The following is a 57,313-nucleotide window of genomic DNA, read 5'->3' on the forward strand; positions in this document are numbered from 1 at the left end:
GTGACAACCTCATTCTGGCACACTGATGCCGTAGGGGGCCGTCCACCCCATCACCCCAGGAGGAGTTGCCGGGCGAGCAGGTAACTCCGGGTCTTCGCAAAACAACTGCTGCGGCGTATGGGTCCCGGCCTTCGCCGGGACGACACCGATTGCTGGGCGCGCTGAACCCCATCCCAACGACCAACACAAATCGATGGGCATGCCCGATCTTCTTCACTAGTATCCGCGCGATTTCAAAACAGAACAATGCTGGGAGATAACAGATGAAATCAGCACTTTTTGCCGCTGTCGCCACGTCGGCTCTTTTGCTGGCCGCGCCGTCTTTCGCGCAAGGCGTCAAGATCGGCATCCTCAACGATCAGTCCGGTGTCTACGCCGATTACGGCGGCAAGTACTCCGTCGAAGCTGCGAAGATGGCGATCGAGGATTTTGGCGGCGAGGTGCTCGGCCAGAAGATCGAGATGGTCACCGCCGATCACCAGAACAAGCCCGATCTCGCCACCTCGATCGCGCGGCGCTGGTATGACGCCGAGAATGTCGACATGATCACGGAGCTGACGACGTCGTCGGTCGCGCTCGCCGTGCAGGAGCTGTCGAAGGAAAAGAAGAAGATCGACATCGTGGTCGGCGCGGCGACATCGGCCATCACGGGCGCCTCATGCGTGCCTTACGGCTTCCACTGGGCGTTCGACACCCACGCGCTCGCGGTCGGCACCGGCGGTGCGCTGACCAAGGCCGGTGGCGACACCTGGTTCTTCCTGACCGCCGACTACGCGTTCGGCTATGCGCTGGAAAAGGATACCAGTGAGATCGTTGCGGCCAGCGGCGGCAAGGTGCTGGGCTCGGTCCGCGTTCCGCTCAACTCGTCGGACTTCTCCTCCTTCCTGCTGCAGGCGCAGAGCTCGAAGGCGAAGATCGTCGGCCTCGCCAATGCCGGTCAGGACACCACCAACTCGATCAAGCAGGCGGCCGAATTCGGCATCGTGCAGGGTGGCCAGAAACTCGCGGGCCTCTTGATGACGCTCGCCGAGGTGAACGGTCTGGGTTTGCAGGCAGCGCAGGGCCTGGTGCTGACCGAAGGCTTCTACTGGGATCACGACGATGCCTCGCGCGCCTTCTCCGAGCGCTTCTTCAAGCGCACCGGACGGATGCCGAGCATGATCCACGCCGGCACCTATTCGGCGACGCTGAGCTATCTGAAGGCGGTGAAGGCCGCGGGTACCAAGGACACCGAAGCGGTCGCCCAGAAGCTGAAGGAGCTGCCGGTCGACGACGCCTTCGCCAAGGGCAAGGTGCTCGCCAACGGCCGCATGGTCCACGACATGTATCTGTTCGAGGTCAAGAAGCCCTCGGAATCGAAGAAGCCGTGGGACTATTACAAGCAGCTCGCCGTCGTCCCCGGTGACCAGGCCTTCGCGACCGCCAAGGACAGCGGCTGCCCGCTGACGAAGTAACGCGTAGCGTCATTCCGGGTTCGGCGCTGGCGCGCCGCCCCGGAATGACGGCTTCAGCTCCCCCTCACACCAACCGCACCACCACCGCCCCCAGCGCTCCCGCCCATAGCGCGATCGCGGCGATGGCCTGGATCGCAAAACCCGGTCCGCGCTTGGCGGCGGCCTGCGAATAGCCGACGAAATACACAATGCGGCCGATGATCCAGACCGCGCCGATGCCAGCAGCGACGGCATCGCTGATATAGATCGCGAACAGCCACAGCGACGGCACGAAGATCGGCATCCACTCCAGCGTGTTCATCTGGATGCGGAAGGCGCGCTCGAAGTCCGGATGCCCTGACATCGCCGGCACCTTGACGCCGGTCTTGGTCCGCGACCGCGAGACGTTGATGCAGGTGAAGAAATAGAACGCAAGCGCCAGCAGCGTGACGAGGGCGGTGAGATGGTACATGGCGGAATTCCCCAAAAGCGTTTTCAAGCGAAGTGGATACCGGTTCGCGTGAAGAAAACGCGTCAAACAAGAATACAGGTCGCGCCTCAATAACCGGTCAGCTCGAGATAGCCAACGCCGTCATGGGTGCCGGCGAAGCTGATCGGGCCTTCCCAGTAGGAAAAGCCGGTCCCCATCCACGCGCTGGGATTGAGTGGCTTGCAGGAAATCGAGAACGAGCGCGAGGGAATCGCGATCTGCCATTCCACCGGCAGCTTGCGGCCTGCAACCTCCGTTGTGGCTTTCGGGGTCATCTGGATATCGCGACCCGCAATCATCTGCGTCTCGCCCGCGGCGCTGATCCAGTTGCCGAACGGGTAATCCTTGCCGTCCTTCTGGCGCAGCCGGTACAGCATCAGCTTGTCGCCCGAGGACAGATGCAGCGACAACCAGTCCCAGCCGGTCTGATCGGTGTCGAGCGGCTGGCTGCTCCATTCGCGGTCCATCCAAGCCTGGCCGGAGACATCGACCTGGATGTCGTCAATGGTGAGCGTGCCGCGGGCGCGGTAGAACGGCTGACTGTAATAGTAGGACGCCTGCCCGCGCTCGGACTTTCGGCTGTAGCCGCCGTCGCCCTGCAAGACCACGGGGCGATCGGCCGCCAGCGTCAGCGCGTAGCTGAAATCGGTGCCTGACGCCTTCAGCGTCACCGGCGACAGCGTGCGATCGTCGGTGCGTTCACCACCCTTCATCTTCCAATCATCGATCCACGCCGCGAACGGCTTTGCCTCGACGTTGGCCTCGCCGATGCCGCCGCGTGAACACAGCTCGTTGAAGCGGTGGGTGTCGGCACGCGTCACCGCGGCATGCGCCATCCAGATCTGCTGATTGGCCCAGCCCTCGCCTTGCGGTCCCGGCCGCGCCGCCTGGCGGAACAGCGTCCATTGCAGTCCGCAAGCAGCGCCGCTGCTGTCGACGAGGTTTGCCGTCAGGTACCACCACTCGATGCGAAAATCCGGATGCGGCCCGTGATCGGCAGGGAAGATGAAGACTTTTCCGGGCGTGACCTTCGCAAAGCCATTGGCCGTCTCGCCAAGCCCGGCATAGCCTTGCGCGCCGGCGCGGCGCGCAAGCGCGAGCGCGGCGATGCCGCCGGCAAACGCTCGCCGGGATATCCGATCAGCGCTCATTGGCAAACACCTTGACGAGGGTCGCCGGCTGCATCCGTGCCAGCCGCAATACCGGGAGCAGCGCTGCCAGCAGCGAGGCGATCAGTGCCACCGCAACCAGCTCGACCAGTTGCAGCGGAAAGACATGGAACGGCAGGCGCCAGCCGAACGCTTTCACATTCACGATCGCAATCAGGCACCACGCCACCAGCAGCCCGAGCGGCACCGCGAGCAGCGAGGTGAACAGCGCAACCGACAGCGTCTTGGTCAGCTCGATCGCGGCAAGGCGCGGCCGGGTGATGCCGATCGCCCAGAGCGGCGCAAGCTGCGGCAGGCGTGAGTTCGCCAGCGTCAGGAGGCTGGTCAGGAGCGCGATGCCGGCGACGCCGAGCGTGAAGGCATTCAATGCCGACGTCACCGCAAAGGTGCGGTTGAAGATGCGGATCGATTCCGCCTTCACCGTCGCCTGATCGGCCACGGCGCGGTCGTCGAGCGCGAACTGCTTCTGCAAGGCCGCGATCAGGCCGGGGATCTTGTCGCGCGGGACAATCAGCCCAATCCGTGTCTGCGGCGTCTGCGGAAACTGGCGGATCAGCGCCGCGACATTCACCGCGAGCTGGCCCTTGGGATTGCCGTAGTCAGCATAGATGCCGACGATGTCGAGCTCCCAACTCCCGCCTGGCGCCGGCACGTCGATGACGTCGCCGACGCGGACATTGAGGCGGCGGCTGAGCTGCTCGCTGATGAAGGCGGCATTGCCGGGCACCAGTTGCATCCAGGCACGCGGCGCGGTCTCCAGCAGCGGCCAGCGCTCCCGATAGAGCGGGTGATCGGGCAGGCCGAGCAACTCCACCGGCTGGCCGTCGACCTGCGTCTCCGCGCGCCCGCCCGCGAGGATTGCCTGCACCTCGCTGCGGTCCTTCAGCCAGTTGCGGATCGCGACCGCCTGCGAATTGTCGGCGGCGCTGATATAGACGTCGGCGGCGAGACGCCCGTCGAGCCAGCCGACAAAGGTGCGGCTGAATGTCTCCACCATGGTGGACACCCCGACATTGACTGACAGCGCCAGCAGCAGCGCCATCAGCGCCAGCGACAATCCGGAGAGCTGCTGCCGGCTGTCGGCCCAGAACCACAGGGCCAGCGGCCCGCGTGCGAGACGTTGGCCCGCGAGCAGCAGCATCTCGAGCAAGGCCGGCAGGATCAGCGCCGCGCCGAGCATCAGCGCCGCCAGCACGCCGAAGCCGGTGATCAGCGATTGTCCGTAATGAAGCAGCAGCAGCGCGACCGCGAGCACCGCGCAGGCGGCGGCGCTCTGTACGACCAGCCAGCGGCGCTGCCGTTGCTGCCAGGCCCGCGGCTGCGCGGTCGCCAGCACCGGCATCCTGATCGCCTTGACCAGGCTGGTCGCGGCCGCGACGATCGCGCCGGCCACGCTGATGCCGATCCCGGCGAGCCACCATTCGGGCCGAAGCGTCAGCTGCCCCGGGATCTGCGCGCCATAGAGCCCGCGCAGCGACGCCGCGACATCAGGCAAAAGCGCCGCCGCGATCACATAACCGCAGACAAGGCCGATCAGCCCGGCGACCAGCGCCAGCGCCACCAGCTCGACAACCAGCACTGAATTGACCAGCCGCGCCGAGGCGCCGCAGGCGCGCAAAGTGCGCAGCATCGGCAGGCGCTGTTCGAAGGCGAGGCCGACGGCAGAGTTGACGATGAACAGACCGACGAAGAACGACAGCAGGCCGAAGGCGGTGAGGTTGAGATGGAAGCTGTCGGTGAGACGCTCCAGCTCGGTCTCCGCACTTGGCTCGACGCGCTTCAACGCGTCGCCGACGACGCTTTGCAGCGGCGCGGGCTTGCCTTTCGCCTTGCCGATCAGAAGCCGCGAGACCTGATCCGGCTTGTTGAGCAGCCGTTGCGCCACGCCGATATCGACCACCAGCACGTCGGGCACGAGCTCCGCCTGCACATGCAGCGGTGGCAGTTTTGCGCCGCTGCTGATCGATGGCGTCGCACCTTCGCCCTCGTGCAAATCGCCCAGTGTCTCCCGCGCCACCAGCGTCTGGCCGGGCGCGGCGACGAAGCTGCCGAGGTCGGCGGCCCCGAGGCGCGGTGCATTGCCGACGTCGACAGGCAGCGTCACCGGCTCGATGCCGAGCAGCCGGATCGAACGCCCGTTGATCTGAACCCGGCCTTCCAGTACCGGCGAGACCGGCCAGCCCGCGCGGCGGAGCTTGACGAACAGCTCTTGCGGGAAGGTCGCCGCACTGGGCGAGATCAGCGTCGCCGTGCGCACGCCGCCGAAGGTCGCGGCCGCGCGATCATAGGCGCTGCGGGCCTGCTGGTTGATCGCCTGCACGCCGCTCCACAGCGCGGTCGCGGCGATCAGCCCGATCAGGAGCGTCGCGAACTGCATCCTGTGCCGTCGCCAATGGCTCAGCAGCACCGCCAGCACCCACAGCGCGCGCCTCATGCGATCCGCCCCGCATGGAGAACGATGTGGCGGTCGAGCGTGCCGGCCAGATGTAGGCTGTGCGTCACCATCAGGAAGCCGCAGCCGGTGCGTGCGACGAGGTCGCGCGTCAGCGCCAGCACGTCGTCGGCGGTGGCTTCATCCAGATTGCCGGTCGGCTCGTCCGCGAGCAGCAGCGACGGCTTGGTCGCCAGCGCCCGGCCGATGGCGACCCGCTGCTGTTGGCCGCCTGATAATTGCTCGGGATAACGCTTGAGCAGACCGTCAAGCCCGAGCCGCTCGACCAGCTCCCTGGTCCAGGCCGCATCATGCCGGCCGGCGATGCGCGCCTGGAAGGCGAGATTGTCCGCGACCGACAGGCTCGGGATCAAATTGAACTGCTGAAACACGAGGCCGATCCGGTCGCGGCGCAGCTCGGCGCGGCCCGCATCCGCCAGCTTCGTAACCTCGGTCTCTTCCAGCCGGATGGTGCCGCCATCGGCGGCGTCGAGCCCGGCGATCAAATGCAACAGCGTGCTCTTGCCGCTGCCGGATTCGCCTGTGAGCGCGACGCGTTCGCCCGCCTTGAGGTCGAGATCGACGCCGCGCAGCACATGCACGGGTTCGCCGGCCGAAGTGAAGGTTTTGGAGAGGTTTCGGATGCTGAGCAAGATCTGTGCGCCGGACGGAATTAACTGCATGCTGCGTAGCACACTTGCTGAGGAAATGCCGGGGTTGCGTTGCCGATCAAGCCGTTGTTAGCTCCCAAGACGGCCAAATCAAAAGTGCCGACAATAAAGACATGCGGGGAGAATGATGAGCGCTCAGGGAACGCCGTCCGCGGCGGCTACGACGGCAGCGGGATCCAAGGCAACGCCGAAGGGCGCCTGGACCGTCACACTTCTCCTGTTTTGCTTCATGGTCGTGAACTTCGCGGACAAGATCGTTGTCGGCCTCGCCGGCGTGCCGATCATGACCGACCTGAAGCTCGAGCCTGCGCAATTCGGTTTGCTCGGCTCCTCGTTCTTCTTCCTGTTTTCGATCTCGGCCATCGTAGTCGGTTTCATCGTCAACAAGGTCGCGACGCGCTATGTGCTGCTGACCCTGGCGGTGATCTGGGCGCTGGCGCAGTTTCCCATGGTCGGCGCCGTCTCCTTCACCACGCTGCTGATCTGCCGCATCGTGCTCGGCGCGGGCGAGGGCCCGGCCGCCGCGGTGGCGACGCACGCCATCTACAAATGGTTCCCGGACGAGAAGCGCACGCTGCCGACCGCGGTTCTGACGCAAGGCTCGGCCTTCGGCGTCATCCTGGCCGTGCCGGCGCTGAACTGGGTCATCGTCAATCACTCCTGGCACTATGCGTTCGGCGCGCTCGGCGTCGTCGGCCTGATCTGGGTCTGTGCCTGGCTCGCGCTCGGCCAGGAAGGTCCGCTCGAGGACACGCAGGCGCTCGCGGCCACCGAAGCGAAAATTCCCTACGTCCGGCTCCTGACCTCGCGCACCTTCCTCGGCTGCGTGCTCGCGACCTTCGGCGCCTATTGGGCGCTGTCGCTTGGCCTGACCTGGTTCACCGCGTTCATCATCACCGGTCTCGGTTACTCGCAGCAGCAGGCCGGCTTCATCTCGATCATGCCCTGGGTGTTCGGTGCCACGATCGTCATCCTGACCGGCTGGATCTCGCAGGTCATGATGGTGCGCGGCTACACCACGCGCATCTCGCGCGGCGTGCTCGGCTCGGTGCCGTTGGTCATCGGCGGCCTGATCCTCGCGGTTATGCCGCATGTTTCGGGTGCGGGGCTTCAGCTTGCGCTGCTTGTGGTCGGCTCCGGCCTCTGCGGCGCGATTTACGTTGTCTGCCCGCCGATGCTCGGCGAGTTCACGCCGGCCTCGCAGCGCGGCGCCATCATCGCGATCTACGGCGCGCTCTACACGCTCTCGGGCATCATCGCGCCCTACGTCATGGGCAAGGTGATCCAGGGCGCCGGCTCCGTGCTTGACGGCTACATGACCGGCTTCACCATCAACGCCGTGATCATGATCGGCTCCGGCGTCATCGGTTTGCTGCTGCTGTGGCCGAACACGGAAAAGGCAAGGCTGACGGGTGGTGCGGCCCCACGCCAAGCCGGCCTGAAGCGCGCGGTGTCGCCGACGTAAGGGGGCTGAAGAGGCAGACGCTGCCCGGCCGGGACGACATTGAGTTTGTAACTATGCCCTGGCTTGCGTCTTCCGTTCCGTGAACGGCGACAGCACCACGGTCGCGACCATGAAGATCACCGACGCCCCGAATACCCAATGCGGCGCGCTCTGGTCCATGATCCAGCCGAACAGCAGCGGCGAGACGATACCGCCGAGATTGAAGCCGGTGGAAACGATGCCGAAGGCGCGCCCGGCAGCACCCGGAGGCGCGGCGTTGCGCACCAGCATGTCCCGCGACGGCGCGATCACGCCGGAGAGGAAGCCTGCGGTCGCCATCGTCGCGGTGAGCGCCCAGGCGGGCAGGGTGACCAATGCGATCAGCAGCACGATTGCTGCATTCGCGGCAAAGCAGGCGGCAGCGACATAGCCATGGCGCTCGGTGTGGTCGGCGAGGAAGCCGCCCGCGAGCACGCCCACGGCGCTGCAGCCGAGGAACGCGGTCAACGCCACGTTCGCGACGGAATAGGTTGCGCCGTAGCCGCTCATCAGCGCCACCACGCCGAAATTATTGATGCCGGCCACCGACAGGCTGAGCAGCATGAACAGCGCGGTCAGCGTGATCAGTGCCGGCGTGATGACGGTCTGCTTCGGCAGAGCCGCATTGCCGGCCTTCGCCTTGTGCGCGCCCGCATCGGGAATGCTCATCGCCACCAGCAGCAGCGCCACCAGCACACCGATCGCGCCCGAGGCGAGCAGCGCACCGACGCCGCCGGACACCGCGATCAGCGCCGCGACGATCGCCGGCGCAACGGCGCCGCCAAAATAGCCGGCAAAGGTGTGCACCGAGAACGCGCGGCCCATCCGCGCCTCGTCCATGTGCTCCGCGAGGATCGCGTAGTCGGCGGGGTGATAGACGCTGTTGGCAAGCCCGAGCAGCACCGTGCAGGCGATCAGCGAGGCGTAGCTCAGATGCAGGCCAAGCATAACAAGCGCGAATCCGCCGAGGGTCAGCCCGCCGAGCAAAATCTTGCGCGCACCAAAATGGTCGACGAGATAGCCGGTCGGTGCCTGCGTCAGGCCGGAGACCACTGCCGACACGGTCAGCGCGAAGCCGAGCTCGACATAGCCGACGCCGAGCTGAGCTTTCAGGAACGGGAACAGCATCGGCAGGACCAGCAGGTGGAAATGGCTGACCCAATGCGCGATCGAAATCCCGGTCAGCGTGCGCAGCGCGCTGTCCGCCTTGCCCTGTTGCGGTGCGGCGAGAACGTCGACCATTGCAGTTCCGTTTCAGTCCCTGGAAGCGCGCAAACTATCGGGGTGTCAGGTTATTTGTCCATGAACGCAGGCGCATGGCAGGTAGTGCGGGTGGGGGCGTAAGGGGCGGAAAAATGGCCCCACATCGTCGTCCTGGACAAGCGTAGCGCAGATCCAGGACCTATTACCCCAGGGAGTAGTTTGGCGAAGATTCGTGGATGGCAGCCCGCGGCACCACGCCTCCCTGGGGTGATTGGTCCTGGCTTTCGCCAGGACGACGGCGGAGCGAGTGGTCAGCGTCGCCGCCGACTCACAACGGCTCGTCATCATTCCCGTAGCGATCACGCTTTGGCGTGGCGATGTCGCCGTCTTCATAATCGTCGTCGATCTCGCGCGGCGGCTCGGGCTTTTTGGCCTTGCCGGCTGCGGTCTTCGTCTTCGGCGGTTCGCTCGGCTTGGCTGCTTTGGCCATGGCTGGTCCCGGATGGGTGATGATTCATCCGCTTCTAGCTGTGAAATCTAAGCGGTTCCTGACTTATCTCAACCCGTCAGTGCACCACGGGCCCGCCCGCCTTCTTCCAGGCATCGATACCGCCGGCGATATGGGCGGTGTTGGAAAGGCCGGCCTCCTTGGCAGCGGCAACCGCCATCGCCGAGCGCTCGCCGAAGGCGCAGAAAAACACGACGCGGCGCCCCGTTGCGGCCGCCACCTCGCGCAGCATGCCGCCAGGCTTGAGGCTTTCCTCGACGCTGGGGTAGGGCGTGTGAAGCGCGCCTTCGAGCATGCCATGCTTGATCCGCTCGTTGGTCTCGCGCAGATCGACCAGCAGGATGTCGGGCCGGTGCAGCGAGCGGATCGCCTCGGTGGCGCTCAGCGCACGGCCTTCCTTCTCCAGCTCTTCCTGATGCAGGCCGACGCGCATGTTGGCGGGCACCGCCACGTCCATCATCTTCGGATTGGGCAGCTTCAAATTGGCCATCAGCTCGATATATTCGTCGACCGAACGCACCTGCAGCCGCGGATTGTAGCGCCTCTCCTCGCCGATGGTGGAGACGGTGTCGCCCTTGTAGTCATGCGCGGGGAACACCATGGTCTCGTCGGGCAGCTTGAGCAGCCGGTTGAAGATCGAATCGTACTGTGCGCGCGACGAGCCGTTCTGGAAATCGGTGCGGCCGGTGCCGCGGATCAAGAGCGTATCGCCGGTGAAGACGCGGTCGCCCATCAGATAGGAATAGGAATCGTCGGTGTGGCCGGGCGTGTACATCACGTCGAGCGCGAGACCTTCGATGGTGACCTTGTCGCCGTCGGCGACGCGCATGGCCACCACGTCGGCCTTGGTCTGGTCGCCCATCACCGTCATGCAATGGGTGCGATCGCGCAGCTCGCCGAGGCCGGTGACATGGTCGGCGTGCAGATGGGTGTCGACCGCCTTGACCAGCTTGAGATCGAGCTCACGCAACAGCTTGCAGTAGCGATCGACCTTCTCCAGCACGGGATCGAGAATCAACGCCTCGCCGCCGGGGCGGCTGGCGAGGAGATAGCTGTAGGTTCCCGAAACGCTGTCGAAGAGCTGGCGGAAGATCATGGCAGGACCCGGCGTGGAGCGATTTTGAGGATTCTACTACGCCGGAGGGTGAGGGGAGAAGGAATTTGCTGCATGGCAGAGATATTTTGGAAGATTTTTATCGTACGGGGCCACCTGCCCAGCCGCGGCTGTCATCGCCCGCGACAGCCAGAGCACGAAGGCCTACGGCCGCACCACCGTGTACCCGTTCTCCGCCAGAAACAGGATCTGCCCCACGCCCACCTGCACCGGCGTCGCGGAGGGGATGAAATCCGGCCGCTTGCCCGTCTCGCGCTCGATCGTGTCGACCGTGTTGAGGCAGATGTCGAAGCGCACGCCTTGCGCGATCAGGCTCTCGACCTGCTTGCGGCGCTCGCTGCCGGACAGCAGCAGATCGATGCCGGGACCGAAGGTGACGACCTCGACCGCAATCTTGTCGGGATCGTAGGCCTTCAGCAGATTGTTGGCGACGCTCAGCACCAACGCCTGCTTCTTCGCATCGGCGTCGGAGAGCTGCAGCACGATCTTGTGCTCGGCGAACGGCTTGTCCTGCAACGGCACCTGCTGTGCAAACGCGGGGGGCGCCGCGGCCAAGTCGAGCAGCGCCAGCATGATCGCGCAAAAAACTGCCGACCGCATCGTCGCTATCCTGCGATGCCCGGATTGCCGTCGACGCCCTTCAGCGTGACGCCGCTTCCGAGCTTCTCCTGAAACATCCGGCCCGAGCGCAGGTATTTGCCGACGACGTCCCACACCGGCGCGCCCTGCTGGCCGTTGACCGAGGCCCAGCCTGCGACCTTGTAGCGCCTGGTCGCGCTGATCGCCCTGCCATTGTCGAGCTTCAGTTCGGAGATGCGGCTGCCGATCGCGTTGGTGGGGCTGCAGGCATAGCTCAGCCCGCCTGATCGCACCATGTCGCCGCCCTGCTGATGATAGGGATCGGCATTGAAGAGATTGTCGCAGACGTCTTCCAGCACGTCCTTGATCTCCGCGCCCGTCATCTCCTGCACATAGGTTTCTGGATAGGTGATCGCGGTCTCCGCCAGCACGTCTTCCATCGTGATCGGCTGGCCGGACAACGCGGTGAGGCCCCAGCGGAAGCCCGGCGATAGCGCGATCTCGGCATCGAGCTCGGTGCGCAACGCGGCACAGATCAGCTCGTCGACCGGACCGACGAAATTGTCGCGACGATAAAGCAGCCTATCAGGCGTTGCGATCTTCTCCGACCAGTCGGTGACGACAGGCGCGCGCAGCTTTCCGATCAGCTCGGCCATCGCAGGATCTGGCTTCAGCAACTCGGAATAAACAGGCAGCAGATGATATTTGACGTCGCTGACCCTGCCCTTGTCGAGCGCGAGATCGAGCACGGCCAGAAATTTCCCGTTGGAGCCGGCGTTGGTGACCAGTGTGGTGCCCCCGGAGTTCTTCACCGCAATCGGCTGCGGCACGGCATCGTGGGTATGGCCGCCGAGGATGACGTCGATGCCGCTGACGCGGCTTGCGAGCTTGAGGTCGACGTCCATGCCGTTGTGCGACAGCAGGATCACCGCGTCCACCTTGTCGGTGCCGCGCAAGGCATCGACATGCTTCTGCAGCTCTTCCTCGCGAATGCCAAAAGTCCAGTCCGGCGTGAACCGCTTGGGATGCGCGATCGGCACGTAGGGAAAGGCCTGACCGATTACGGCGACGCGATGGCCACCGAGCTCCTTGATGATGGACGGCTTGAACACGCGCCCCGTCGTCTTGTCGAAGGCGGCTGCGTCGTTGAACGCGGCCTCCTCGGTCAGGAAGACGTTCTGTGCCAGAAACTCGCCTTTGAAGTGCTCGAGATTGTCGCGCAGCGCCTGTTCGCCATAGGTGAACTCCCAATGCCCGGTCATCGCCTCGATGCCGAGCAAATTGGCGACCTCGACCATGTCGCGGCCCTGCATGACGTTGGCAAGGCCCGTGCCCTGCCAGAGATCGCCGCCGTCGACCAGTATGGTGCGCTTCTCGCCGACATCGTTGCGCAAGCGATCGATCAGTGTCTTCAGATGAGCGAAGCCCCCGAGCTTGCCGAACCGGCCGGCGGATTTCTCGAACTCGATCGAGGTGAAGGCGTAGGCATCCGCGCTGTCGGACCGGATTCCAAAGCGCTCCAGAAACGCGCGGCCGACCAGATGCGGCGGTCGCCCCGCCATGTCGCCGATGCCGATATTGATGCTTGGCTCGCGAAAATAGACCGGATTGAGCTGCGCATGCGTGTCGGTGGTGTGCAGGATCCGCGCGTTGCCGAAACGCTCGATGTCGTAAATGCTGGCGGCTTCAGTGCCACGCGCGAGCCGCGGCAGCGCGACAGACGCGGCAGCGACGGCTGAGCTCAAGAGGAAATCGCGGCGGCGGATCGCCATCACTTAATTCTCCGCGCCGGTTCTCGGCAGTTCCACGGGATTCGAGTTTAGCGGATTTCCATCGCTTTCCAGGCCTCTTTTTCGGACGTCGCCTGGAAGACGGATGCCTTTGCCAGCGCCTCGGCCTCTTTGGCTGCAGCCACGGCGCCGTTGAAATCGCCGCCGTCGCCCGCCTTTTTGGCGGCCGCCAGCGTCGAGACGGTCGTGGTCCACTGGTTGCGCATGGTTGCGGCCTCCTTGGACGCAGCCTCCGCGGCGGCATAGGCCGCCTTGTAGTCTGCTTCATTTGTCGCGCGCGCCGATGGCGCGAGGCTTAATGCCAGCAACATGGTCAAGGTAAGTGTCCGCTTCATGGCCGCGCTCCTGGGCCCGAGATCGGCAGGCCGTTGGCGACGTAGGACAGGAAATATTCGAGGTCGCGATATTCATCCGACTGCGGCTCCAGCGGAACCGCGCGGGTCTGGCTGTTGCAGGTGATGAAGCGGCGGCTGATCGTGCCCATGCCGCTCCATTCGGAACGGTAAATCGGCATCGCGTTGAGAATGCCGAGCGCAGGCGCCAGCACCTCGGCGCGGATGCGCTCGCCAGGGCTCTGCACGTGGCAGCTGGCGCAGGAGAAGTTCAGCTGACCGCGGCGGGTGTAGAAATAACGCTTGCCGTTCTCGAAAGCTTCCCGCGCGCGCGCGTCATCCGGAATTTTGATGTCCATCGGCTTGCCGCGCGAGGTGAAGGCCATGTACGCCGTCAGCGAGGCCATCTCGTCCTTCACGTAGGAATATGGCGCCTCGCCATTGGCCTCGCGGCAGCGGTTGAGCGCGAGCTCCAGCGTGACGACCTTGCCCTCTTTGGTGTCGAAATAAGGATAGTTCTGGCGAATGCCGTTGCCGCCGTTCGGGAAGCAATCGGCGTAGGTCTTGCCGTTCTTGAACGGCGTCGAAAACATCTCCTTGCCGGCGTCGAGCGCGAACTCGTAAGGCGGAAATTCTTCCTTCTCCTGCCACTGCCGCTTCATGTCCTCGCTCATGGAATAAGGACCGTTGACGAAATCCTCGTGCTTCACATCAGGAAACTTCTGGAAGAAGAAGTTCTGGAACGCCTTGGCATCAGTGGCCGGATCGACCTTGTCGGCCGCAACGACTGAGGGAGCGGTGAGCGCGAGCGCGACGAGCGCGGCGCTTACCGAGGACAGCAGGAGGGCGGAGCCGGCCTTCATCACGCGATCTTCGCAGTGGTCTGGTCGGACGCGCCCTTGTTGTCGGTCCAGGAGATCGTGAGGTCGTCGCCCTTCTTGGCGCCCTTGAAGCTGAACTTGACGTAAGGGTCTTTGGAGATCGCGGTGCCCCAATTGGCGACGAAGACATCCTTGCCGTTACATGCGAACTTCAATTCCTGGATGTAGTGCGCCGGGATCAGCTCACCCTTGGCGTCCTTGACGAGGCCGGTGTCCATGGGGTGCTGGATCAAGGTCTGCACCTCGGTGATGTCGCCATTGGATGTTGCGCGGACGCGAATGCTGGATGCCATCTCTGATCTCCTTTAGCCGCCACAGCCGCCGACGGTGACCTTGACTTCCTTGGTCGCGCTGTAGAGCTTGCCATCGGCTTCCACGATCGCGGTCACGTTGCTGGTCTTCGCCATCTTCAGGCGGTTGGCGACCGCGGGGATCGTGCCGTCAGGGAATTTGTAGCTCGCCGCCAGCGCGTTCGGATTCTCGGCGACGAAGAATGAGATCGAGCTGACCTTGTCGAGCGTCGTCGTCACCGACATCGGCACCACGCCGCCATTCTCGGCGATCTCGGGCGCGTCGAGCTTGACCTTGTCGGACGGCTCGGCGGTCCTGCCATAGAGTGCCTTGATCGCATCCGCTTCGTTCTTCAGCTTGAACGCCTCTTCCGGATATTTGTCGTTGGCCGCGGCGTGCGCCGGCACGAATGGCAGATTGCCGAGGCCGATCAGCGCGACCGACACTGCGCCCTGCAGGATCAGGCGCCGCGTCGGATGAGGGCCGGTATGAACAGTCATCGAAAGTCTCCTTGGCCCGCCGTCACAGCGTTTGCAGGAAATCAACGATCGCGTTGATCTCCTGCTCCGTCAGGATGCGGTTGCGGCCGAACGGCGGCATCATGGTCTGCGGGTTGCGTTTGGTCTCGTCGAACAGGATCGCGACCAACTCGTTACGATCGGGGTATTTGGCCTTGAGGCCCTTCAGCTCGGGACCGATCGTGCCGGGCAGATCGCCGCCCTTGATGACATGGCAGGTCAGGCAATTGCCCTTGCCGCGATCGAAGGCGAGCTTTTGGCCCTCGGCGACGCTCGATTGCGCCCACGCCGGGCGTGCGGCGAGGCCGGTGAGGACGACCAGCGCGAGAAGCAGGGCGGGCTTGCGAGGAAAGGCGGTCACGGCGTCGTTCCGAGGAATTATGTCGGGGGTCTCGTTCGGAGAAATATAGTGCTCAAAGCACAAAGGACATGCCCTGACAATCAAGACTATGCAGGCCGCGAAATGGCGTTAATATCTTCCGCATTGCAACTGATGAGATAGATCGTTCATAAAGCCGGATTTAACCGGCGATTGGTTCGGGCGTTTTGCCCTTGCTTGCGTTTTCGACTGCTTCTCATTTTCCGGGGACACGAATTGGCTGAATATCTCGTTGAATTTGGCAGGGAAGGCGGCAGGGTCGAGCCTGATGGTCGCCTTGATGCCCCTGCTTTCCATCGTAATCACGAGCCGCTCTGGGCTGCGCTCGAAAAGCACCTCGCCGGGCGGTCGGGCGACGTCGTCGAGGTCGGCAGTGGAACCGGCCAGCACGTGGTCCATTTCGCCCGCCATACGCCTGATCTCGTCTGGTGGCCGAGTGATCTCAACCAGCGCCATGTGAAGAGCATCGAGGCCTGGCGCGTGTATTCGGGCCTGGAAAACATCCGCAGCCCCTTGCGGATCGATCTGGTCGATCCCGACTGGTGTCCGGAGATGAAGAGCGGGCAGGGGCCGAACGATCTCGCGGCCGTGTTCTGCGCCAATGTGATTCACATTGCGCCCTGGACCGTGGCCGAGGGCCTGTTCATGGGTGCCGGGCGCTACTTGCGGCGCGATGGCGAACTGTTTCTCTACGGCCCGTTCAAGCGCGACGGCAAGCACACTGCGCTGAGCAACGCGGTGTTCGACACCTCGTTGCGTGATGGCAATCCCGAATGGGGCGTACGCGACGTGGCCGATGTCGAGAGCCTCGCGGCGGCCGCGGGCCTTCGTCTGGTCGATACGATCGAGATGCCCGCGAATAATCTGACGCTGGTGTTCGCGCGCTGAGCCGCGACGACGGTGCGCTCCCTTCCCCGCTTGCTGGGGAGGGTCGAGAGGGTGTCTCCGCAACGGGATAATCCCCTGGAGGCGAAAACCCTCACCCGCGCCTTCGGCGCGACCTCTCCCGCACGCACGCAGGAGAGGTAGGGAAGGCCATCAGGCCTCGCCATCCCGCCACCCGATCTTCTCTTTCAGGAACTGAAATCCCAGCACCTGGAAGCCGGCGCGCTCCTTGTTGTCCTTGCCGTAGCCGTGGCCGCCGGCGGCGGGCTCGTAGAACCAGGCCTCGTAGCCCATGGCCTGGAGCTTTGCGGCCATCTTGCGCGCGTGGCCGGGATGGACGCGGTCGTCGCGGCGGGTTGTGGCGATCAGGATCGGCGGATAGGGCTGGCCGGGTTTTGCGTTGTGATAGGCCGAGTAGGTCTTCAGCCACTCCCACTCGTTCGCTTTGTCGGGATCGCCATACTCCGCGATCCAGCTCGCGCCCGCGAGCAGTTTTGTGTAGCGGCGCATGTCGATCAGCGGGATGGTGCAGAACAATGCGCCGAAACGCTCGGGATAGCGCATCAGCATGTTGGTGATGAGGATGCCGCCGTTCGATCCGCCTTGCGCCGCGATGCGCTTCGGCGCGGTCACGCCGCGGCAGACGAGATCGGCGGCCACCGCCGCAAAATCGTCATGCGACAGCCTCTTGCCGGCGTAGCGGCCGGCATCGTGCCAGCGTGTGCCGAACTCGCCGCCGCCGCGTAAGTTCGCCTGCACGGTCGTGCCGCCGCGCTCCAGCCAGAGCTTGCCCAGCGACGAATTGTATTCCGGCTTCACGGCGAGCCCGAAGCCGCCATAGGCGCTCATATAGACCGGGGCATCGCCTGACACGGCGGCGGGACCCGTCTGCACATAGGGGATGCGCTCGCCGTCAACCGAGATCGCCTCGTGCTGCGTCACCACGAGACCCTCGGCGTTGAATGTCTTCGGCGCCTGCTTGAGCACCTCAGGGCTTCCGATGCCGCGCTCGATCAGCAGCAAGGACGGCGGCGTCAGCGGGTCCTGCACATTGGCGAGCAGGTCGCCATTGCTTTGGGATTCGTGGCGATCGAGGCTCCAGACATCGGCGACGCCGATATCGGGCAATCCCTGCAGCCGCTGCTTGCTCCAGTCCGATGCCGATGGCGTGCAGACCTCGAACACCGGCCGCAACTCGTCGAGGATCGACAGCACGAGCTTGCCGCCGGTCCAGAAGAAACCCTGCAAGGCTCGCCGCGGCCCGGGCTCGAACAGCACAGTGAAATCGCGGCGTCCTGCCAGGAATGCGGAGAGCGGCATGCCGAGCATCGCATCGGCGGCATAGCTGTGTCCCGCGACCGACCAGCTCTCACGCGGCTTGACCGAGATCCAGTCGCCATGGACCTGCATCCAGACGTTGCTGGGCAGGTCGAGCGTCGTCACCGCGCCGGCCGTGGTGCCGATCGAGGTGCGGAAATTGAAGAAGTCGGACTGATCGATGAACCAGACGCGCTGCTCCGGCACGGTGTCGTCGACATAGCTGTAGACGCGCATGTGGTCGGGTGTCGTCTCGAACACCACCGGCGCCTGCTCGACAGTGGTCCCGCGTCGCCACAGCCGCACGGTCCTCGCATAGCCCGAACTGGTTGCCATGCACTCGCCGAGCGCGCTCGACAGCAGCAGCGTATCGGCATCGACCCAGTCGACGCCGCTCTTGGCCTCCGGCAGGACGAAGCCGTCCGTGACGAATGCCTTCGTCCCGATATCGAACTCCCGCAAGGTGACGGCATCGCTGCCGCCACGCGACAGGCTCAGCATGACGCGCGTGCTTCCGGCTCGCGTCGAGGCCCCGCCGAACAGCCAGTCGGCGCCTTCTGCCGCGGCGAGCTGATCGATATCGAGCAATGTCTCCCAGGCCGGTTCGGCCTTGCGAAACTCCGCAAGCGTGGTGCGCCGCCACAGGCCGCGCGGGTTCGCGGCGTCCTTCCAGAGATTGTAGAGAAAGCCGTCGCGACGGGTAACATAGGGAATGTTGTCCGATCGGTCGTAGATCGCTGCAAGGATATCGCGGTCGCGTTCGAACGCGGCGCCGCCGAATTGTTGCAGCGTCATCAGGTTCTGCTTTTCGACGAAATCGAGCGCGCTGATACCGTCGACCTCCTCCAGCCAGAGCCAGGGATCGTCGTCGGGAGCACTCAGCGTAGGCCTGTCGTCGACGGACATGAACGAAACTCCGAAAATCAGCGGCGGATAGGATTTGATCGAGCGCAAGCCGTCAAGAGCACGAGCCGGTATGATTGGTCCGATTGCGTCAGAGGCATGGCCTGCGCCCGTTTGCGCCGGTTGCCCGGCCCTTTCGTCCCCTCCATAGTGCCGGGAATCAACAGAGCCCTTTGGGCGGAAATGCCGATGCTAGACGTGACTTCAGCCAATGAGATCGCCGGCGACGCCCGCGTGCGCGGCAATGTGGTGCGCCTTGCCGCGGCGCAGGCGCTGACCGGCGCCAATTCGGCTGTGATCTTCGCCACCGGCTCGATCGTCGGCGCCACGCTCGCGCCCGACATGTCGCTCGCGACCGTGCCGCTGTCGATGTACGTCGTCGGGCTTGCCGCCGGCACGTTGCCGACGGGTGCGATCTCGCGCCGCTTCGGCCGCCGCTGGGCCTTCGTCATCGGCACCGGCCTCGGCACGCTCACCGGCCTCACCGGCTCGTTCGCGATCCTGCACGGCTCGTTCGCGCTGTTTTGTCTCGCGACCTTCCTCGGCGGCCTCTACGGCTCGGTGGCGCAATCCTATCGCTTCGCGGCCGCCGATGGCGCCAGCGCGGCCTATCGGCCGAAGGCTGTCTCGTGGGTGATGGCGGGTGGCGTGTTCGCCGGCGTGCTCGGTCCTCAGCTCGTGCAATGGACCATGGACGTCTGGTCGCCCTATCTGTTCGCCTTCAGCTTCCTCGTGCAGGCCGCGGTCGCACTCGTCGCGATGGGCATCGTCGCCGGCGTCGACATGCCCAAGCCCGCGCCGGCCGATCTGCATGGCGGAAGGCCGCTGCTGACGATCGTGAGCCAGCCGCGCTTCATCGCGGCCGCCCTGTGCGGCGTCATCGCCTATCCCATGATGAACCTGGTGATGACCTCGGCGCCGCTCGCCATGAAGCTCTGTGGCCTCAGCCTGTCCGATTCCAATTTCGGCATTCAATGGCACATCGTCGCCATGTACGGGCCGAGCTTCTTCACCGGCGCGCTGATTGCCCGCTTCGGTCCACCTGTCATCGTTGCCACTGGCCTGCTGCTGGAAGCGGGCGCCGCCACCATCGGTCTCTCCGGCATCACCGCGATGCATTTCTGGGCGACGCTGATCGTGCTCGGCGTCGGCTGGAATTTCTCCTTCATCGGCGCCTCGGCGCTGGTGCTGGAGACACACCGGCCGCAGGAGCGCAACAAGGTGCAGGCCTTCAACGATTTCCTGGTGTTCGGGATGATGGCGATCGGCTCGTTCTCCTCCGGCCAGCTGCTGGCGAATTACGGCTGGTCCGCGGTGAACATGGTGGTGTTCCCGCCCGTGGCGCTCGGTCTCGTCGCGCTCTCGCTGGCGTCCTGGGCCCGCCGCCGCAAGGCGCGGCTCGAGGCTGCGATGGGCGAGTTCCCGGACGCGATCTGACTGACATCCAGCTGGCAGGAGGCTGTCAGCAACGTCGATAGTTCGATCCATGTCGAAGTGATTCTCGACTGCTGAGTTGTTACATGATGCTCGTCATGAACAAGGTCATCAGGCCATCAACGTCCTCTGATTTCTGCCGTCATTCCGGGGCACCCGAAGGGTGAATCCGGAATCTCGAGATTCCGGGTTCGATGCTTCGCATCGCCCCGGAATGACGGCGAGGAGCAAAGACATGCTCGACAATCCACAGCACACAGCTCCCCACGACGAATCCTCGCTCCGCTACGAAGGCTGGCGCATCGTCGCGGTCTGCTTCCTGCTCGCAACCTTCGGCTGGGGGCTCGGCTTCTACGGCCAGAGCGTCTATGTCGCCGAGCTCCAGCGCGCGCGGGGCTGGCCGGCCTCGCTGATCTCCTCCGGCACCACGTTCTTCTATCTGTTCGGCGCGCTGCTGGTCGTCTTCGTCGGCGAAGCCGTCCGGAAATACGGACCAAAACGCTGCCTGATATCAGGCACGCTGGCGATGGCGGCATCTGGCGTTGCGATCGGCGCGGTCCGTGAGCCCTGGCAGCTTTATCTCGCCGACGCCGTGCTCGCCTTCGGCTGGGCCGGCACCAGCCTTGCCATGATCACCAACACGGTCAGCCTCTGGTTCGACCACAAGCGCGGCATGGCGATCAGCCTCGCGCTCAACGGCGCGAGCTTTGGCGGCATCGTCGGCGTGCCGCTGCTGGTGACCTTGATCGGCCACATCGGCTTTGCCAGCGCCATGTATGCCGCATCGGGCGCGATGCTGGTGCTGCTGGTGCCGGTGATCCTGCTGGTCGTCGGCCGGCCGCCCGATCTTCACGGCTGGCGGGCGTCCGCGAAGGTGAAGCCGCAATCATCGACGCAGATCCGCTCCTGGGCACTGCGCGATGTCGGCTTCCTCACGGTGACCATCGCGTTTGCGCTCGTGCTGTTCGCGCAGGTCGGCTTCATCGTGCACCTGATCTCGTTCCTCGATCCCGTGATCGGGCGCGAGCGTGCGGCTGTCGCCGTCGCGGTGCTCACCGCGATGGCGGTGATCGGCCGTGTGCTGTTCTCGATGGTGATCGACCGCCTCAATCAGCGGCTGGCGTCGGCGCTATCGTTCCTCAGCCAGGCGGCCGCCCTGTGCGTCGTGATCAATCTGCACAATGATTATGTGCTGATTGCGGCCTGTGCACTGTTCGGCTTCTCCGTCGGCAACCTCATCACGCTGCCGTCGCTGATCGTGCAGCAGGAGTTCGATAGCGCATCGTTTGGCGTGCTGATCAGCCTGAACACGGCGATCAACCAGGTGACGTATGCCTTTGGCCCGGGTGTCGTCGGCGCCTTGCGCGATTGGTCCGGCGGCTATGCGCTGCCGTTCTATCTCTGCATCGCGCTGGAGGTGATGGCGGCGGCGTTGATCATGGTGCGGGGGAAGCCAAAAGCAAAACTCGCGTAGGGTGGGCAAAGGCGCACAGCGCCGTGCCCACGATCTTCGATGAATCATCAAGTGTTTGTGGGCATGCTTCGCTTTGCCCACCCTACGAAACCTATTCCTCGCGCTGCTTCAACAGCCCTTCCACGTCCAGCCGCTTGGTGAACATCGCGAGCTTTCCATCCGGCCCCAACGGCCACTGTTCCTTCGGCTTGTCCCAATACAGCTCGACACCGTTCTGGTCAGGATCACGCAAGTACAGGGCCTCGCTCACGCCATGGTCGCTCGCGCCATCCAGCGCAATGCCTGCGGTCAGCACCCGATGCAGCGCATCCGCCAGCGCCGGGCGGGTCGGATAGAGGATCGCAGTGTGAAACAGCCCGGTCGTGCCTGGCGGCGGCGGCGAGCCGCCCTTGCTTTCCCAGGTGTTGAGCCCGATGTGGTGATGATAGCCGCCGGCCGAGATGAAGGCCGCGCCCGATCCCATACGCTGCATCAGCTCGAAGCCGAGCACGCCGCAATAGAAGCCGAGCGCGCGATCGAGATCGGCGACCTTGAGATGGACGTGGCCGATTCGCGTGCCCGCGGCGACGGGTGATGTTTGCGACATGTGGCTGCTCCGTGTCTGAACTCCAGATATTCCGGGCATCGGGATTGCGCTACTGCCTGATCCCGAAATCCAACGTTTCCGAATACGAAGCTATGACAGCTCCTTGTCCTCGCCCTCCGGCAGCTCGAACTCGAACGTGTTCAGCGTCATCGACACCATGGTGTAATAGCCGCACAGCCCGATCACTTCGACGACGCCGCGTTCGCTAAGCAGCTTCACCGCCTCATCATAAAGTCCCTTCTCGACGCCGTGGCCCTCGTGCAGCGATTTGGCGAGGTCGTAGATCATCTTGCCCTTGGGATCGTCGAATTCGGGCGTGCGTCGGTCGCGGATGGCGTCGATGATCTCAGGCTTCATGCCGCCTGCCAGCGCGAGGCGCTTATGCGCATACCATTCGTAATGCGCGGTCCAGTGCCGTGCCGTCACCAGGATCGCGATCTCCGAGAGCTTTGCCGGGAAGATCGTGTCGTAGCGCAGCACCTCGCCGAGCCGCGTGGCGTGACGGGCCATGTCCGGGCTGTTGAGCCAGGCCATCATCGGCGCCGGCGGCTTGCCGCGTTTGCCGGCAATCGATTCGTCATAGGTCTGCCGCTGGCTCTCGTTCATTTCGCCAGGCGAAAGAAGCTTTAGGCGCATTCGCGTTTCCTCTTTGTTTTCAAGCACCGTCGCGCCACGACTATAGCCGACATCAGATACGGAAGTGGTTGAATTCCGCGAGGGCTTGGCCCAGAGTCGCGCCAACAAGTTGATTGATGGAAACGACCATGAGCGAATCTGAGACGGCCGATCTCGAACAATTCCGTAGCGAGACGCGCGCTTGGCTGGAAGCCAACTGCCCGCCGGAGATGCGCAAGCCCGCGACATCAGACACCGACGTGTTCTGGGGCGGTCGTAACGCAAAATTCTCGTCCGAGCCGCAGCGCATCTGGTTCGAGCACATGCGCGACAAGGGCTGGACCGTGCCTGACTGGCCGAGGGAATATGGTGGCGGTGGCCTCAGCGCGGCCGAGCACAAGGTGCTGCGCTCCGAGATGGCGAAGATGGGCGCACGCCCGCCGCTGTCGAGCTTCGGCATCTGGATGCTCGGGCCGGCGCTGCTGAAATACGGCAACGAGGCACAGAAGAAGGAGCACCTGCCGAAGATCGCCGCGGGCCTCATTCGCTGGTGCCAGGGCTATTCCGAGCCCAACGCCGGCTCCGATCTCGCTTCGCTGCAGACCCGCGCGGAAAGCGACGGCGATGATTTCGTCATCACGGGCTCGAAGATCTGGACCTCCTACGCCAACTACGCCGACTGGATCTTCTGCCTCGTCCGCACCGATCCCGCCGCCAAGAAGCATGACGGCATCAGTTTCATCCTGTTCGACATGACCTCGAAGGGCGTGACGACCAAGCCGATCCTGCTGATCTCGGGCTACTCGCCGTTCTGCGAAACCTTCTTCGATGGCGTTCGCGTGCCGAAGTCGCATGTGGTCGGCACCGTCAATCGCGGCTGGGATGTCGCCAAATATCTGCTGCAGCATGAGCGCGCGATGATCTCGGGAATGGGCGAGCGCGGCGTCGGCCGTCCGCTCGGCCAGATCGCGGCCGACTCGGTCGGGTCTGACGCGCAAGGCAAGCTCGATGATGCCATGCTGCGCGGCCAGATCGCGAGCTTCGATGTCGATGAAGCCGCGCTTGCGGCCTGCGCCGAACGCGCCGTCGATCTCGCCAAGGCCGGCCAGGCCCATCCGGCGTTCTCGTCGGCGATGAAATATTACGGCACCGAGCTCAACAAGCGCCGCTACGAGATCCTGATGTCGGCCGGCGGCGTCGATGCGCTGGAATGGGAGAGCGAGCGCTCGCGGCAGGGCGCCCGCCCGCGCGCCTGGTTGCGCACCAAGGCCAATTCGATCGAGGGTGGTACCTCCGAGGTCATGCTCGGCATCGTCGCCAAGCGCATCCTGGATTTGCCGGGGGCGTAAGCCTTTCTGGCATTCCGGGGCGCGCGCAGCGCGAGCCCAGAATCCATTCTTCCACCGACTCCGTCGCCCGATCGATTCCGGGCCTGGCCCTGCGGGCCATCCCGGAATGACGACGAAATAGATTTCGAATCGAAAGCAACTGTCATGGCCCTCGTCCTCACCGAAGAACAATCAATGCTCCGCGACAGCGCGCGCGGGCTGATCAGCGACAAGGCGCCGGTGTCGCACCTGCGCGGCTTGCGCGACAGCAAGGACCCCACCGGCTTCTCCAAGGAGCTCTGGCACTCCTTCGCCGAGATGGGCTTTGCCGGTCTGCTCGTGCCGGAAGAATTCGGCGGCAGCGGTCTCGGCTGCATGGAGGCCGGCATCGTGATGGAGGAGATCGGCCGCACCCTGATGCCGTCGCCCTTCCTCGCCACCTCGGTGGTCGCGGCGTCGGCGCTGAGCCGCGGCGGCAATGCCGCGCAGAAGTCCGAATATCTGCCGAAGATTTCCAATGGCTCGCTGCTCGCGACGCTGGCGATCGACGAGGGCGCCAAGCATCGCCCGCTGCAGACGAACTTGCAGGCCGTGCGCGCCGGCAACGGTTTTAAACTTTCGGGCGCCAAGGCCTTGGTCGTCGACGGCCATGTCGCCGATCTCGTCATCGTCGCGGCGCGCACCGGTGGCGCGGCCGGTGAGCGCGACGGCCTGACGTTGTTCCTGGTCAACCCCAAGGCGAAGGGCGTGTCGATCGAGCGCACCATCATGGTCGACGCGCACAACGCGGCGCGGATTGAATTCGCCAATGTCGAGGTCAACGCTGACAGCGTGCTCGGCGAGGTCGATCAGGGCGCAGCCCTGCTCGACGGTGTGCTCGACATCGGCCGCGGCGCGGTCGCTGCCGAGATGGTGGGCTTGAGCGACGAGGTCTTCAATCGCACCGTCGAGTATCTCAAGAACCGCAAGCAGTTCGGCAAGCTGATCGGCGAATTCCAGGCGCTGCAGCACCGCGCCGCCGAGCTCTATGTCGACATCGAGATCACCCGCGCCGCCACGATGAAGGCGCTGCAGGCGCTCGATGCCGACGTCGCCAAGGCCGCTTCAGCCGTCGCCGTCGCAAAGGCGCGCGCCGGCACCACCGCCACCCGCGCGGTGCAGGAAGGTGTGCAGATGCATGGCGGCATGGGCATGACCGACCAGTTCGACATCGGCTTCTTCATGAAGCGCGCGAGGGTGTGCGAGGAATTGTTCGGCGATGCGAACTACCACACCGAGCAGCTGGCGCGCGCGCGGGGGTATTGAGGCGCTCTCGTAGCTCCGGGCACACTGCGCTCCCTCCCCCCTTGTGGGGGAGGGCGGGGGAGAGGGGTAGCCCAGGAAAAGGTGTTTCCGTTGCGAGAGAGCCGCGCGCTTCACGTGGAGCGCGAACGATAGAGTGTGCCGTGTGGCACCCCTCTCCCTAGCCCTCCCCCACAAGGGGGGAGGGAACGCACCGAACGCGTTGCTAGCACCTTCAACGCGACCGCGGCGACACCGCCGTCACCTCATCGGAGGTGCATACTGCACGCCGCCCGCATTCCACAGCTGGTTCATGCCGCGCGGAATCTTCAGCTGCGACTTCTCGCCGATATTGCGCTCGTACATCTCGCCGTAATTGCCGACATGGCGGATGATGCGCACGGCCCAGTCCTTGGTCAGGCCGAGCTGCTCGCCGTAATTGCCCTCGGTGCCGACGAGGCGCATCACTTCCGGCTTCTTCGATTTCAGCGCCTCGTCGATATTCTGCGAGGTGACGCCGAGCTCTTCGGCGTTGATCATCGCATAGAGCGTCCATTTCACGATCATCATCCAGTCGTCGTCGCGCTGGCGCACGACGGGGGCGAGCGGCTCCTTGGAGATCATGTCGGGTAGGATCATCTGATCGGCGGGCTTCGACAGGTTCAGCCGCAGCGCGTAGAGCTGGGAGACGTCGGCGGTCAGCGTGTCGCATTTGCCGGTGTCGTAGGCCTTCACCACGTCTTCAAGCTTGTCGAACTTCACCAGCTCATACTTCATGTTGTTGGCTTTGAAGTAGTCGGCAAGGTTGAGCAGCGTCGTGGTGCCTGATTGCACGCAGACCTTGCTGTCGGCGAGGTCGAGCGAGGTCTCCTTGTTGCGGGAGCGCGGCACCATGAAGCCTTCGCCGTCGTAATAGGCGACCGCAGGGAAATAGAGGTCATATTCCAGCTCGCGCGACAGGCTCCAGGTGGAGTTGCGCGAGAGGATGTCGACCTTGCGGCTCTGCAATTCCTTGAAGCGCTCGCTGGCATCGAGCGGGATGAATTTCGCCTTGCTCGGATCGTCGAAAATGGCCGATGCCACCGCGCGGCAGAAATCGACGTCAAAGCCGCTCCAGTTGCCCTTGTCGTCGGGGATCGAGAAGCCCGGCAGGCCCTTGTTGACGCCACACAGCACCTCGCCGCGGCGCACGGTGCGCTTCAAGGTGCGGGTGTCGTAGAACTCGTAGGTGATGGCCAAGGCGGCGACCAGCACGGCGACCGCGAGCCCGATCAGCAGGCCGCCTCGAAATGTGCGCATCATGTTGCTCTCTCGAAAAAATCGGGAAAAGGAATTGGGAGGCGGGAAGCACGATCCCAGGAGATCGTGCTCGAACGATAGGCTTAGAGCTCCGGCTTCTGCCGGATGACCACCTTGGTGCCAACAGGAACGCGATCGTAGAGATCGGCGACGTCATTGTTGACCAGACGGAAGCAGCCCGACGACACCTTGGTGCCGATCGTATCGGGCCGGTTGGTGCCGTGGATGCGGTAGACCGTGTTGCCGAGATACATGGCGCGGGCACCGAGCGGATTGCCGGGGCCGCCCGCCATGAAGCGCGGCAGATAGGGCTGGCGCTGGATCATCTCCGTCGGCGGCGTCCAGTCCGGCCACTCCTTCTTGTTGGTGATCTGCACCAGGCCCTGCCACTGGAAGCCGTCACGGCCGACGCCGATGCCGTAGCGGATCGCGCGTCCGCCAGGCTGGACCAGATAGAGGTGGCGCTCTGCGGTCGAGATGATGATGGTGCCCGGCGGTTCGGTCGTGCGATAGTAAACCACCTGCTTCTGCCATTCCGGATCGAGCTCGTAGCTGTCGTCGGCGATCAGGCCGGGCTCGTCGCCGCGGTCAGGCTGCTGCGCGAAAGCGTGCGGCATGGACAGGATCAGGCCCATCGCAGCCAGCAATGTCCCCGTCAGGCGACGAAAATCCGTCATTTCAAGCTCTCCCCGCTGCCACAGCGCAAATCGTTCCGTACCATCTGAACTCAGGGGCAGCTTCGTGGCAAGTTCAAGGCGCGCCTGACTGGTATGTCACGAGAATGCTTTGGTTTTTTGACGGGGATCAACACCATGAACAGGGTGGGTTGGCGCGAAAAGCCGTGAGCTGGGCTGGCTGCGCCCCCTCGCCCGCTTGCGGGAGAGGGTCTTTCCTCCAGGGAGACTCCCCAAGATGAGAGAGCCCTTACCCGGCGCACGGGACGATGCTTCGCATCGCCCGGGATGCGCCGACCGAAATTGCGGCCAAATTGGCATCCGCAAATACCGTCATGCCCGGGCAAAAGCGCGAAGCGCGTCTTCGTGCTAGATGTCCCGGGCATTCTTGGTGCCATGAGTGAAGACGTGGATGGCCGGGACGAGCCCGGCCATCACGATGCGGAAACAGTCAGTTCCAAGTCTGATTGGCTTCGCCCTGATCCCGAGCCGGCGCACGATCTTGGCGCCCACGGCGCCGTCCGATCAGTCTCACGGCCGCGCTCCCGCTGACGAAGCGGGCGCGATCACGGCATTGGCCGACAGCAGAGCGAGAATCCGCTCGGCAACGAGCTTGTGCCCCTTCGGCGTCCAGTGTTCGCCGGTGCCGAGGCCCGGATAGGCATCCGCGCCGTCGAAGGCCACGAACGGGATCTGCTTCGCTTGCAGGTGGCGGATGAGATCGGGGTCCGAGGTCTGAAGGCCCACAAGGAATTTGGCTCCGTTCGCCTCGACGAATTCCCTGATCTTGTCAATGATCCCGTTAGTCGGATCCGGCACGACCACTTTTGGATACCGAAGCTTGAGATACGCCGCATTGGCGAGCCGGATGAGCCACGAATGGCGGACCCACCAATCCTCCTTGACGGCCTGCAGGCGCGACATGGGGACCGGCACTCCCTGCAGCACGAGCGAGCCGTCCGCCGCCGTCGCGAAATAGGGCTTCTGATAGCCCTCGTAGACGATGTTAGTGCTGTTGTCGTTGTGGTCGTTGCCGGTACAGACGATCAGGACAACGACCGCCGGCTTCACCTTCGGCCACAGCCGCTGCAGCAACAGATATTCCTGGTCGGTGCCGTAGCCCGAGACGCCTGCCGCGAGCAGCTTGTAGTCCGGGATTCGCGGCTTCAGTAATTCGCTGAAGCGCTCGCCCGCTTCGGCATCCAGTCCCCAGACAAAGGAATCGCCAAGGAACATAATGGTCGGCTTCGCATCGAGCACGAACTCGTCGTCGCGCAAGCCGAGACTGTTGTGATGGACGTGAATCGCGCGTGCGTTGGTCACGATCGAGCTCGATCCCGGTATCGGCATCCAGCCGAGCTCGGAATCGAACCTGTAGCTGAGCGACCGCTCGCTGACCCCTTCGCGCAACTCACGGAAATCGGCAACCCGGAGAAACACCTCAAGCACCGCCAGCGTCGCGATCGTCATGACTGCGACCACGCCCAGCGAATGGAGGAAACTTGGGGTCCTTGCTTTGCCAGGAGCGCCCGCGCCTGAACTCATGTCAAACCGCACTCAATATTTGCCTGCCTCGGTCCCGCCTCGCGTTGTCGAGCAAGACAGCCACGCATTGCTCTCACTCGATCAGAATGCGTCGGCGAGACGAGGTGCAAACAATTGGATCTTTGTTGAGACGTGTTACTGTCCGAATGAAAAGGATAGCATCCGGAGGCGCGATGTCGAGCGTGAAGCTAGGTTCGGTTCGGCTTGAAGGTCACCTGACAATGCTCGCATCGGCGCGAAATTGGGCCGCTGTAACGGCTGCATTCGTGATGCCGTGGACCACAACCGGAGAAGCAATCGCGGTCGGGATCTGGGTCGTTCTGGCGTTGCTGACGATCAGGCGAGATACGTGGTCCTCTACACTGAGCAAGCCTGCGGCAGCGATCCCCGCTCTGCTCTTCCTTGTGATACTCGCCGGCATGCTCTGGTCCCCCGAGCCGTTCGGCGCAGGAGGCGTCACTCACTACTTGAAACTGCTTCTCATTCCGATTGCTATGGCGTGCTCGACGACACCCCGTCAGGCACTACGAATCGGCTATGGGCTCCTGGCCGGATGCTCTGTCATTTTGATCCTGTCTTGGGCAGGCATCCTGTGGCCAAGTGGTCCATGGGGCTGGTTCAAATCACCAGGCGTTCCCGTGAAGGACAACGCAGTCCAGAGCACGTTCTTCGCGCTGTCCGCATTCGGACTTGCGATCGGCGCCATTTCTCAATGGTCATCAGGAAGAAGGCGGCTTGCTACTGCCATGGTCGCGCTGGCGATGCTATTCCTCCTAGACATTTTCCTGATCTTTGTCTCGAAGACGGGCCTGTTGGTCGCGGGATCTTTACTCGCGCTGTTTCTCCTGCACGTCGGTGGCTGGCGGCGGGCTTTACTACTTGCTCTGCCAGTCGCCATCGCCGTCACCGCCGCAATCTGGTTCTCGGCGTCGGCGCAGATTCGTCTGGGCCAATTCCTGTCGGACATGCAAGCAGTCAAATCTTCCAGCGAGACCATCTCCACCGCGGCTCGGCTGGACTTCTGGAGTAAGGCCGTTTCGTTCATCAAGACCGCCCCTGTCTTGGGCCATGGGACCGGCAGCATCAAGTCGCTCTATCAATCCCTCGAGGCTACCCGGCCGTCGCCCTATGGCGAAGCAACATCGGACCCGCACAATCAGTTCTTCGCAATAGCAATTCAGGTCGGCCTCGTTGGCGGTGGTCTGCTGCTGGCGATGTGGGCAGCGCACTTTGCGATGTTCGTCGGACGTGGCTTTGCGGGCGCTCTTGGCCAGGCTGTCGTATTGCAAAACGTTGTCGGCTCGCTGTTCAACAGTCACCTCTCCACCATAACGCAGGGCACGCTGTATTGCTTGGCCGTCGGCATCATCGGCGCCGTCATTGCGAATTCATCGGACTGGTCCAACGTTTCAGCTTTCGACGCCAGCGAAGTCTCTTCACGGTGAACTGCAAGCGAAGTCGAAGCCTGCTGCGTGTCTTGTGCGTGAGTGAACTCCTGAATAGGCCGTTCAGGCTCCCCTGCTCGGCCAATGGCGGTTCCGGCCATAGAAAGGGGATGCCCATGGCGGGGTCGCCGGTATTGAAAGCTATATCGACCGGATCGACCATGGGGTTGCGCGCGATCCAGTCAAGCCGGGCTTGCGCTTCGATCGCCCCAAGAACATACGCTTCCATGTTGCGGACTCTGGAGCCGCGGTAGATGAGTTGTCCGGGCCGCAGGTCGGCCAAAGGCGTATAGAAATTGCTGGCGGTCCCGAGATGCAATATGCGCGGACGTGGCCATTGTCCGGCTTCGTCCAGTACTCGATCGAGCTTGTTGGTGAAATCGGCTACGAGTTGCGCATCGTCCTCAAAGACCAGCGCCAGGTCTTGCCGCCGGTCCCGGATTCTCTGCATCGCGACGATGTGCTTTAGCGCGCAGGACTTCTGCCGAATGCTCAAGTTGGAGCTCGGAGCGAAATAAGTCTTCTCGATTTCGGGCGTGATTTCTTCTGGATCGTAGTCGAGTACCCATTCAAAGGGTATACCGACGCGATCCAGTTCACGTCGAATATGAGCCGCGCGCTCAGGCAGCGATTTGCAATGGATCACATAGGCTGGCAATGATTTCGACAATGCTCCACCTTCGCTGCATCACAAAGGCTGACAACCAAATTCCTCAGATCAGACGTCAATTGCCGGTTGGAATTCGCGGTGGGTGAATTGGAAAAATACACCAGCTCGGTGAGCTGCCGCTTTGATGAAGATCAAATCAGATTTCGCGCGCTGCGCAAGACTATCAATGCGGGGTGTACGAGGCGCCGGCATTCTCATACCGCGGTCGCATTCATCCTCAAGAGGGGCAGGCAAGGCCCAGAGAGATATAGTTCATGCTAGTCCGGCTTAACCAGGGAGCTCGGCTGGAGCTGGATGTCGTTTCAAATCTGATTGGCCTCCGCCCCGATCCCGAGCCTCCGCACGATCTCGGCCCCCACGGCGCGTGCCTCGTTGCGCGAGCCGATGCGGGGGCTGCGGAAGCGTCGCCCTGACAGCAAGCGGATCGTGACGATGCAGTGCTCATCCTCGGACCGGCCGCGGCGATCGACCGTGATCGCCTTGACGTCTTGCCCTTCGATCTGGTCCAGGCGTGGCTGGCCGTTGCCCCACAGACGTTCGACGCGGATGTCGCCCTCGCGGATGATCCAGAAGGCACCGGTGACGAGATTGGCAAATCGGTAGACGCCGAAGGCTGCGACCACACCGAGCGGCAACAACATGAAGTCGATCCAATTGGGTGGCAATCCGCGCCAGAGCTTGTAGGCGTAGGGTGCGGCGCTCACGGCGACGGCGATCAAGGCCGCGATGCGGATGTCTCTCTGGGAAAACGGCTCCACGGGTTCGCCAAGGCGCATCTCGGGATTGCTGGCATCGAGCGGGTTGACGGGCGCCTCGACCTCGCCGACGTCGAACTGCGCCGCGATCCGCACCACGGTGTCATGAACATGCGTGACGTCGGAAAGCGGCGGCGACGTCAGGCGTTCCCCTGATGCAAGGGTGAAGGCGAGTTGAAATCGGCTCTTGGCCGTCTTGCTGCCGGGAACCTGAAGTCCCGTGATCTCGTCTTTCGCGACGACCCTGGTCTGGAGCTGCCCGAACGGACGTTGCCGTCCGATCAGGATCTCGTCCGGCGTGATGATCCACACCACCGCCGGCGTCAGCATGACGACACTGACGAACGCGGCGCCCGCCAGCAGCGCGACCACGGAGATGATCACCTCAAAGACATCATGGGTGAACAGCCCCGGCGTGAAGCACAGCGCAACGGCCGCCGCTGAGCCGGCCACGACCAGCCGCTGCGCGATCGAGGAGCCCTCGCGAAGGCGGATGTCATTGCTGGTGGTCGCGTCGTTCATTGCGGCGGCTGATTTGCGTTGGCGCGCGAAACTCCACGGACGGGTCCGTGGAGTCAAGCAACAAGGGCGAGACCGGGCCGCGATGGCAGGGGACTCACCGGCGCACGCGCTGCGGAGCGATCCCGAGGCGAAATGCGATCTCTGCGACCAACGCGAAGGTTTCTTCCCGCGTCCCGATGCCCGGGCTGAGGAATTTCCGCCTGTCGAGGAGGTCGATCCTGACGACGTAGCGGTCTTCCTCGGTGTTGCTGTCGCGCTCGATGCCGATCGTATCGACGTGGCGGCCCGTGATCGTATCGACATGGGGCCTGCCGTCACGGGCCCGTCGTTCGACGCACAGCTCGCCGCGGCGGATGATCCAGAACGAAGTGCCGCCGCTGTAGGCGTATCGGTAGAATAAAAGCGCCGCGATGATACCGACCGGAATGAGAACGATCTCGAGGGGAGTCAGCGGCAAGCCGTTCCAGAATTTGTAAGCGTAAGGCGCTGCGCACAGCCCGGCGGCGATGATCAGCGTGACGATGCGAATATCGTAGCCGGCGATTGGCGTTACGGTCTCGCCGAGATGGATTTCCGCATTGGTGGCGTCGAACGGGTTTACGGGAGGCGCGAGGGTCGGAAAGCCAAGCTGCTCCGCGATGCGCGCGCTGGTCTGGCGGACATGCGTGATATCGGACAGCGTCGGTGACGTCAGGTGGTCGCCGGATGCAAGCCGCAGGGAGAGGTGGAAGCGCGTGGAGTCGGTCCGATCAGTGTCGATGTCGGCGGCCGAGATGTCCTCGCTTCGGATGAACCGGCTGCTGCGTCGGCCAAGCGGACTGGCTTTTTCGATGAGGACGCCATTCCGTCCGATGATCCACAGCACATCGGCGCCAAAACCCGCGTGGCACAGCATCAGGATGCCCAGGATCAGCGCAATCGGGGCAGCGACGACGCTTTCGCTCCAGTTGATCAGGCCCATAATGCCGAAGCACAGTATCGTGGCGGCAAAGCCGGCGAGGAGCAGGCGATCCTGACGAGACAAGCTCTTCGCAAGACGGATTTCGTTCTCTTGTGTTGCCCCGACCATCGCACGTATTTCCATCGCCGCGAAACTCCACGGAGGGCCCCGTGGAGTCAAGCGGCTTGTGCAGGATGGTTTGTTCGCAACTTAAGGTAAAGAGCGACTAGCTGCTGGCGTTCAGCAGCTTGGCCACGGTGCGGTCGATCTCGTCGTAGCGGCCTTCGCCTTCGTGCTGGAACACGATCTTGCCGGTCTGGTCGATCACATACTGAGCCGGCCAATATTGGTTGCGGTAGGCATCCCAGGTCTTGGAATCGTTGTCCTGCGCCACGGGATAGGTGATGCCGTGGCGCTTCAGTGCGGCCTGCACGTTGGACGCCGAGCGCTCGAACGGGAATTCCGGCGTGTGCACGCCGACCACGACGAGTCCCTTGTCCTTGTACTTGGCGTAGAGCTCGGTGACGTGCGGCAGCGTGTTGACGCAGTTGACGCAGCCATAGGTCCAGAAATCGACCAGCACGACCTTGCCGCGGAGATCGGCGATGTTCAGGGGCTTCGAGTTGAACCAGTTGCTGATGCCTGCGAAATCGGGTGCGGTCGCCGTCTGGCTCGCGGCAGCGACCTTGATCGGCGCCGTCGGCGTGGCCTCACTGCAGATCCCGGGGATGACGGCACCGGTGACGGCCATGCCGATCAGGGCGGCGGAGACGGCGAGCAGCTTGAAGGTCATTGACGTGTTCTCCAGTGAAGATGAGGGATGATCACAGGCCGATCTGGCCGGTGGGGTAGATCGAGGTGAGCCACGCCACGATCAGCGTGTCGTATTGGAAGTAGGCCGCCAGCGCGAAGGCGATCACGACCACGCCAAAGCCCTGCTGAAGGCGCGGCGAGATGCGCACCAGGCTGCGCACGCGCGTCGTCGCGGCTTGTCCGCCATAGGCGATCGCCAGCATCGGGATCGCAGCACCGATCGCGTAGGCGACCAACAGCGTGCCGGCCCAGGCCAGATTCCTCGAGGTCGCGACCAGTGTCAGGATCGAGCCGAGCACAGGGCCGGCGCAGGGCGTCCAGACCAGACCAAGCGTGGTGCCGAGCACGAGGCCGCCAAGCGCGCCCTCGCGCTGGGCACCTCCGACTGAGCCGAGATTGAGCCAGCCATTGAGCCGGATCGACAGCCATTCGAACGGCGCCGGCCACAGCATCAACAGGCCAAAGCCGAGCAGCAGGACCGCCGCGGCCTCGCGCAGCACATTCGGATCGAAATCAAAGGCCCGCGTCAGCGCGCCGAGCAGCAGAGCGACCGCGGAGAACGAAACGACAAAGCCGAGCGCGATCATCGCAGGCCGCGTGCGTGAGTTGTGGCCGATCGATGCGCCAAGCAGGATCGGCAGCATCGGCAGCGTGCACGGCGCGGCGATGGTGAGGATGCCGGCAAGGACAGCGAAGAGAAGTTCGAGCATGGGGCCCTCGTGATGGAGGTCACGAGGGCAGTTCGGGATGGAGGCGGGGATCGTTACGTGACGTCACGCGCTCGTGACGGGGGCTGTCGCCGCTTGGACGGTGCGCCCCCTCTCCCGCTTGCGGGGGAGGGCTGGGGAGGGGGTGTCTCCGCAACGGGATACTCCCCCAGAGGAAAGACCCCTCACCCGCCGCGGCGAGATCCTGCCGTCACATGCCCCTCAAATACAAAACGACCCGGAGGGGGGCATCCCGTCCGGGTCGCTGGAGATTCTTGGGAGGGTTTAACGAAACCGTATGTGATCTTTATAGGGACGAAGTTCTTCCGCCTGATGTTGTGGTTTGTTTCATTTGTTTCGTCGGCGGTAACGCTTTCGTGTCCCGGGATGGGGGAGGAAAGCCACCCCTATCCCATTGAAATTCCTGGACTTAGGCCGCGAAGCGATCGACGCCGCACGTCTTAAGCAAATCGGCGAGTTGCTTGCGGGCGTAGAACATCCTGGTCTTCACCGTGCTCTGCGGAATGCCGATGATCTGTCCGACCTCCTCCACCGACTTCTCATGGTAGTAGACGAGGGTGATGATCTCGCGATGCGCGGGTGACAGCTTCTGGACGCAGGCGCGTAGGATGGCGCTGGTGTCGCTGCGGTCGAGCGAGGTCTCGGGCGTGTCGCAATCGTCAGGAATCTGGCGGACATCCTCCTGGTCGATGTCCTCGAAGCGGCGCTGGCGCATCGCAGTCAGCGCCTTGAAGCGGGCGATCGAGAGCAGCCAGGTCGACACCTGCGAGCGACCCTGGAACTGGCCGGCGGTCCGCCACACGTCCAGGAACACCTGGCTGACCAGGTCTTCCGCCGTGGTGGCATCGCGCACGATGCGCAGGATGAAGCGATAGACCCGCACATTGTGACGGCAATAAAGGATGTGCATGGACGTCCGGTTGCCGTCCGCAATGCTTTCGAGAAGCATGTCGTCCGAGGTCGCCTGGGTAGCAATGATGCTCTGGCTGGCTTGGGCGTTGATGGCGATGACGTTCGGCATTGACTGGCTCCCCGGTGCGCCGCAACCGAGCGGCGTTTCCTTGGACCAAAGTGTTAATCAGCCAACGTTTCGGGACGTCTGCACGAAAAGGGGAAAATGGTTTCGTGCGCCGCCAAATTGTTTCGTCGCTCACATCGCGACGAAACATTCAGCGCAAAAAAGCGTGTGATTTCAATATGCGGATTATACGGTACTGTGGATTTGGACTGGGCGGAACGAATTTCCCGGGCTTGCGTTTGGTCGCGCCATACCCATTCCCGTCGTCCGGGGGCGCGTCGCGCGCCTTACGCCTTCTCGCCTTGGGGCGAGAACAGATAGCCGCCGCCGCGGATAGTGCGGATCACGGCGGGCTTGGTCGGGTCGGGCTCGATCTTGCGGCGGATGCGCATGATGCGCAGGTCGACGGCGCGGTCGAAGGCCTCGGCGTCGCGCGCATTGGCGAGCTCCAGCAGGCGTTCGCGCGACAGCACGCGCTTCGGATTGGCCGCGAACACCTTCAGCAGCCCGAACTCGGATGCGGTCAGCGGATGCTCGTTGCCCTCGTCGTCGCGCAGCGCCTGGGCTTCGAGATCGAGCCATTTGGTGCCGAAGCGCACCAGCTGGTCCTTGTCCGATTTCGCGGGCGAAGCGTCGCTGCCGGCTGATTTCACCGGCGCGCTCCGCCGCAGCACCGAGCGGATGCGCGCCATCAGCTCGCGCAGCTCGCAGGGCTTTGCGACGTAGTCGTCGGCGCCGAGCTCGAGGCCGACGACGCGGTCGATCGGGCTCGCCGTGGCGGTGAGCATGATCACGGGCACGTTGATGCGGCTCTTGAGGTCGCGGATGATCGAGAGCCCGTCTTCCTCGGGCATGTTGAGGTCGAGCACGACGAGATCGGGCATGCTGCCGTCGATCGCGGCGCGCAACGATTTGCCGCCGTCGCACAGCGTCACGGTGAAGCCGTGCATCTTGAGGTAATCGCCGACCATCTCCCGGGCCGGGGCCTCGTCGTCGACGATCATGATGTGCTGGCTTTGGGTCATGTCACACTCAAATCACGGCATTTCGGTCGCGGGCAGGGTGATGGTGAAGGTCGAACCCTTGCCCGGGCCGTCGCTGTCGGCGGTCACATCGCCGCCATGCATGTCGATAATACGCTTGACGATGGACAACCCAAGCCCCGTCGAGCTCTCACCTGCCGTCGGTTTTGCGGATAGCCGCTGGAACCGGCCGAACAGGCGGCCGAGATCCTCCGGCGACAGGCCGGCGCCCTCGTCGCTGACGCGGATGATGGTGTCGTTGCCCTCATGGGTGACCGCGACGGTGATTTTGCCCGCGATCGGCGAGTATTTGATGGCGTTGCTGATCAGATTGTCGATCGCCTCGCGGATGCGGTCGGTGTCGCACATGGTGACGATGTTGGCCGGCGCGGTGACGCTGATCGCCTGCTGCTTGTTGACGGCGAGCGGCTGGTTGGCCTCGGCGACCTCCTTCACCAGCGCCGCGACGTCGACCGGCTCGCGGCGGATGGTGATGTCGAAGGCGTCCGCCATCGCATCCGAGATCAGATGGTCGACCATCGTGGTCAGGCGCTTGGTAGCGTCTCTGATATGATCGACCTGGGCGACCACGCCTGACGACGAGGCGCCGGTCGAGATCAGCTCCTTCAGCATCTCGGTGCGGCCGAGGATGACGCCGAGCGGGTTCTTCAGATCGTGCGCGACGGTGCCGAGGATCTCGTTCTTGAAGCCGTTGGCGCGCTGCAGCCGCAGCCATTGCGCCGAGAGCCGGCGGTTGGCCTGCATCAGCGCGCGGGTGCGCTGGTTGACGCGGTCTTCCAGCTGGGTATTGGCGTCCTGGAGCTGCTGATAGAGGATGACGTTGTCGAACGCGATCGAGAGCCTGGAGGAAAAAATCTCGACCAGCGAGCGGTCGGTCTCTGACAATTCGCGCTCGGCCTGCAGCAGCACCACGACCTCGCGGCCGGATCCGGTGCGCAGATAGATCACACTGCGATGGTCGGCGAATTCGTTCTTGCGGCCCTGGAACGCGGCTTCCACCATCGCGCGCAGATCGGGATCGAGCGCCTTCGACGATGTGGTGCCGATGAAGCGGCTGTAGCAGCCGCTGCCCGCAAGCACCGAGAGCTCGGGATCGACGCCGCCATTGTCGCGCAAGACCAGTATACCGGCGCAATCGGCGTTGAGCAGCGAAGCAAGCTGCGTCAGCACGCCCTCGGCGAGCCGCTGCATCGACTTGAAGTCGTACAGCGTCGAGGCCGCATCGATGATGATCTCGAGCCCGCGCCGCGTCTGCACCATGCGCTCGAGCTGCTGATAGGAGCGTAGCGCCGCGGTCAGCGAGGTGAACAGCTTGTCGGCGGTGAGCTCGGTCTTGGCCTTGTAGTCGTTGATGTCGTACTGCACGATGACGCGCCGCTCCGGCGCCTGGCCGGGCTGGCCGGTGCGCAGGATGATGCGCACGGTCTCGTTCTTGAGCACGTTGCGGATGTACTCGACGAGCTCCAGGCCCGCGACGTCGGTCTCCATGATGACGTCGAGCAGCACCGCCGCGATGTCGCTGTGCGCGGCCATCAGCTTGCGACCTTCCGCCGCAGAATGGGCCGAGAGGATTTCCAGGCCCTGGCCGTTCAAGGAATAGTCCGAGAGAGCAAAGCGCGTGCCGTCGTGCACGGCCGGATCGTCGTCGATGACGGCGATCTTCCATTTCCGGGCATCATTATCCTCCGACGCGGTACCGGTGTCGTCGATCAGGTGGAGGACATCGTCCTGTTCGGCCATTGAGAAGTCCCGTCACTTTCTGTGCTTTGCGCGCCGCCCTTGGCGATCCGCGGCATGATAATCCGAAAAGTAGTGCCTTGTCCCAGCTTGGATTCCAGCATCATCCGCCCGCCGAGCTGCTGGGTGACAAGGTTATAAACGATATGCAAGCCCAGTCCCGTGCCGCCTTCATTGCGCCTGGTGGTAAAGAATGGGTCAAAGGCCTGGCGCTGCACGTCCGGGGTCATGCCGGCCCCGTCATCGGCGAAGATGATCTCGATGTCCTCGGTGCCGCGCGGCCGGGCCGAGATCGTGATGGTGCCGGCGCGGCCGTCGGCGAAGGCGTGGTTGGCGGCGTTGAGGAACAGGTTGGTCAGGATCTGGCCATAGGAGCCGGGATAGCCGTCGAGCAGCAGCCCCTCGGGCACGTCGACCTTCAGCGTGGTCGGCGAGCGTTTCAGCACGGGGCGCAGGCTTGCGATGATCTGGTCGGTGGCTTCGCTGAGCGAGAATTGCCGTCGCTCGGCATGGGAGCGGTCGACCGCGACCTGCTTGAACGACTGGATCAGCTCGCCGGCGCGGGTCAGGTTGGCGACGAGTTGCTGCGAGGCATCGCGCGAGGACTGCACGAATTCCTCCAGCTGCGAGCGCCGCAGGCCCCCGTCGCCCCTGAGCTGGGCCTCGAAAATCTCGCTGCGCCTCGCAAAACTGGAAGCAACGGTCAGGCTGATGCCGATCGGGTTGTTGACCTCATGCGCGACGCCGGCAACGAGGCCGCCGAGGGCAGCTAACCGTTCGGCGTCGATCAGATTCTGCTGCGCGGCGTTGAGCTCGAGCAGCGCGCTCTCGGCTTTCTCCTTGGACGCGCGCAGCTCATCCTCGGTCTGGCGCTTGGCGATGGCGTTCTCGCGGAATACCTCCACCGCGCGCGCCATGGCCCCGACCTCGTCGCGGGCGCGCGTGCCCTGCACCTCGCGGCCGAGATCGCCGAGCGTGATCGCGCGCATCGCGGTCATGATCTGCTGCAGCGGCAGGCGGATCGACAACGCGATCAGCACGCCGGCGGTGAGGATGATGCCGAGGAAGATCACCGCGATCGACAGCACCCGCCGCGAAATGTCGGCCAGCGTGCGGTCGAACGTCTCCTGCGCCTTCTGCTCGCGCTGGCGCATCTTGGTCGAGAGATCGTCGATGGCGCCGATCGCCTCGGCTTGGCTGGCGTCGATGGTGTTGCGCAAGAGCTCGGTGCGGCTCGTCAGCTGCTCCGAGATTTTTGCAAAGCCCTCGCGCAGTGCGGTGGTGCGGGTCGCGAGCTTCTGCAGCGCCATCTTCTGCAAATCGTTGTCGGCGAGATCGATCATCACAGGAATGGTCTTCTCGATCGTCTCGGTGTGGCGGCGCGCATCGTCGGCCGCAGCGACGGACTGCGACAGATAATAGGAGTTGGCCGCGACCAGCATCGCGGTGAAGGCCTCGCGCGACTTGCCGAGCGAGGGCCAGATCAGCGCGTCGCGATGGCCGGTGGCGCCCTCGATGATGGAATAGAGGCCGGCCATGTCCTTGGCCGGGCCCTGCACCTGATCCTCATAGGTCCTGGCGATGGTCGCCTGCACGCTGCGCAATTCGCCGAAGCCGTTGAGGAAGCGGTCGGTGGTGCGCTCGAGCTCCTCGACCGACCCCGACAGCATCGGATCCTTGGCGGCGCGGTCGGTCAGCGTGCCCAGCACGGCCTCGCGCAGCAAGAGGATCTCGGCGAACAAATCGGGGCTCGGTTGGTTGATGTAGCGGTGGATCAGGTTCTGCAGCCGCCCGGTCTCGCTTTCGAGCACCGCCAGGATCCGGTCGGATTCGCGCACCTGCCGCACGTCGTCCCAGGCGGAGCTCAGCACCTGCGCGCCGTTCCAGATCATCGCCACCAGCACGACCACGACGGCGGAGTTCAGCGCCGCGATCGACAGGATGCGCCAGCGGATCGGCACCGCCCTGAGCACGCCGACGAGGCGCGCGCGCAGCCGCCCGATCGGGCCGGGCGGCCGCTCTGCGCTCTCGCTGGTGCCGGGCGCGATCAAGCGGCGTTCACTCCACCTTGCGAATGCGTTCGATCAGCGCGGCCGCGGCGGGATCCTGCGCGGCCCTGGCATATACAGGCGCCATCGCGTCCTCGAACGGCTTGCGGTCGATATCCCTGGTCACGACGATGCCGGCGGCCTCGGCCTTGCGCTGCGACTCTTCCTCGAGGTCGCGCCATTTCTCGCGCATGTACAGGCTCGAGCGGGCGGCGGCTTCCCTGAAGATGGTCTGGTCCTCGGCCGACAGGCTGCGCCAGGCCTTGAGCGAGATCACCAGCACCTCCGGGCTCATCGTGTGCTCGGTGAGGGTGTAGTAGCCGGCGTGCTTGTAATGGTCTGTGGTCACGAAGGATGGCCAGTTGTTTTCGGCGCCGTCGATCAGATGGGTCGAGAGCCCGGTCAGCACCTGCCCATAGGGCAGCTCGACCGGCTCGGCCCCGAGCGCGCGGATCATGTCGCTCATCAACTCCGATTGCTGCACCCGGATCCGCAATCCCTTCAAGTCGGCGATGCTCTTCACCGGACGGACACTGTTGTAGATCGAGCGTGCCCCGGAATCGTAGAAGGCGAGGCCGACGAAGCCGTAGGGCTCGAAGCTGCCGAGGATTTCCTTGCCGATCGGCCCGTCCAGCACCTTCTGCATATGCTCGATGGACCGGAACAGGAACGGCATGGCGAGCACGTTCATCGCCGGGACGAAATTGCCGATCAGGGCCACATTGGTCCGGTTGAGGTCGATCGCGCCCGCGCGGGTCTGCTCGATCGTCTCCTTTTCCTCGCCGAGCTGGCGGGAGTGAAACACCTTGATCTCGTGCCGGCCGCCGGTGCGCTCAGAGATCAGCGCGCCCATGTAGCGCAGCGCCTGGACGGTCGGATAATCCTCGGCCTGGGTGTCGGCGGCGCGGAATTCGCGCGCAGCGGCGCCCGTCGCGCAGATGGCGAGCAGAAGCGCAACGAAAATCACCCCGGTCCGTGAGAGTTCGGCACGGTATAACACTGGCACACTCAACCCCTCGGAGATGGAGTCTATGGCGGGAGCAAAAGGTTCAAGCCAATCTATCAGATGGTAAAGGGAAGGCCATCCCGCTTCCGGGAGGCCGATTGTGCGGCGCCGTCCCCTTCATTCCCGGTTGAAACGACAGGTGCCGGGCCTTAAGCAGGGTACGGTCGCCTTTTGCCTCTCGAGACGGGAAGCGCTCGTGATTTCAGCATTGCGCCTTTTGCCGGTCGCCGTCGCCACGGCGGTTCTTACGTTGAGCTTACAAGCGCAAGCGGCCACCGACATCGCGCTGTGGCACGCCATGTCGGGCGAGCTCGGCAAGCAGCTCGAGAAGCTCGCCTCCGACTTCAACGCATCGCAGTCGGACTATCGCATCGTGCCTGCCTACAAGGGCAATTACACCGAGACGGTGACGGCCGCGATCTTCGCCTTCCGTTCGCGCAGCCAGCCCGCGATCGTCCAGGTCAACGAGGTCGCCACGGCAACGATGACCGCCGCCAAGGGCGCGATCTATCCGGTCTACAGCATGATGCGCGATATGGGCGAGCCGTTCTCGCTCAACGACTATCTCCCGGCGGTCTCCGGCTATTACACCGATGCGTCGGGCAATCTGCTGTCCTTCCCGTTCAACTCGTCGACGCCGATCCTCTATTACAACAAGACCATGTTTCGCGACGCCGGCCTCGACCCGGAGACGCCGCCGAAGACCTGGCCCGAGCTTGGACAGGCCGCAAAGCGCCTGCGCGAGCGCGGCGCCGTGTGCGGCTTCACCACGTCGTGGCCGTCCTGGATCAACATCGAGAATTTTTCGGCGTTTCACAATCTGCAGCTGGCGACGCGCGCGAACGGCTTTGCCGGTCTCGACGCGGAGCTCACGATCAACAATCCAGTCGTGGTCAAGCACATCGCCCAGCTCGCCGAATGGCAAAAGACCAAGCTGTTCGACTACAGTGGCCGCGGGCAGGCGGCCGAGCCGCGCTTCCAGAACGGCGAATGCGGCATCTTCATCGGCTCCTCGGCGACGCGCGCCGACATCAAGGCGAATTCGAAGTTCGAGATCGGCTACGGCATGATGCCGTACTGGCCTGAAATTGCGGGCGCGCCGCAGAATTCGATCATCGGCGGCGCCACGCTGTGGGTGCTGCGCGACCGGCCGCGCGCCGAATACAAAGGCGTGGCGCGGTTCTTCGCCTATCTGTCGCAGCCCGGCGTGCAGGCCGCCTGGCACCAGAACACGGGCTATCTTCCCGTGACCCGCGCCGCCTTCGAGCTGACGCGCGCGCAAGGATTCTATGAGCGCAATCCGGGCTCGGCGATCTCGTTCGAGGAGATCACGCTGCATCCGCCGACGGAGAACTCGAAGGGCATCAGGCTCGGCTCTTTCAATCTGATCCGCGGCGCCATCGAGGAAGAGCTCGAGCACGCGTTTGCCGGACAGAAGAGCGCGCAGGCGGCGCTCGATTCCGCGGTCGAGCGCGGCAACAAGCTGCTGCGCCAGTTCGAACGCGCCAGCCCGGAGCAATAGCGATAGCTGCCCGGGCGGGGGGCGTGACGCCCGTTCCGCCGGCGACGCCTTAAGTGCGCCGCACAACCTGAAATATGTGTGCGAGTTCACACGCAACGCGTCGCGCGGCTGCAATAATCACGACGGCATGTCGCCCGAACCGGCGGCACCGCTCGCGGCCGCCGGCCGGCGGTGGCGATCTTGGTGTCGCTTCGTACTTTTTTGAAAGATCATATTGGAGGCTACCAATGCCCTGTTCGTGTTTCATCATTCCGAATGATGTTCTGACCAAGCTCTCCCAGGACAAGAAGCTCTCGGCCTCCGTTCGCAAGCGGATGGTCGACACGGTCCAGATCAGTCATGAACTGCGCGAATTGCGAAACCAGGCCGCGAGATTCACGAGCGTCGCTGCGACGCGGGCCGGTGGGCTGGTCACGCTTGCCGCAGCACCATCGGTCACGGTCTATGACTGCAAGCACACGCAGACGCTGCCGGGCACGCCCATCCCGAAGCCGAAGACATCGTCGGACGGCTCCGTCAAGCGCAGCTTCAACCAGACCGGCAAGGTGGCAAAGTTCTACCAGGAGGTCTTCAACCGGAATTCGATCGACGATCATGGCATGACCATGATGTCGTCGGTTCACTTCGGCGTTAGCTACAACAACGCGATGTGGAACGGATCGCAAATGCTCTATGGCGACGGTGACGGCAGCATCTTTGTCGATTTCACCAGAGGCAACGACGTCATCGGCCATGAACTGACCCATGGTGTGACCCAGCACAGTCTGCAGCTCGCCTATAGCGGCGATGCCGGCGGTCTCAACGAGAGCATCTCGGATTGCTTCGGCTCGATGTTCCGGCAGTGGGAAGCCAACCAAAATGTCAAGAAGGCAGACTGGCTGATCGGGCGCGACATCATGGGACCCGGCTCGAAGAAGAAAGGTTTCACCTGTCTGCGCGACATGGCCGATCCCGCAGCCAAGCACTGCCTGGCGCCGCAACCGACCAAATATTCGCAAGTGACGCCCGGCATGGATCCGCATTATGCAAGCGGGCCGCCGAACCTTGCTTTCTGCACGGCTTGTGTGACCCTCGGCGGTAATAGTTGGGGCCCGATCGGGCAAGTGTGGTATCGTTCGCTGACGGGGTTCGGCCCGACGCCGAACATGACGATGAAGGCATTTGCCGCCCGGACCCGTCAGGTGGCGCATACAATGTACCCCAATACGGCTGCCGTCTCTGCTGCCGTCAATGCGGGCTGGACGAAGGTGGGGCTGTAATCGGTGCAGCACGCCGCGAAAGGGTGAGAGCGTGGATCGTTTGAAGATCGAACGCGTAGGTGGGGTCGCCGGCTTCGGCGGCCCTCATCTCAAGAGCCGCGGCGAGGTGGCGCTGTCCGATTTGCCGGCTGCCGACCAGCAGACCATGGAGTCGTTGTTCGCTGATCCGGGCAAAGTCCCTGCTGCGCATCCGGGGCAGGCCGATGCGTTCACCTACCGGATTACGCGCGGCGGCAAGACCATTGAAGTCCCCGAGCATGCGGTGCCCTCGACCATCAAGAACAGCGTCAAGGATGTGCTGGAATAGGGGATGTGCCGGCTCCAGGCCGGCCCCGTGATCCAATGACGCAGGTGCAGGTGCCGGTTTCTCCCGGAGCGTGGGATTTGTCCGCCTCGACCGATTTTGCGGCCTACCGCGCCTTGCGCGCGGAGCCGTCGCGATGGCTGCCGGTCGCGCGCGATATCGCGCGCAGCCACGGCATCGACGCGAGCGCGCCGCAGCTATTCTCGACCGGCACCAATCTCGTCGTCGGTTTCGGCGAAAACCTGATCCTGAAAATCTTCCCGCCGCTGCTGCGGGCGCAATTCGTCTCCGAGCGCGGCTCGCTGATGCAGCTCAAAGGCCGGCTTGATCTACCGATCCCCGAGATCGTCGCGGAAGGAGACCGCGACGGCTGGCCCTATCTCATCATCACGCGCCTCTCAGGCACGCTTGGCTCGGAGGTCTGGCCGTCCTTGCCGGAAGCGCAGAAGGAGCGGGTGCTGCGTCAGATCGGCGAGACCATCGCCGCCGTACAGCGCGCCCCGCTCGGCCTGCTCGCAGGGCTCGAGCCGCGCTGGGATGCGTTCATACGGGCGCAGATACAGGGCTGCCGCACCAGGCACACGCGTCTTGGTCTCGCGCCGAAATTCCTTGCAGGTCTCGACGATCTGCTGCGCGACGCCACGACGCTGATTCCGATGGACGCGCCGCCGGTGATCCTGATCGGCGAATACATTCCCGAGAATTTCCTGCTCGCTTGTCGTGGCGATCAATGGTCGCTTGCCGGCCTGTTCGATTTCGGCGATGTGCGCGCAGGCTGGCGCGATTACGATCTGCTCGGCCCCAGCGCTTTCATGTCGGCGGGCCGGCCGGAACGTGTGCGCAGCCTGCTCGAAGGCTTCGGCTACGCAAAGCCTGACTTCGCGCTGAAGCGCCGCCTGATGGCCTTGATGCTGTTGCACCACGCCAGCGACCTCAACAGCCACATCTGCATCGAGGGCTGGCAGGAGCAGGCGGATGATCTGGTCGAATTGCAGGAGCTGATCTGGGCGGAGTGATTGCTCGCTCTCCGTCATTCCGGGGCGCCGCGGAGCGGCGAGCCCGGAATCCATTGTCCCGCGCATTCTGCAGCCCAATGGATTCCGGGGTTCGATGCTACGCATCGCCCCGGAATGACCGGCCTTTGCTTATTAGGCATGCTCGCCCAAAAATGAGCCCATTAAGTAAGCAAACGCGTCTCTTTGTATGCAATGGAGTCGAAGTCTGGTTTCCCAAAGTCTTCATTTTTCTCCAGTAGTATCAAAGCCATAAGACAATCTTTAACCTCCCGCTAACCCTTGGCACGAACCTTGCGAATCCTGTTCCAACCAGAAACTTCCGCGTTGGAGCAGTCCCATGAAGCGCCGCGATTTCCTCAAGTCCGTTTCCGGATTGGCCGCTGGCGCGGCGCTTCCGGCCGTCCCGCAAGTCATCTCCTCGGCCTATGCCGATGCGCGCTCCGAGACGCTGCTGATCGTCTCGGAAGGCGGCCCCAACAATCTCGACATCCACGGCGTCGGCACCAACGTGCCCGGCTATGAGGTGTCGTGGAATTGCTACGATCGCCTGATCAGCCACGAGATGAAGAGCGGTCCCGGTGGCGTGCCCTATTACGATCGCGACAAGTTCAAGGGCGAACTCGCCGAGGACTTCAAGATCGACGACATGTCGGTCACTTTCAAGCTGCGCAAGAACGCCAAATTCCACGACGGCACGCCTGTCACCGCCAAGGACGTGAAGTGGTCGCTCGATCGCGCCGTCAGCGTCGGCGGCTTTCCGACCTTCCAGATGAGTGCGGGCTCGCTGACCAAGCCGGAGCAGTTCGTCGTGATCGACGATTACACCGTGCGCGTCGACTTCCTGAAGAAAGACAGGCTGACGATTCCCGATCTTGCCGTGATCGTGCCCTGCATCGTCAACTCGGAGCTGGTGAAGAAGAACGCCAGCGAGAAGGACCCTTGGGGTCTCGAGTTCACGAAACAGCAGACCGCAGGCTCCGGCGCCTACAAGGTGACGAAGTGGACCGCCGGCACCGAAGTGATCATGGAGCGCAACGAAGATTGGGTGTGCGGTCCGCTGCCGAAGATCAAGCGCGTGATCTGGCGCATGGTGCCGCAGGCCGGCAACCGCCGCGCATTGCTGGAGCGCGGTGACGCCGACATCTCCTACGAGCTGCCGAACAAGGACTTTCAGGAGATGAAGGCCAACGGCAAGCTCAACGTGGTGTCGCTGCCGTTCTCCAACGGCATCCAGTATATCGGCATGAACGTCACCAAGCCGCCGTTCGACAATCCGAAGGTGCGTCAGGCGGTGGCTTACGCGCTGCCCTATCAGAAGATCATGGACGCGGTGATGTTCGGCCTCGCCAATCCGATGTTCGGCGCCGCCAAGGACAAGCCAACCGAAGTCGCCTGGCCGCAGCCGCACAAATACAACACCGACATCGAGAAGGCGAAGGCGCTGATGGCGGAAGCAGGCCTCGCGGGCGGCTTCGAGACCACCATCTCGTTCGACCTGAACTTCGCCGGCGTCAACGAGCCGCTCTGCGTCTTGGTGCAGGAGAGCCTCGCGCAGATCGGCATCAAGACCACCATCAACAAGGTGCCCGGCGCCAACTGGCGCACCGAGTTGAACAAGAAGGAGATGCCGCTCTTCACCAACGTATTCTCGGGCTGGCTCGATTACCCCGAATACTTCTTCTACTGGTGCTATCACGGCAACAATTCCGTCTTCAACACCATGAGCTACAAGTCGGCGGAGATGGACAGGCTGATCGACGGCGCGCGCACCGCTGCCGCGACCGGCGACACCGCAACCTACGATGCGGACGTGAAGGGCTTCGTCGATCTCGCCTACACCGACATTCCCCGCATCCCGCTGTACCAGCCCTTCGTCAACGTCGCGATGCAGAAGAACATCAGCGGCTATCAGTACTGGTTCCACCGGAGACTGGATTATCGCGCGATGGCGAAGGGGTGAGGGGTGATGGGTGAGGTGAGCGCAGCTCCCTCTCACCCTCTCCCCTTGTGGGAGAGGGTGGCTCGCCGCGTAGCGGCGAGACGGGTGAGGGGTAGCCACGAACTCAGACCTTGCTTGGGGCTACCCCTCACCCCAACCCTCTCCCACAAGGGGAGAGGGGGCGCAGCGGTGTGCGCGGCGCCATCTCGTTGCAACATCAGGAGCACCCCATGCTCACCATGATCGGCAAGCGCCTGATGTTCGCGATTCCCTCGCTGGTCGGCGTCGTCATCGTCACCTTCCTGCTGACGCGCGCGCTGCCGGGGGATCCCGCCGCGTATTTCGCCGGTCCCGCCGCGACCAAGGAAGCTGTCGAGCAGATCCGGAAAAAGCTCGGTCTCGACAAGCCGCTGATCGAGCAATTCTTCCGCTACACCAACGATCTCGCTCATGGCGACTTCGGCAATTCGCTGACCACGGGACAGCCGGTCGCGGCCGAAATCCGCAACCGCCTGCCGGCCTCGGCCGAACTGACGCTGCTCGGGCTGATTGTCTCTATCGTCATCGCCATCCCGCTCGGCGTGCTGGCGGCGACGCGACCGGGGTCATGGATCGATCATCTCTGTCGCATCACGACGACGGCAGGCGTTTCGCTGCCCGTGTTCTTCACCGGCCTCGTGCTGGTCTATGTCTTCTACTTCCGGCTCGGCTGGTCCCCCGCGCCGCTCGGCCGCCTCGACGTCTTCTACAGCGCGCCGCCGACGGTCACCGGCTTCTATCTGATCGATACGTTGATCGCGCGCGACTTCGAAGCCTTTCGGTCTGCACTCAGTCAGCTCATCCTCCCGGCGACGACGCTTGCGATCTTCTCGCTGGCGCCGATCGCGCGCATGACGCGCGCTTCGATGCTGGCGGTGCTCGCGTCCGAATTCGTCCGCACCGCGCGCGCCAGCGGCCTGTCGCCGTCGACCGTCATCGTCACCTACGCCTTCCGCAACGCGATGCTGCCTGTCATCACCACGCTCAGCATGGTGTTCTCCTTCCTGCTCGGCGCCAACGTGCTGGTGGAAAAAGTGTTCGCCTGGCCCGGCATCGGCTCCTATGCGGTGGAGGCGCTGATCTCGTCGGACTTCGCGCCGGTGCAAGGCTTCGTGCTGACCATGGCGGTGATGTACGTGCTGCTCAATCTGGTGATCGACATCCTGTACGGCGTGATCGATCCGCGCGTCAGGTTGGAGGGCTAAACATGAGCTCTGTTGCGCCTGCTGTTGAGCCCGTCGGCCCCGCGCGAACGTCGGGGCTCTCAGCAATCCTCGAACAGACCCGCTACGTTCTCAGCGAGAACAAGGTTACCGGTTTTGCGTTCGCACTGCTGATCGTGATCCTGATCGCCGCGATCTTCGGCCCCTACGTGGTGCCGTACGATCCGCTGGCCTCCGACACCGCCGCGGCGCTGAAGCCGCCGTCGGCGGCGCACTGGTTCGGCACGGATCAACTCGGCCGTGACATTTTCAGCCGCGTCGTGGTGGCAACACGGCTCGATACTTTTATCGCGGTCGCCTCCGTCGTGCTGGTGTTCCTGATGGGCGGCCTCGCCGGCATTGCCGCCGGCTATTTCGGCGGCTGGACCGACCGCATCGTCGGTCGCATCGCCGACACCATCATGGCTTTTCCGCTGTTCGTGCTGGCGATGGGCATCGTCGCGGCGCTCGGCAACACAGTGCAGAACATCATCCTCGCCACCGCCATCGTGAATTTCCCGCTCTATGCGCGCGTCGCGCGCGCTGAAGCCAATGTCCGCCGCAACGCCGGCTTCGTGCAGGCGGCGCGGCTGTCAGGCAATGGCGAATTCCGCATCCTCCTGGTGCACATCCTGCCGAACATCATGCCGATCATGATCGTGCAGATGTCGCTGACCATGGGCTACGCCATTTTGAATGCCGCGGGCCTCTCCTTCATCGGCCTCGGCGTGCGTCCGCCGACCGCCGAATGGGGCATCATGGTCGCCGAGGGCGCGGGCTTCATGGTCTCGGGCGAATGGTGGATCGCGCTGTTCCCGGGCCTCGCTTTGATGATCGCCGTGTTCTGCTTCAACCTCCTCGGCGACGGCTTGCGCGACATCGTCGATCCCCAGCGGAGGACGTGATGGTACGCGCGTGGTCGAAATTCCTCAATGATTCCGGTCCCCGTTCTACTGTGCATGGGGTTGTTTTCGACTTTGTGGGCGACGGGAGGCCTGCATGACCGCCCAGCCGCTGCTCGACGTCCAGGATCTCACCGTCGAATTCACCACCCGCCGCGGCATCGTCAAGGCCGTGCAGCACGTCAACATCTCCGTCGCCAAGGGCGAGACGCTCGCCATCGTCGGCGAATCTGGGTCCGGCAAGTCGGTGACTTCCTATGCGGTGATGCGCATCCTCGACCGCGCCGGCAAGATCGCCGAGGGCTCGGTGATGTTCTCGGGCATCGACGTCAAGGCTGCGACCGAAAGTCAGATGCGCGATTTGCGCGGCCGCGAAGTCTCGATGATCTTCCAGAACCCGCGCGCGGCGCTGAACCCGATCCGCAAGGTCGGCGACCAGATCGAGGACGTGCTGCGCACCCATGTGCAGCAGGCGATGGTTTCGGATCACGGAGAAAAGGCGATCGAGGCGCTGGAGCAGGTCAAGATCGCCCGCCCGCGCGAGCGCTATCACGCCTATCCGTTCGAACTGTCGGGCGGCATGTGCCAGCGCGTCGTCATCGCCCTCGCGCTGGCCTGCAATCCGCAGCTCCTGATCGCGGACGAGCCGACGACGGGATTGGACGTCACCACGCAGAAGGCGGTGATGGACCTGATCGTCGAACTGACAAAGCGCAAAGCGATGTCGACCATCCTGATCACCCACGACCTTGGTCTCGCCGCCGCCTATTGCGACCGCGTGGTGGTGATGGAGAAGGGCCGCGTCGTCGAGACCGCAAGAGCCGCCGACATCTTCGCGAGCCCGCAGCACCCCTACACCAAGAAGCTGATGCGCGCGACGCCACGGCTGGGTGTGTCCTTGCGCGATCTGTTGCCGGAGGAAGAAGGCGCTGTGCCCGCGGCACCGGCCGAATCCACGCCGGCCCCTGCCGCCGAGGGCCAGAAGCCACTCCTCCTCGTCGAAAAGCTCGTGAAAGAGTATCCCCGCCAGGGCGCCACGGCCACGCTGGGAAAGCTGTTTGGCCGCAAGCCTCCGGTCGAGCCGGACGTGTTCCGCGCGGTCGACGGCATCAGCTTTGCGATCGGCCATGGCGAGAGTGTCGGCCTTGTCGGCGAATCCGGCTGCGGCAAATCGACCACCTCGATGATGGTGATGCGCCTGCTCGACCAGACCTCGGGCCTGATCCAGTTCGACGGCGAGGCGATCTCCGCCATCCAGCCTGCGTCCTTCGCCCGGCTGCCGCAGCGCAGCCGCATCCAGATGGTGTTCCAGGATCCGACCGACAGCCTCAACCCGCGCTTCACCGCCGCCCGCGCCATCGCCGACCCGATTATGCAACTCGGCGACATCAGGGGACGCGACGCGCTGCGTACGCGCTGCGAGGAACTGGCGACCATGGTCGGCCTGCCGCACAATCTGCTGGATCGTTTCCCGCACCAGCTCTCCGGCGGCCAGAAGGCCCGCGTCGGCATCGCTCGCGCCATCGCGCTGCATCCGAAGCTGATCATTCTGGACGAGCCGACCGCGGCGCTCGACGTCTCGGTGCAGGCGGTGGTCCTGAACCTGCTCCAGGACCTCAAGGCGCGGCTAGGTATGAGCTATCTGTTCGTCTCGCATGATTTGAATGTAGTGCGCTTGTTGTGCGATCGTGTCATTGTGATGCGGACGGGACGGATCGTCGAGGAAGGCTCTTCCGAGAAGGTCCTGAGCGATCCGCAGGACGACTACACCAAGGAACTGCTGACGGCGATCCCGCATCCGCCGTTGCAGATTCACTGAGATCAGCTTGAGAGAGTGATGGCCGAGCCGCTGGACGATTATATCGACGCCGTATCGAAAGCGCTGGCGCTGCCGGTCGAGGAGGCCTGGCGGCCCGCGGTGCGCGCCAATCTCGAAGTGTCGCTGCGGCTTGGCCGCCTGGTCGACGAATTCGCGCTGCCGGACGAGACCGAGCCGGCGCCGATCTTCACGGCCTGATGCTGTCATGACCACCAAGCCAGAGATGAGTGCTGCCGAGATCGCGAGCGCGGTCGCAGGCAGCAGGATGTCGGCGCTCGATGCCACGGAAGCCGCGCTCGCGCGCATCAAGCAGCACGACACCATTCTCAATTCCTTCACCGACGTCACCGCCGATCGCGCCCGTGCCAAGGCGCGCGCCATCGATGCCGACATCGCCGCCGGCAAGAGCGTCGGTCCGCTCGCCGGCGTGCCCTTTGCGGTCAAGAACCTGTTCGATGTCGCCGGGCTTCCGACCCGCGCCGGCTCGAAGATCAACCGCGACCTTGCGCCCGCCACGCGTGACGCGACGCTGATCGAGCGCATGGAGGCCGCCGGCGCCGTCCTCGTCGGCGCGCTCAACATGGGCGAATACGCCTACGATTTTACGGGCGAGAACGTCCACGACGGTCCCTCGCGCAATCCGCATGACACCAATCGGATGACCGGTGGCTCCTCCGGCGGATCGGGCAGCGCCGTCGGCGGCGCGCTGGTGCCGATCGCACTCGGCTCCGACACCAATGGTTCGATCCGCGTGCCGTCCTCGTTCTGCGGCATCTTTGGCCTGAAGCCGACCTATGGCCGGCTGTCGCGCGCGCGCTCGTTCCCGTTCGTCGCGAGTCTCGATCATCTCGGCCCGTTCGCGCGCTCGGTCACCGACCTTGCGCTCGCCTATGACGCGATGCAGGGCCCGGATGCCGATGATGGCGCCTGCACGACGCGAGGGCTGGAGCCGACGCTGCCGCTGATCGCCAATCCTGTTTCGGACCTGCGCATTGCGATCGCCGGCGGGCATTTCCAGAAGAACGTGTTCCCGGAAGCCGTCGAAGCCGTCAGCCGCGTCGCCAAGGCGCTCGGCGCGACGAAGGTGGTCGACGTGCCCGAAGCCTCGCGCGCCCGCGCGGCGGCCTACGTCATCACCACCACCGAAGGCGCCTCGCTGCATCTCGATCGCCTGCGCAAGCGGCCCAACGATTTCGATCCGGCCGTGCGCGACCGGCTGATCGCCGGCGCCATGGTGCCGGCGGCGCTGGTCGATCGTGCGCAAAAGTTTCGCCGCTGGTATCGCGCGCAGCTCGGCGAACTCTTCAGGTCCGTCGACGTGCTGCTCGCGCCGGCAACGCCATGCACCGCGCCAAAGCTCGGCCAGGTGAATTTCACTCTCGACGGCGTCGAGCTGCCCGTGCGTGCCAATATTGGCATTCACACCCAGCCGATCTCCTTCATCGGCCTGCCTGTCGTCGCGGTGCCGGTGCCGCTCGAGCCGATGCCGATCGGCGTCCAGATCATCTGCGCGCCCTGGCGCGAGGACATCGCGCTCCGCGTCGCGTACGCATTGGAAAAGATGGGTGTGGTCGCCGCGCCCGCCCCAAAAGGATTTTGAGATGGAGATCGATCTCCCCGACGTGATCGCCGAAGTCAGAGCCGCGTTTGAGCGCTATGAGGAGGCCCTCGTCAGCAACGATGTCGCCGTGCTCGGCGAGCTGTTCCGCAACGATCCCCGTACGCTGCGCTACGGCATCGGTGAAAACCTCTACGGCTATGAGGCGATCGCCGGCTTCCGCGCCGGCCGCTCGCCGGTCGGCCTCAACCGCCGCACCGCGAAGACCGTCATCTCCAGCTATGGCCGCGACACGGCGGTGGCCTCCACCTTGTTCTATCGCGACACGGCTCCCGGCAAGGTCGGCCGGCAGATGCAGACCTGGATTCGCTTCCCGGAGGGCTGGCGCGTCGTCGCTGCCCATGTCAGCATCATCGACGAGTCGAAAGAGACCTGACCGTATGACGCTTGACGATTTTCCGCCCGGGACACTGCCGGCCGAGCCGATGGTGCCGCGCGTCGACCGTGCCTCGCCGTCGGTGCAGAAGGTCACGCGCGCGGAGGAGCTGCGCCTCCAGCTCGCAGATGAGATCGTGCGCGGAACTCTGGCCCCTGGCGCGCCACTGGACGAGACCGACATCGCACGGCGTTTCAGCGTCTCGCGGACACCGGTGCGCGAAGCGCTGCGTCAGTTGGTCACGAGCGGCCTGGTCGAGGCGCGCCCTCATCGCGGCGCGGTCGTCGCCCAGCCTTCGATCGAGCGTCTCACGAGCATGTTCGAGGCGATGGCGGAACTTGAGGCGCTGTGCGCCGGCCTTGCGGCCGAACGCATGTCGGCCGCCGAGCGCCACGGCCTGGAGGCCATTCATGAAGAGCTGCGCGTGCTCAGCTACGCCGGTAATCCCGATCGCTTCCACGAGGTCAACGAACGCTTCCACAATGCGATCTATGCGGGATCGCAGAACGGCTACATCGCCGAGATCACGCTGGCGACGCGCGTGCGCGTGCAACCGTTCCGTCGCGCCCAGTTCCGCAATCTCGGCCGGTTGGCAAAGTCGCAAGCCGAGCATGACCGCGTCGTCGTCGCCATCATGCGCGGCGACAAGCAGGGCGCAGCCGCCGCGATGCGCGCCCATATCGAGCTGGTGCGCGGGGAGTATGAGATTTACGCGGTGTCGGTGTAGGCGGCGACTCGATGCCGTAGAGTGGGCAAAGCGAAGCGTGCCCACCCTCACCACATGGTGGGCACGGCGCGCGAAGGGCGCGCCTTTGCCCACCCTACGAGACTGTTGTTGAAATCAGGTCGTGGCGGCTTCCGCCATAAACTTGCGCCAGCCGCCATAAGCGGTGATATCGCGCGCCTCGCCGAGCACTTCCGGCTCGACCAGAAATCCTTTCACGCTACGACCGTCCGCCAGCCGAATCGTGCCGATCGCCATCGGCGCCGGGATCGCGTTCACGAACTTGCCGAACGCGGACGGCGACAACGACCAGATCTCCAGTTCGATTGATGCGCCCTTGCCGGCTGCGACGCGCAACATTCCGGGCTTCGGCGGGGTAGTCGGAAGCGCGAAGAGCTTGTAGTCCGGCGTGGTCCTGGTCGCCTCGATCAGCTTCGCATTCAGCGCCTTCAATTCCCCGTTCAGCGCCATGCCGGAGAGATGTGCGCCGACCACGGCAATCGGAATCTCATCGCCGCTGTTTGCGGGCAGAGGCGCGAGCGGTGCCTGCGCCACGCCCTTGGCGCCAACGGTCAACCCGGTATCCGCATGGAAGGCGCGGCCGATGCTCGCGAGCATCCCATCGCGCCCCGCTGGCGCCAGCAGCGTGATGCCGAACGGAATGCCGTCCGCGCGCATCGATGCCGGCACAGCGAGGCCGCAGAGATCGAGCAGGTTGACGAAATTGGTATAGGTGCCGAGCCGGCTGTTGAGCTCGATCGGATTGGCCAGCACCTGCGCGGTCGTATAGGCCGTCGGCGCCGTCGGCAGCACCAGGGCATCGATGTTTGCAAAGGTCCGCTCGGCGATCTTGCGCAAGCCTTGGAGGCGGTAGAGTGCGGAGAATGTTTCGGCCGCCGTCAGCCGTGCACCGGCCGCGGTGATCTCGCGCGTCACCGGATGAATCGAGTCCGGCGCGGACGCCAGTAGATTCTTGATCACGAGATAGCGTTCGGCGACCCAGGGCCCCTCATAAAGCAGCCGTGCCGTCTCGTAGAATGGTTCGAGATCGAACTCGATCAGCGTTGCCCCAAGTGCGGTCCAGCGTTTCAGCGCATCGGCGTAAGCGGCTTCCGATTTCTTGTCGCCAAAGAAGATCAGCTGTCCGTTGCGGGGGACGCCGAGGCGGAGCTTCGTCGGGAAAGGGGAGATCGGCTCGAGCGGCCGGTCGCGCGAGAACGGATCAGCCTGGTCGGGGCCGGCCATCACCGAGAGCGCGAGCGCGGCATCGTCGACCGTCAACGCAAACACCGAGATGCAGTCGAGCGTGCGGCAGGCCGGCACCAGGCCCGCGGTCGAGATCATGCCGAGGCTCGGCTTCAGACCGACGATGTTGTTGAGCATCGCCGGCACGCGGCCGCTGCCGGCCGTGTCGGTGCCGAGCGACAGCGGAACGAGACCGGCGCCGATGGCCGTTGCCGAGCCCGAGCTCGAGCCGCCGGGGATCAGATCCTCACGGATCGTGTTCCTCGGGATGCCATAGGGCGAGCGCACGCCGACGAGGCCGGTTGCAAACTGGTCGAGATTGGTCTTGCCGATGATGATCGCGCCGGCGGCGCGCAGCCGCTCCACCGCGGTGGAGTCGTGCGTCGGCGTGTAGGAGAAAGCGGGACAGGCCGCCGTGGTCGGAAAACCCAGCGCGTCGATATTGTCCTTCACCGCAACCGGCACGCCGTAGAGCGGGAGACTGGCGGGGTCCTTCGCGGCGAGCTTCTCGGCCTCGGCGACCGCGTCCTTCTCGTCGCGCAGGCTGATGAAGACGGCGGGATCGTTGTGCTCGCGGATGCGCCGATAGGTCCGGGCCACCGTCTGCGCCGGCTTGAGCGTGCCCGCGCGATGTGCGGCCACGATCGCGGCGATTGTTTCAGGCTGCTCAGCCCCCATGGCGTCAAAACTCCGGCAACATGTCTTCACCCGGAATGAAGCAAGCGATGTGCCATTGTGTACAGAAACCGGGCAAGCCCGACGTTTCGGATATTATCGCGAGATCAGTGGGTTGTGGGATATTTTGCGGATCGATGGGGGCGCTGCCCCCGCGCCCATTAACGGGCATCTGCTCAATTCGTAAGCAGTCGTGTCAGGTAAAGCCAGCGAGAATCTGAAGCAGCCGCTCCCGGTTCGCCTTGCCGATCTTCTCCTCGACATGCCGCTCATGCTCCGCGGCAAGGCGCTTGAATTTTGCCAGCGCCGTCTCGCCCTGGGCGGTGAGGTGCAGCGCGTGCGAACGCCGGTCCGATTTCGATTTGATCCGCTTGACCAGCTTCCGCCCTTCAAGGCTATCGAGCAGATGCACCAGCCGGGCGCGCTCGATGCCGAGGCGTTTTGCCACCGCCATCTGCGAGAGCCCCGGATTGGCGCCGATCACGGTCAGCACCGAATATTGCGTCGGCCGGATATCGACCTCGCCGAGCGTCTTGATGAAGTCCTGAAAGATCCAGATCTGGAAGCGTCGCACCGCGTAGCCAGCGTGGCCGACCAGCGCATCAAGGCCGATCTCATCCGCCTCGTTTCGTCGCGTCGTGCCGTTGCCGGCGCGTCTGCGGAGGGAAGTCGGGGCTGCGGTGGTGGTCAATTGGCATCTCCTGCTGTGCGACCATAGCGCCCGAAGGCTTCGGGAGGAAGATTGTTGTTGACGACAACAATTGGCTTGCCCAACATTATGATGCACGCGGCCTCGAAACGAGGCCGATCCCTGACACGGGGGAGGAGGAGACCATGACGTCAGCCATTCGCGGCGACGCTTCGAGCCTGTTCGCCACCCCCAGGACCGTCGCTGAACATCGCGCCGACGGCAGCGTCGTGCTGCGCTCGCTTGAGCCTTTGCGCGACAGCGCCCGCTGCACCGGCGACTGGCTGGAGCAATGGGCACTGCAGGCGCCAGACAGGATATTCCTCGCCGAGCGCGACAGCGCCGATACGCCGTGGGCCACCATGACTTATGCGGCGGCTCTGCGGCGCGTACGCGCGGCCGCGTCCTGGATCCTGGCGCAAGGGCTCAGCGCCGAGCGCCCCGTCATCATCCTCTCCGACAACGGCATCGATCACGCGCTGCTCGCGCTCGCCGCCCAGCATGTCGGCGTGCCCTCAGCCGCGATCTCGCCGGCCTATTCGCTGATGTCCAGGGATTTCGACAAGCTGAAAAGCATGATCGCGCTGCTTCAGCCCGGTGCGATCTATGTGTCCAACACCAAGCCGTTTGCCGCGGCGCTCGCAGCG

The 57,313-nt window shown here is 64.1% G+C and carries 53 protein-coding genes (1 of these 53 cut by a window edge); 21 read left to right on the top strand and 32 right to left on the bottom strand.

Annotation, left to right across the window (positions count from 1 at the left end):
• The first annotated feature begins 263 nt into the window (after positions 1–263).
• Complete coding sequence (locus tag Q0687_RS33670) at positions 264–1,454, top strand: ABC transporter substrate-binding protein (RefSeq protein WP_298886596.1); 1,191 nt, start codon at positions 264–266, stop codon at positions 1,452–1,454.
• A 64-nt stretch (positions 1,455–1,518) separates the two neighbouring features.
• Here Q0687_RS33670 and Q0687_RS33675 read toward each other — a convergent pair whose 3' ends face one another.
• The 4 genes from Q0687_RS33675 to Q0687_RS33690 all read right to left on the bottom strand — a co-directional run bounded on the left by Q0687_RS33675 (position 1,519) and on the right by Q0687_RS33690 (position 6,176).
• Positions 1,519–1,905, bottom strand: a complete 387-nt coding sequence (locus tag Q0687_RS33675; RefSeq protein ID WP_298886597.1) for an MAPEG family protein — start codon at positions 1,903–1,905, stop codon at positions 1,519–1,521.
• 86 nt (positions 1,906–1,991) lie between these two features.
• A complete protein-coding gene (locus Q0687_RS33680; RefSeq protein ID WP_298886600.1) occupies positions 1,992–3,074 on the bottom strand; it encodes a lipocalin-like domain-containing protein in 1,083 nt (360 codons plus the stop codon).
• Positions 3,064–5,526, bottom strand: a complete 2,463-nt coding sequence (locus tag Q0687_RS33685) for an ABC transporter permease (RefSeq protein WP_298886603.1) — start codon at positions 5,524–5,526, stop codon at positions 3,064–3,066. Before Q0687_RS33685 ends, Q0687_RS33680 begins: the two co-directional genes overlap by 11 nt.
• Positions 5,523–6,176: an ABC transporter ATP-binding protein gene (locus Q0687_RS33690; RefSeq protein WP_298886606.1), complete on the bottom strand. Its 654-nt coding sequence runs from the start codon at positions 6,174–6,176 to the stop codon at positions 5,523–5,525. Before Q0687_RS33690 ends, Q0687_RS33685 begins: the two co-directional genes overlap by 4 nt.
• A 145-nt stretch (positions 6,177–6,321) precedes the next feature.
• Between Q0687_RS33690 and Q0687_RS33695 the strand changes: the two genes are divergently transcribed.
• A complete protein-coding gene (locus Q0687_RS33695; protein WP_298886608.1) occupies positions 6,322–7,659 on the top strand; it encodes an MFS transporter in 1,338 nt (445 codons plus the stop codon).
• 51 nt (positions 7,660–7,710) lie between these two features.
• Here Q0687_RS33695 and Q0687_RS33700 read toward each other — a convergent pair whose 3' ends face one another.
• The 10 genes from Q0687_RS33700 to soxX form a co-directional block, all read right to left on the bottom strand.
• Entirely contained in the window at positions 7,711–8,919 is a 1,209-nt protein-coding gene (locus tag Q0687_RS33700; RefSeq protein ID WP_298886610.1) for an MFS transporter, read from the bottom strand.
• Between the two features lie 289 nt (positions 8,920–9,208).
• Positions 9,209–9,370, bottom strand: a complete 162-nt coding sequence (locus Q0687_RS33705; RefSeq protein ID WP_298886614.1) for a hypothetical protein — start codon at positions 9,368–9,370, stop codon at positions 9,209–9,211.
• Between the two features lie 76 nt (positions 9,371–9,446).
• A complete protein-coding gene (locus Q0687_RS33710; RefSeq protein WP_298886617.1) occupies positions 9,447–10,484 on the bottom strand; it encodes an MBL fold metallo-hydrolase in 1,038 nt (345 codons plus the stop codon).
• 162 nt (positions 10,485–10,646) lie between these two features.
• A complete protein-coding gene (locus Q0687_RS33715; protein WP_298886620.1) occupies positions 10,647–11,102 on the bottom strand; it encodes a hypothetical protein in 456 nt (151 codons plus the stop codon).
• Between the two features lie 5 nt (positions 11,103–11,107).
• Positions 11,108–12,853 (bottom strand): thiosulfohydrolase SoxB, encoded by a 1,746-nt coding sequence (soxB, locus tag Q0687_RS33720; protein ID WP_298886623.1) that lies wholly within the window; start codon positions 12,851–12,853, stop codon positions 11,108–11,110.
• 47 nt (positions 12,854–12,900) lie between these two features.
• Complete coding sequence (locus tag Q0687_RS33725) at positions 12,901–13,206, bottom strand: hypothetical protein (protein ID WP_298886626.1); 306 nt, start codon at positions 13,204–13,206, stop codon at positions 12,901–12,903.
• Entirely contained in the window at positions 13,203–14,066 is an 864-nt protein-coding gene (gene soxA, locus Q0687_RS33730; RefSeq protein WP_298886629.1) for a sulfur oxidation c-type cytochrome SoxA, read from the bottom strand. The genes Q0687_RS33725 and soxA overlap by 4 nt, the downstream gene beginning before the upstream one ends.
• Positions 14,066–14,377 carry a thiosulfate oxidation carrier complex protein SoxZ gene (soxZ, locus tag Q0687_RS33735; RefSeq protein ID WP_298886632.1) on the bottom strand — a complete coding sequence of 104 codons (312 nt, stop codon included), beginning with the start codon at positions 14,375–14,377 and terminating at the stop codon, positions 14,066–14,068. Before soxZ ends, soxA begins: the two co-directional genes overlap by 1 nt.
• 12 nt (positions 14,378–14,389) lie before the next feature.
• A complete protein-coding gene (soxY, locus tag Q0687_RS33740; RefSeq protein ID WP_298886636.1) occupies positions 14,390–14,875 on the bottom strand; it encodes a thiosulfate oxidation carrier protein SoxY in 486 nt (161 codons plus the stop codon).
• A 22-nt stretch (positions 14,876–14,897) separates the two neighbouring features.
• On the bottom strand, positions 14,898–15,254 hold the full coding sequence (gene soxX, locus Q0687_RS33745) for a sulfur oxidation c-type cytochrome SoxX (protein ID WP_298886638.1): 357 nt from the start codon (positions 15,252–15,254) through the stop codon (positions 14,898–14,900).
• 234 nt (positions 15,255–15,488) lie between these two features.
• Between soxX and Q0687_RS33750 the strand changes: the two genes are divergently transcribed.
• Positions 15,489–16,160 (top strand): DUF938 domain-containing protein, encoded by a 672-nt coding sequence (locus Q0687_RS33750; RefSeq protein WP_298886640.1) that lies wholly within the window; start codon positions 15,489–15,491, stop codon positions 16,158–16,160.
• A gap of 150 nt (positions 16,161–16,310) precedes the next feature.
• Here Q0687_RS33750 and Q0687_RS33755 read toward each other — a convergent pair whose 3' ends face one another.
• The gene (locus Q0687_RS33755; protein WP_298886644.1) at positions 16,311–18,380 is read right to left on the bottom strand and encodes a prolyl oligopeptidase family serine peptidase; all 2,070 of its coding nucleotides are present in this window, start codon (positions 18,378–18,380) and stop codon (positions 16,311–16,313) included.
• Between the two features lie 186 nt (positions 18,381–18,566).
• Between Q0687_RS33755 and Q0687_RS33760 the strand changes: the two genes are divergently transcribed.
• Both Q0687_RS33760 and Q0687_RS33765 read left to right on the top strand, forming a co-directional pair.
• Positions 18,567–19,814: an MFS transporter gene (locus tag Q0687_RS33760; RefSeq protein ID WP_298886647.1), complete on the top strand. Its 1,248-nt coding sequence runs from the start codon at positions 18,567–18,569 to the stop codon at positions 19,812–19,814.
• Positions 19,815–20,046: 232 nt separating this feature from the next.
• Entirely contained in the window at positions 20,047–21,285 is a 1,239-nt protein-coding gene (locus tag Q0687_RS33765; RefSeq protein WP_298886650.1) for an MFS transporter, read from the top strand.
• 91 nt (positions 21,286–21,376) lie between these two features.
• Here Q0687_RS33765 and Q0687_RS33770 read toward each other — a convergent pair whose 3' ends face one another.
• Together Q0687_RS33770 and Q0687_RS33775 are read right to left on the bottom strand one after the other, a co-directional pair.
• Entirely contained in the window at positions 21,377–21,871 is a 495-nt protein-coding gene (locus Q0687_RS33770; protein ID WP_298886652.1) for a VOC family protein, read from the bottom strand.
• A 90-nt stretch (positions 21,872–21,961) separates the two neighbouring features.
• Complete coding sequence (locus Q0687_RS33775) at positions 21,962–22,507, bottom strand: carboxymuconolactone decarboxylase family protein (protein ID WP_298886655.1); 546 nt, start codon at positions 22,505–22,507, stop codon at positions 21,962–21,964.
• Positions 22,508–22,635: 128 nt separating this feature from the next.
• Here Q0687_RS33775 and Q0687_RS33780 point away from each other — a divergent pair, with 128 nt between their 5' ends.
• A complete protein-coding gene (locus tag Q0687_RS33780; protein WP_298886657.1) occupies positions 22,636–23,835 on the top strand; it encodes an acyl-CoA dehydrogenase family protein in 1,200 nt (399 codons plus the stop codon).
• A 144-nt stretch (positions 23,836–23,979) separates the two neighbouring features.
• Positions 23,980–25,119 (top strand): acyl-CoA dehydrogenase family protein, encoded by a 1,140-nt coding sequence (locus Q0687_RS33785; protein ID WP_298886660.1) that lies wholly within the window; start codon positions 23,980–23,982, stop codon positions 25,117–25,119.
• 237 nt (positions 25,120–25,356) lie between these two features.
• Here the strand turns inward: Q0687_RS33785 and Q0687_RS33790 are convergent, their stop codons facing one another.
• From Q0687_RS33790 to Q0687_RS33800, 3 genes are all read right to left on the bottom strand, one after another.
• Complete coding sequence (locus Q0687_RS33790; protein ID WP_298886983.1) at positions 25,357–26,394, bottom strand: amino acid ABC transporter substrate-binding protein; 1,038 nt, start codon at positions 26,392–26,394, stop codon at positions 25,357–25,359.
• Positions 26,395–26,477: 83 nt separating this feature from the next.
• The gene (locus Q0687_RS33795) at positions 26,478–27,071 is read right to left on the bottom strand and encodes a L,D-transpeptidase (RefSeq protein WP_298886663.1); all 594 of its coding nucleotides are present in this window, start codon (positions 27,069–27,071) and stop codon (positions 26,478–26,480) included.
• Positions 27,072–27,599: 528 nt separating this feature from the next.
• Positions 27,600–28,538, bottom strand: a complete 939-nt coding sequence (locus Q0687_RS33800; RefSeq protein WP_298886666.1) for an SGNH/GDSL hydrolase family protein — start codon at positions 28,536–28,538, stop codon at positions 27,600–27,602.
• 248 nt (positions 28,539–28,786) lie between these two features.
• On the opposite strand from Q0687_RS33800, the gene Q0687_RS33805 reads away from it, so the two are divergent.
• Positions 28,787–30,058, top strand: a complete 1,272-nt coding sequence (locus Q0687_RS33805) for an O-antigen ligase family protein (protein WP_298886669.1) — start codon at positions 28,787–28,789, stop codon at positions 30,056–30,058.
• Here Q0687_RS33805 and Q0687_RS33810 read toward each other — a convergent pair.
• The 10 genes from Q0687_RS33810 to Q0687_RS33855 form a co-directional block, all read right to left on the bottom strand.
• On the bottom strand, positions 29,991–30,728 hold the full coding sequence (locus Q0687_RS33810; RefSeq protein ID WP_298886672.1) for a glycosyltransferase family 25 protein: 738 nt from the start codon (positions 30,726–30,728) through the stop codon (positions 29,991–29,993). The genes Q0687_RS33805 and Q0687_RS33810 overlap by 68 nt on opposite strands.
• Before the next feature lie 302 nt (positions 30,729–31,030).
• Positions 31,031–32,005 carry a hypothetical protein gene (locus Q0687_RS33815; RefSeq protein WP_298886675.1) on the bottom strand — a complete coding sequence of 325 codons (975 nt, stop codon included), beginning with the start codon at positions 32,003–32,005 and terminating at the stop codon, positions 31,031–31,033.
• 94 nt (positions 32,006–32,099) lie between these two features.
• Positions 32,100–33,089: a hypothetical protein gene (locus Q0687_RS33820; protein WP_298886676.1), complete on the bottom strand. Its 990-nt coding sequence runs from the start codon at positions 33,087–33,089 to the stop codon at positions 32,100–32,102.
• Positions 33,090–33,171: 82 nt separating this feature from the next.
• Entirely contained in the window at positions 33,172–33,738 is a 567-nt protein-coding gene (locus Q0687_RS33825) for a thioredoxin family protein (RefSeq protein ID WP_298886679.1), read from the bottom strand.
• Positions 33,739–33,769: 31 nt separating this feature from the next.
• Positions 33,770–34,468 carry a cytochrome c biogenesis CcdA family protein gene (locus Q0687_RS33830; protein WP_298886683.1) on the bottom strand — a complete coding sequence of 233 codons (699 nt, stop codon included), beginning with the start codon at positions 34,466–34,468 and terminating at the stop codon, positions 33,770–33,772.
• A 427-nt stretch (positions 34,469–34,895) separates the two neighbouring features.
• Complete coding sequence (locus Q0687_RS33835) at positions 34,896–35,507, bottom strand: sigma-70 family RNA polymerase sigma factor (RefSeq protein WP_298886686.1); 612 nt, start codon at positions 35,505–35,507, stop codon at positions 34,896–34,898.
• 284 nt (positions 35,508–35,791) lie between these two features.
• Entirely contained in the window at positions 35,792–36,529 is a 738-nt protein-coding gene (locus Q0687_RS33840; RefSeq protein ID WP_298886689.1) for a response regulator, read from the bottom strand.
• Positions 36,530–36,541: 12 nt separating this feature from the next.
• Complete coding sequence (locus tag Q0687_RS33845) at positions 36,542–38,287, bottom strand: DUF3369 domain-containing protein (protein WP_298886692.1); 1,746 nt, start codon at positions 38,285–38,287, stop codon at positions 36,542–36,544.
• Entirely contained in the window at positions 38,257–40,335 is a 2,079-nt protein-coding gene (locus Q0687_RS33850) for an ATP-binding protein (protein WP_298886694.1), read from the bottom strand. Before Q0687_RS33850 ends, Q0687_RS33845 begins: the two co-directional genes overlap by 31 nt.
• 7 nt (positions 40,336–40,342) lie before the next feature.
• Positions 40,343–41,338 carry a TRAP transporter substrate-binding protein gene (locus Q0687_RS33855; protein ID WP_298886697.1) on the bottom strand — a complete coding sequence of 332 codons (996 nt, stop codon included), beginning with the start codon at positions 41,336–41,338 and terminating at the stop codon, positions 40,343–40,345.
• 217 nt (positions 41,339–41,555) lie between these two features.
• Here Q0687_RS33855 and ugpB point away from each other — a divergent pair, with 217 nt between their 5' ends.
• The 12 genes from ugpB (at position 41,556) to Q0687_RS33915 (ending at position 54,061) form a co-directional block, all read left to right on the top strand.
• A complete protein-coding gene (ugpB, locus tag Q0687_RS33860) occupies positions 41,556–42,860 on the top strand; it encodes a sn-glycerol-3-phosphate ABC transporter substrate-binding protein UgpB (RefSeq protein WP_298886986.1) in 1,305 nt (434 codons plus the stop codon).
• 227 nt (positions 42,861–43,087) lie between these two features.
• Positions 43,088–44,119, top strand: a complete 1,032-nt coding sequence (locus tag Q0687_RS33865; protein WP_298886699.1) for a M4 family metallopeptidase — start codon at positions 43,088–43,090, stop codon at positions 44,117–44,119.
• A 31-nt stretch (positions 44,120–44,150) separates the two neighbouring features.
• On the top strand, positions 44,151–44,426 hold the full coding sequence (locus Q0687_RS33870) for a protealysin inhibitor emfourin (RefSeq protein ID WP_298886702.1): 276 nt from the start codon (positions 44,151–44,153) through the stop codon (positions 44,424–44,426).
• 35 nt (positions 44,427–44,461) lie between these two features.
• Positions 44,462–45,439, top strand: coding sequence for a phosphotransferase (locus tag Q0687_RS33875; RefSeq protein ID WP_298886705.1), 978 nt, complete (start codon positions 44,462–44,464; stop codon positions 45,437–45,439).
• A 337-nt stretch (positions 45,440–45,776) separates the two neighbouring features.
• A complete protein-coding gene (locus Q0687_RS33880) occupies positions 45,777–47,399 on the top strand; it encodes an ABC transporter substrate-binding protein (protein WP_298886707.1) in 1,623 nt (540 codons plus the stop codon).
• Positions 47,400–47,608: 209 nt separating this feature from the next.
• The gene (locus Q0687_RS33885) at positions 47,609–48,622 is read left to right on the top strand and encodes an ABC transporter permease (RefSeq protein WP_298886710.1); all 1,014 of its coding nucleotides are present in this window, start codon (positions 47,609–47,611) and stop codon (positions 48,620–48,622) included.
• A 2-nt stretch (positions 48,623–48,624) separates the two neighbouring features.
• Entirely contained in the window at positions 48,625–49,524 is a 900-nt protein-coding gene (locus tag Q0687_RS33890; protein WP_298886713.1) for an ABC transporter permease, read from the top strand.
• Between the two features lie 94 nt (positions 49,525–49,618).
• Entirely contained in the window at positions 49,619–51,340 is a 1,722-nt protein-coding gene (locus Q0687_RS33895; RefSeq protein WP_298886715.1) for an ABC transporter ATP-binding protein, read from the top strand.
• Between the two features lie 18 nt (positions 51,341–51,358).
• Positions 51,359–51,538 carry a DUF4089 domain-containing protein gene (locus Q0687_RS33900; protein WP_128930863.1) on the top strand — a complete coding sequence of 60 codons (180 nt, stop codon included), beginning with the start codon at positions 51,359–51,361 and terminating at the stop codon, positions 51,536–51,538.
• Between the two features lie 7 nt (positions 51,539–51,545).
• Complete coding sequence (locus tag Q0687_RS33905) at positions 51,546–52,940, top strand: AtzE family amidohydrolase (RefSeq protein WP_298886727.1); 1,395 nt, start codon at positions 51,546–51,548, stop codon at positions 52,938–52,940.
• A 1-nt stretch (position 52,941) separates the two neighbouring features.
• Positions 52,942–53,334, top strand: a complete 393-nt coding sequence (gene hpxZ / locus Q0687_RS33910) for an oxalurate catabolism protein HpxZ (RefSeq protein WP_298886730.1) — start codon at positions 52,942–52,944, stop codon at positions 53,332–53,334.
• A gap of 4 nt (positions 53,335–53,338) precedes the next feature.
• A complete protein-coding gene (locus Q0687_RS33915; RefSeq protein ID WP_298886732.1) occupies positions 53,339–54,061 on the top strand; it encodes a GntR family transcriptional regulator in 723 nt (240 codons plus the stop codon).
• 114 nt (positions 54,062–54,175) lie between these two features.
• On the opposite strand, the gene atzF is transcribed toward Q0687_RS33915, so the two are convergent.
• Positions 54,176–55,981 (bottom strand): allophanate hydrolase, encoded by a 1,806-nt coding sequence (gene atzF / locus Q0687_RS33920; protein ID WP_298886734.1) that lies wholly within the window; start codon positions 55,979–55,981, stop codon positions 54,176–54,178.
• A gap of 193 nt (positions 55,982–56,174) precedes the next feature.
• Positions 56,175–56,669: a MarR family winged helix-turn-helix transcriptional regulator gene (locus tag Q0687_RS33925; RefSeq protein ID WP_298886737.1), complete on the bottom strand. Its 495-nt coding sequence runs from the start codon at positions 56,667–56,669 to the stop codon at positions 56,175–56,177.
• Positions 56,670–56,812: 143 nt separating this feature from the next.
• On the opposite strand from Q0687_RS33925, the gene Q0687_RS33930 reads away from it, so the two are divergent.
• Positions 56,813–57,313, top strand: partial view of a feruloyl-CoA synthase gene (locus Q0687_RS33930; RefSeq protein WP_298886740.1) — the beginning only. It continues 1,353 nt past the right edge of the window; 501 of the gene's 1,854 nt are visible here — the first part of the coding sequence; its start codon is at positions 56,813–56,815; its stop codon lies off the right edge, out of view.

It is taken from the genome of uncultured Bradyrhizobium sp., assembly GCF_936928535.1.
Taxonomy (GTDB): Bacteria; Pseudomonadota; Alphaproteobacteria; order Rhizobiales; family Xanthobacteraceae; genus Bradyrhizobium.

Excerpts from the sequence above, each read along its gene's own strand:
- Q0687_RS33670 (WP_298886596.1), top strand. The coding sequence starts at position 264 with ATGAAATCAGCACTTTTTGCCGCTGTCGCCACGTCGGCTCTTTTGCTG.
- Q0687_RS33675 (WP_298886597.1), bottom strand. The coding sequence starts at position 1,905 with ATGTACCATCTCACCGCCCTCGTCACGCTGCTGGCGCTTGCGTTCTAT.
- Q0687_RS33680 (WP_298886600.1), bottom strand. The coding sequence starts at position 3,074 with ATGAGCGCTGATCGGATATCCCGGCGAGCGTTTGCCGGCGGCATCGCC.
- Q0687_RS33685 (WP_298886603.1), bottom strand. The coding sequence starts at position 5,526 with ATGAGGCGCGCGCTGTGGGTGCTGGCGGTGCTGCTGAGCCATTGGCGA.
- Q0687_RS33695 (WP_298886608.1), top strand. The coding sequence starts at position 6,322 with ATGAGCGCTCAGGGAACGCCGTCCGCGGCGGCTACGACGGCAGCGGGA.
- Q0687_RS33700 (WP_298886610.1), bottom strand. The coding sequence starts at position 8,919 with ATGGTCGACGTTCTCGCCGCACCGCAACAGGGCAAGGCGGACAGCGCG.
- Q0687_RS33705 (WP_298886614.1), bottom strand. The coding sequence starts at position 9,370 with ATGGCCAAAGCAGCCAAGCCGAGCGAACCGCCGAAGACGAAGACCGCA.
- Q0687_RS33710 (WP_298886617.1), bottom strand. The coding sequence starts at position 10,484 with ATGATCTTCCGCCAGCTCTTCGACAGCGTTTCGGGAACCTACAGCTAT.
- Q0687_RS33715 (WP_298886620.1), bottom strand. The coding sequence starts at position 11,102 with ATGCGGTCGGCAGTTTTTTGCGCGATCATGCTGGCGCTGCTCGACTTG.
- soxB (WP_298886623.1), bottom strand. The coding sequence starts at position 12,853 with ATGGCGATCCGCCGCCGCGATTTCCTCTTGAGCTCAGCCGTCGCTGCC.
- Q0687_RS33725 (WP_298886626.1), bottom strand. The coding sequence starts at position 13,206 with ATGAAGCGGACACTTACCTTGACCATGTTGCTGGCATTAAGCCTCGCG.
- soxA (WP_298886629.1), bottom strand. The coding sequence starts at position 14,066 with ATGAAGGCCGGCTCCGCCCTCCTGCTGTCCTCGGTAAGCGCCGCGCTC.
- soxZ (WP_298886632.1), bottom strand. The coding sequence starts at position 14,377 with ATGGCATCCAGCATTCGCGTCCGCGCAACATCCAATGGCGACATCACC.
- soxY (WP_298886636.1), bottom strand. The coding sequence starts at position 14,875 with ATGACTGTTCATACCGGCCCTCATCCGACGCGGCGCCTGATCCTGCAG.
- Q0687_RS33755 (WP_298886644.1), bottom strand. The coding sequence starts at position 18,380 with ATGTCCGTCGACGACAGGCCTACGCTGAGTGCTCCCGACGACGATCCC.
- Q0687_RS33760 (WP_298886647.1), top strand. The coding sequence starts at position 18,567 with ATGCTAGACGTGACTTCAGCCAATGAGATCGCCGGCGACGCCCGCGTG.
- Q0687_RS33765 (WP_298886650.1), top strand. The coding sequence starts at position 20,047 with ATGCTCGACAATCCACAGCACACAGCTCCCCACGACGAATCCTCGCTC.
- Q0687_RS33770 (WP_298886652.1), bottom strand. The coding sequence starts at position 21,871 with ATGTCGCAAACATCACCCGTCGCCGCGGGCACGCGAATCGGCCACGTC.
- Q0687_RS33775 (WP_298886655.1), bottom strand. The coding sequence starts at position 22,507 with ATGCGCCTAAAGCTTCTTTCGCCTGGCGAAATGAACGAGAGCCAGCGG.
- Q0687_RS33780 (WP_298886657.1), top strand. The coding sequence starts at position 22,636 with ATGAGCGAATCTGAGACGGCCGATCTCGAACAATTCCGTAGCGAGACG.
- Q0687_RS33785 (WP_298886660.1), top strand. The coding sequence starts at position 23,980 with ATGGCCCTCGTCCTCACCGAAGAACAATCAATGCTCCGCGACAGCGCG.
- Q0687_RS33790 (WP_298886983.1), bottom strand. The coding sequence starts at position 26,394 with ATGCGCACATTTCGAGGCGGCCTGCTGATCGGGCTCGCGGTCGCCGTG.
- Q0687_RS33795 (WP_298886663.1), bottom strand. The coding sequence starts at position 27,071 with ATGACGGATTTTCGTCGCCTGACGGGGACATTGCTGGCTGCGATGGGC.
- Q0687_RS33800 (WP_298886666.1), bottom strand. The coding sequence starts at position 28,538 with ATGACGATCGCGACGCTGGCGGTGCTTGAGGTGTTTCTCCGGGTTGCC.
- Q0687_RS33805 (WP_298886669.1), top strand. The coding sequence starts at position 28,787 with ATGTCGAGCGTGAAGCTAGGTTCGGTTCGGCTTGAAGGTCACCTGACA.
- Q0687_RS33815 (WP_298886675.1), bottom strand. The coding sequence starts at position 32,005 with ATGAACGACGCGACCACCAGCAATGACATCCGCCTTCGCGAGGGCTCC.
- Q0687_RS33820 (WP_298886676.1), bottom strand. The coding sequence starts at position 33,089 with ATGGAAATACGTGCGATGGTCGGGGCAACACAAGAGAACGAAATCCGT.
- Q0687_RS33825 (WP_298886679.1), bottom strand. The coding sequence starts at position 33,738 with ATGACCTTCAAGCTGCTCGCCGTCTCCGCCGCCCTGATCGGCATGGCC.
- Q0687_RS33830 (WP_298886683.1), bottom strand. The coding sequence starts at position 34,468 with ATGCTCGAACTTCTCTTCGCTGTCCTTGCCGGCATCCTCACCATCGCC.
- Q0687_RS33835 (WP_298886686.1), bottom strand. The coding sequence starts at position 35,507 with ATGCCGAACGTCATCGCCATCAACGCCCAAGCCAGCCAGAGCATCATT.
- Q0687_RS33840 (WP_298886689.1), bottom strand. The coding sequence starts at position 36,529 with ATGACCCAAAGCCAGCACATCATGATCGTCGACGACGAGGCCCCGGCC.
- Q0687_RS33845 (WP_298886692.1), bottom strand. The coding sequence starts at position 38,287 with ATGGCCGAACAGGACGATGTCCTCCACCTGATCGACGACACCGGTACC.
- Q0687_RS33865 (WP_298886699.1), top strand. The coding sequence starts at position 43,088 with ATGCCCTGTTCGTGTTTCATCATTCCGAATGATGTTCTGACCAAGCTC.
- Q0687_RS33875 (WP_298886705.1), top strand. The coding sequence starts at position 44,462 with ATGACGCAGGTGCAGGTGCCGGTTTCTCCCGGAGCGTGGGATTTGTCC.
- Q0687_RS33880 (WP_298886707.1), top strand. The coding sequence starts at position 45,777 with ATGAAGCGCCGCGATTTCCTCAAGTCCGTTTCCGGATTGGCCGCTGGC.
- Q0687_RS33885 (WP_298886710.1), top strand. The coding sequence starts at position 47,609 with ATGCTCACCATGATCGGCAAGCGCCTGATGTTCGCGATTCCCTCGCTG.
- Q0687_RS33890 (WP_298886713.1), top strand. The coding sequence starts at position 48,625 with ATGAGCTCTGTTGCGCCTGCTGTTGAGCCCGTCGGCCCCGCGCGAACG.
- Q0687_RS33895 (WP_298886715.1), top strand. The coding sequence starts at position 49,619 with ATGACCGCCCAGCCGCTGCTCGACGTCCAGGATCTCACCGTCGAATTC.
- Q0687_RS33900 (WP_128930863.1), top strand. The coding sequence starts at position 51,359 with ATGGCCGAGCCGCTGGACGATTATATCGACGCCGTATCGAAAGCGCTG.
- Q0687_RS33905 (WP_298886727.1), top strand. The coding sequence starts at position 51,546 with ATGACCACCAAGCCAGAGATGAGTGCTGCCGAGATCGCGAGCGCGGTC.
- hpxZ (WP_298886730.1), top strand. The coding sequence starts at position 52,942 with ATGGAGATCGATCTCCCCGACGTGATCGCCGAAGTCAGAGCCGCGTTT.
- Q0687_RS33915 (WP_298886732.1), top strand. The coding sequence starts at position 53,339 with ATGACGCTTGACGATTTTCCGCCCGGGACACTGCCGGCCGAGCCGATG.
- atzF (WP_298886734.1), bottom strand. The coding sequence starts at position 55,981 with ATGGGGGCTGAGCAGCCTGAAACAATCGCCGCGATCGTGGCCGCACAT.